61 protein-coding genes (2 of these 61 only partly in view) are annotated in these 57,671 nt (G+C 36.2%); 14 read left to right on the top strand and 47 right to left on the bottom strand.

The window, feature by feature from the left end:
• From AC3RV6_RS06645 to AC3RV6_RS06610, 8 genes are all read right to left on the bottom strand, one after another.
• Positions 1–455, bottom strand: partial view of a response regulator transcription factor gene (locus AC3RV6_RS06645; protein ID WP_489748663.1) — the 5' portion only. The gene continues 265 nt to the left of window position 1, outside the view; only the first 455 of its 720 coding nucleotides appear in the window; it begins with the start codon at positions 453–455; the stop codon falls past the left edge of the window.
• Positions 456–570: 115 nt separating this feature from the next.
• Positions 571–1,755 (bottom strand): c-type cytochrome biogenesis protein CcsB, encoded by a 1,185-nt coding sequence (gene ccsB, locus AC3RV6_RS06640; protein ID WP_489748662.1) that lies wholly within the window; start codon positions 1,753–1,755, stop codon positions 571–573.
• Entirely contained in the window at positions 1,755–3,404 is a 1,650-nt protein-coding gene (resB, locus tag AC3RV6_RS06635; protein WP_489748661.1) for a cytochrome c biogenesis protein ResB, read from the bottom strand. Before resB ends, ccsB begins: the two co-directional genes overlap by 1 nt.
• Positions 3,405–3,419: 15 nt before the next feature.
• Entirely contained in the window at positions 3,420–3,965 is a 546-nt protein-coding gene (gene resA / locus AC3RV6_RS06630) for a thiol-disulfide oxidoreductase ResA (RefSeq protein WP_489748660.1), read from the bottom strand.
• A 103-nt stretch (positions 3,966–4,068) separates the two neighbouring features.
• Positions 4,069–4,800: a pseudouridine synthase gene (locus tag AC3RV6_RS06625; RefSeq protein WP_489748659.1), complete on the bottom strand. Its 732-nt coding sequence runs from the start codon at positions 4,798–4,800 to the stop codon at positions 4,069–4,071.
• Positions 4,801–4,925: 125 nt separating this feature from the next.
• Positions 4,926–5,915 carry a D-alanyl-D-alanine carboxypeptidase family protein gene (locus tag AC3RV6_RS06620; RefSeq protein WP_489749204.1) on the bottom strand — a complete coding sequence of 330 codons (990 nt, stop codon included), beginning with the start codon at positions 5,913–5,915 and terminating at the stop codon, positions 4,926–4,928.
• Between the two features lie 5 nt (positions 5,916–5,920).
• Positions 5,921–6,541, bottom strand: coding sequence for an SMC-Scp complex subunit ScpB (scpB, locus tag AC3RV6_RS06615; protein ID WP_489748658.1), 621 nt, complete (start codon positions 6,539–6,541; stop codon positions 5,921–5,923).
• Positions 6,528–7,283, bottom strand: a complete 756-nt coding sequence (locus tag AC3RV6_RS06610) for a segregation/condensation protein A (protein WP_489748657.1) — start codon at positions 7,281–7,283, stop codon at positions 6,528–6,530. The genes scpB and AC3RV6_RS06610 overlap by 14 nt, the downstream gene beginning before the upstream one ends.
• Positions 7,284–7,326: 43 nt before the next feature.
• Here AC3RV6_RS06610 and AC3RV6_RS06605 point away from each other — a divergent pair, with 43 nt between their 5' ends.
• Positions 7,327–7,854 (top strand): DUF309 domain-containing protein, encoded by a 528-nt coding sequence (locus AC3RV6_RS06605; RefSeq protein WP_489748656.1) that lies wholly within the window; start codon positions 7,327–7,329, stop codon positions 7,852–7,854.
• Here the strand turns inward: AC3RV6_RS06605 and AC3RV6_RS06600 are convergent.
• From AC3RV6_RS06600 to AC3RV6_RS06545, 12 genes are all read right to left on the bottom strand, one after another.
• Entirely contained in the window at positions 7,851–8,213 is a 363-nt protein-coding gene (locus AC3RV6_RS06600) for a GNAT family N-acetyltransferase (RefSeq protein WP_489748655.1), read from the bottom strand. The genes AC3RV6_RS06605 and AC3RV6_RS06600 overlap by 4 nt on opposite strands.
• A gap of 168 nt (positions 8,214–8,381) precedes the next feature.
• Positions 8,382–9,719, bottom strand: coding sequence for a diaminopimelate decarboxylase (lysA, locus tag AC3RV6_RS06595; protein ID WP_489748654.1), 1,338 nt, complete (start codon positions 9,717–9,719; stop codon positions 8,382–8,384).
• A 72-nt stretch (positions 9,720–9,791) separates the two neighbouring features.
• Positions 9,792–11,249: a spore germination protein gene (locus AC3RV6_RS06590; RefSeq protein ID WP_489748653.1), complete on the bottom strand. Its 1,458-nt coding sequence runs from the start codon at positions 11,247–11,249 to the stop codon at positions 9,792–9,794.
• 13 nt (positions 11,250–11,262) lie between these two features.
• Entirely contained in the window at positions 11,263–12,036 is a 774-nt protein-coding gene (locus tag AC3RV6_RS06585; protein ID WP_489748652.1) for a SigF/SigG family RNA polymerase sporulation sigma factor, read from the bottom strand.
• A 3-nt stretch (positions 12,037–12,039) separates the two neighbouring features.
• Positions 12,040–12,486: an anti-sigma F factor gene (gene spoIIAB, locus AC3RV6_RS06580; RefSeq protein ID WP_489748651.1), complete on the bottom strand. Its 447-nt coding sequence runs from the start codon at positions 12,484–12,486 to the stop codon at positions 12,040–12,042.
• On the bottom strand, positions 12,476–12,829 hold the full coding sequence (locus tag AC3RV6_RS06575; protein WP_489748650.1) for an anti-sigma factor antagonist: 354 nt from the start codon (positions 12,827–12,829) through the stop codon (positions 12,476–12,478). Before AC3RV6_RS06575 ends, spoIIAB begins: the two co-directional genes overlap by 11 nt.
• Before the next feature lie 323 nt (positions 12,830–13,152).
• Positions 13,153–14,457, bottom strand: coding sequence for a pyrimidine-nucleoside phosphorylase (locus tag AC3RV6_RS06570; protein ID WP_489749203.1), 1,305 nt, complete (start codon positions 14,455–14,457; stop codon positions 13,153–13,155).
• 10 nt (positions 14,458–14,467) lie between these two features.
• Positions 14,468–15,652 (bottom strand): phosphopentomutase, encoded by a 1,185-nt coding sequence (deoB, locus tag AC3RV6_RS06565; RefSeq protein WP_489748649.1) that lies wholly within the window; start codon positions 15,650–15,652, stop codon positions 14,468–14,470.
• 18 nt (positions 15,653–15,670) lie between these two features.
• Positions 15,671–16,573, bottom strand: coding sequence for a site-specific tyrosine recombinase XerD (gene xerD, locus AC3RV6_RS06560; protein ID WP_489749202.1), 903 nt, complete (start codon positions 16,571–16,573; stop codon positions 15,671–15,673).
• 79 nt (positions 16,574–16,652) lie between these two features.
• Positions 16,653–17,105: a ferric iron uptake transcriptional regulator gene (gene fur / locus AC3RV6_RS06555; protein ID WP_489748648.1), complete on the bottom strand. Its 453-nt coding sequence runs from the start codon at positions 17,103–17,105 to the stop codon at positions 16,653–16,655.
• A gap of 90 nt (positions 17,106–17,195) precedes the next feature.
• On the bottom strand, positions 17,196–17,711 hold the full coding sequence (locus AC3RV6_RS06550) for a hypothetical protein (RefSeq protein WP_489748647.1): 516 nt from the start codon (positions 17,709–17,711) through the stop codon (positions 17,196–17,198).
• Positions 17,712–17,765: 54 nt separating this feature from the next.
• Complete coding sequence (locus AC3RV6_RS06545; RefSeq protein ID WP_489748646.1) at positions 17,766–18,311, bottom strand: NUDIX hydrolase; 546 nt, start codon at positions 18,309–18,311, stop codon at positions 17,766–17,768.
• Between the two features lie 70 nt (positions 18,312–18,381).
• Between AC3RV6_RS06545 and AC3RV6_RS06540 the strand changes: the two genes are divergently transcribed.
• Both AC3RV6_RS06540 and AC3RV6_RS06535 read left to right on the top strand, forming a co-directional pair.
• The gene (locus AC3RV6_RS06540; RefSeq protein WP_489748645.1) at positions 18,382–19,287 is read left to right on the top strand and encodes an aldo/keto reductase; all 906 of its coding nucleotides are present in this window, start codon (positions 18,382–18,384) and stop codon (positions 19,285–19,287) included.
• A gap of 36 nt (positions 19,288–19,323) precedes the next feature.
• On the top strand, positions 19,324–20,226 hold the full coding sequence (locus AC3RV6_RS06535) for a DMT family transporter (RefSeq protein ID WP_489748644.1): 903 nt from the start codon (positions 19,324–19,326) through the stop codon (positions 20,224–20,226).
• Positions 20,227–20,294: 68 nt separating this feature from the next.
• Here AC3RV6_RS06535 and AC3RV6_RS06530 read toward each other — a convergent pair whose 3' ends face one another.
• The 7 genes from AC3RV6_RS06530 to AC3RV6_RS06500 all read right to left on the bottom strand — a co-directional run bounded on the left by AC3RV6_RS06530 (position 20,295) and on the right by AC3RV6_RS06500 (position 26,855).
• Positions 20,295–21,836, bottom strand: a complete 1,542-nt coding sequence (locus AC3RV6_RS06530) for an S-layer homology domain-containing protein (protein WP_489748643.1) — start codon at positions 21,834–21,836, stop codon at positions 20,295–20,297.
• A 38-nt stretch (positions 21,837–21,874) separates the two neighbouring features.
• Positions 21,875–22,270: a hotdog fold thioesterase gene (locus AC3RV6_RS06525; protein ID WP_489748642.1), complete on the bottom strand. Its 396-nt coding sequence runs from the start codon at positions 22,268–22,270 to the stop codon at positions 21,875–21,877.
• A 199-nt stretch (positions 22,271–22,469) separates the two neighbouring features.
• The gene (gene thiD, locus AC3RV6_RS06520) at positions 22,470–23,300 is read right to left on the bottom strand and encodes a bifunctional hydroxymethylpyrimidine kinase/phosphomethylpyrimidine kinase (RefSeq protein WP_489748641.1); all 831 of its coding nucleotides are present in this window, start codon (positions 23,298–23,300) and stop codon (positions 22,470–22,472) included.
• Positions 23,301–23,485: 185 nt separating this feature from the next.
• Positions 23,486–24,283, bottom strand: a complete 798-nt coding sequence (locus AC3RV6_RS06515; protein ID WP_489748640.1) for an ABC transporter ATP-binding protein — start codon at positions 24,281–24,283, stop codon at positions 23,486–23,488.
• Complete coding sequence (locus AC3RV6_RS06510; RefSeq protein ID WP_489748639.1) at positions 24,261–25,286, bottom strand: ABC transporter permease; 1,026 nt, start codon at positions 25,284–25,286, stop codon at positions 24,261–24,263. Before AC3RV6_RS06510 ends, AC3RV6_RS06515 begins: the two co-directional genes overlap by 23 nt.
• 18 nt (positions 25,287–25,304) lie before the next feature.
• The gene (locus AC3RV6_RS06505) at positions 25,305–26,321 is read right to left on the bottom strand and encodes an ABC transporter substrate-binding protein (RefSeq protein ID WP_489748638.1); all 1,017 of its coding nucleotides are present in this window, start codon (positions 26,319–26,321) and stop codon (positions 25,305–25,307) included.
• 360 nt (positions 26,322–26,681) lie between these two features.
• Entirely contained in the window at positions 26,682–26,855 is a 174-nt protein-coding gene (locus AC3RV6_RS06500) for a Spo0E family sporulation regulatory protein-aspartic acid phosphatase (protein ID WP_489748637.1), read from the bottom strand.
• A 253-nt stretch (positions 26,856–27,108) separates the two neighbouring features.
• On the opposite strand from AC3RV6_RS06500, the gene AC3RV6_RS06495 reads away from it, so the two are divergent.
• The 3 genes from AC3RV6_RS06495 (at position 27,109) to AC3RV6_RS06485 (ending at position 30,486) form a co-directional block, all read left to right on the top strand.
• Positions 27,109–28,599 carry a catalase gene (locus tag AC3RV6_RS06495; protein ID WP_489748636.1) on the top strand — a complete coding sequence of 497 codons (1,491 nt, stop codon included), beginning with the start codon at positions 27,109–27,111 and terminating at the stop codon, positions 28,597–28,599.
• Between the two features lie 461 nt (positions 28,600–29,060).
• Positions 29,061–29,927, top strand: coding sequence for a YitT family protein (locus tag AC3RV6_RS06490; protein ID WP_489749201.1), 867 nt, complete (start codon positions 29,061–29,063; stop codon positions 29,925–29,927).
• Between the two features lie 223 nt (positions 29,928–30,150).
• The gene (locus AC3RV6_RS06485) at positions 30,151–30,486 is read left to right on the top strand and encodes a DUF5658 family protein (protein WP_489748635.1); all 336 of its coding nucleotides are present in this window, start codon (positions 30,151–30,153) and stop codon (positions 30,484–30,486) included.
• 96 nt (positions 30,487–30,582) lie between these two features.
• Here the strand turns inward: AC3RV6_RS06485 and AC3RV6_RS06480 are convergent, their stop codons facing one another.
• The 3 genes from AC3RV6_RS06480 to AC3RV6_RS06470 all read right to left on the bottom strand — a co-directional run bounded on the left by AC3RV6_RS06480 (position 30,583) and on the right by AC3RV6_RS06470 (position 33,941).
• Positions 30,583–31,716: a hypothetical protein gene (locus tag AC3RV6_RS06480; RefSeq protein ID WP_489748634.1), complete on the bottom strand. Its 1,134-nt coding sequence runs from the start codon at positions 31,714–31,716 to the stop codon at positions 30,583–30,585.
• A 61-nt stretch (positions 31,717–31,777) separates the two neighbouring features.
• A complete protein-coding gene (locus AC3RV6_RS06475) occupies positions 31,778–33,250 on the bottom strand; it encodes a HAMP domain-containing sensor histidine kinase (protein ID WP_489748633.1) in 1,473 nt (490 codons plus the stop codon).
• A gap of 4 nt (positions 33,251–33,254) precedes the next feature.
• Positions 33,255–33,941: a response regulator transcription factor gene (locus tag AC3RV6_RS06470; RefSeq protein ID WP_489748632.1), complete on the bottom strand. Its 687-nt coding sequence runs from the start codon at positions 33,939–33,941 to the stop codon at positions 33,255–33,257.
• Between the two features lie 167 nt (positions 33,942–34,108).
• On the opposite strand from AC3RV6_RS06470, the gene trpB reads away from it, so the two are divergent.
• The gene (gene trpB, locus AC3RV6_RS06465; RefSeq protein ID WP_489748631.1) at positions 34,109–35,290 is read left to right on the top strand and encodes a tryptophan synthase subunit beta; all 1,182 of its coding nucleotides are present in this window, start codon (positions 34,109–34,111) and stop codon (positions 35,288–35,290) included.
• A gap of 78 nt (positions 35,291–35,368) precedes the next feature.
• On the opposite strand, the gene chrA is transcribed toward trpB, so the two are convergent.
• The 6 genes from chrA to AC3RV6_RS06435 form a co-directional block, all read right to left on the bottom strand.
• On the bottom strand, positions 35,369–35,914 hold the full coding sequence (chrA, locus tag AC3RV6_RS06460; protein WP_489748630.1) for a chromate efflux transporter ChrA: 546 nt from the start codon (positions 35,912–35,914) through the stop codon (positions 35,369–35,371).
• Entirely contained in the window at positions 35,914–36,516 is a 603-nt protein-coding gene (gene chrB, locus AC3RV6_RS06455) for a chromate efflux transporter ChrB (RefSeq protein WP_489749200.1), read from the bottom strand. Before chrB ends, chrA begins: the two co-directional genes overlap by 1 nt.
• Before the next feature lie 41 nt (positions 36,517–36,557).
• On the bottom strand, positions 36,558–37,043 hold the full coding sequence (chrS, locus tag AC3RV6_RS06450; RefSeq protein ID WP_489749199.1) for a chromate efflux transcriptional regulator ChrS: 486 nt from the start codon (positions 37,041–37,043) through the stop codon (positions 36,558–36,560).
• Between the two features lie 271 nt (positions 37,044–37,314).
• Positions 37,315–38,778, bottom strand: coding sequence for a carbon starvation CstA family protein (locus AC3RV6_RS06445; protein ID WP_489748629.1), 1,464 nt, complete (start codon positions 38,776–38,778; stop codon positions 37,315–37,317).
• 139 nt (positions 38,779–38,917) lie between these two features.
• Positions 38,918–39,634: a LytR/AlgR family response regulator transcription factor gene (locus tag AC3RV6_RS06440; RefSeq protein WP_489748628.1), complete on the bottom strand. Its 717-nt coding sequence runs from the start codon at positions 39,632–39,634 to the stop codon at positions 38,918–38,920.
• Between the two features lie 9 nt (positions 39,635–39,643).
• Positions 39,644–41,389, bottom strand: coding sequence for a LytS/YhcK type 5TM receptor domain-containing protein (locus AC3RV6_RS06435; RefSeq protein WP_489748627.1), 1,746 nt, complete (start codon positions 41,387–41,389; stop codon positions 39,644–39,646).
• Between the two features lie 246 nt (positions 41,390–41,635).
• Between AC3RV6_RS06435 and AC3RV6_RS06430 the strand changes: the two genes are divergently transcribed.
• The gene (locus AC3RV6_RS06430) at positions 41,636–41,779 is read left to right on the top strand and encodes a hypothetical protein (RefSeq protein WP_489748626.1); all 144 of its coding nucleotides are present in this window, start codon (positions 41,636–41,638) and stop codon (positions 41,777–41,779) included.
• 91 nt (positions 41,780–41,870) lie between these two features.
• On the opposite strand, the gene AC3RV6_RS06425 is transcribed toward AC3RV6_RS06430, so the two are convergent.
• The 9 genes from AC3RV6_RS06425 to AC3RV6_RS06385 all read right to left on the bottom strand — a co-directional run bounded on the left by AC3RV6_RS06425 (position 41,871) and on the right by AC3RV6_RS06385 (position 49,568).
• The gene (locus AC3RV6_RS06425; protein WP_489748625.1) at positions 41,871–42,677 is read right to left on the bottom strand and encodes an urease accessory protein UreD; all 807 of its coding nucleotides are present in this window, start codon (positions 42,675–42,677) and stop codon (positions 41,871–41,873) included.
• Positions 42,670–43,299 (bottom strand): urease accessory protein UreG, encoded by a 630-nt coding sequence (ureG, locus tag AC3RV6_RS06420; protein ID WP_489748624.1) that lies wholly within the window; start codon positions 43,297–43,299, stop codon positions 42,670–42,672. Before ureG ends, AC3RV6_RS06425 begins: the two co-directional genes overlap by 8 nt.
• A 23-nt stretch (positions 43,300–43,322) precedes the next feature.
• Entirely contained in the window at positions 43,323–44,063 is a 741-nt protein-coding gene (locus tag AC3RV6_RS06415) for an urease accessory protein UreF (protein ID WP_489748623.1), read from the bottom strand.
• Complete coding sequence (locus AC3RV6_RS06410; protein WP_489748622.1) at positions 44,005–44,451, bottom strand: urease accessory protein UreE; 447 nt, start codon at positions 44,449–44,451, stop codon at positions 44,005–44,007. The genes AC3RV6_RS06415 and AC3RV6_RS06410 overlap by 59 nt, the downstream gene beginning before the upstream one ends.
• A 29-nt stretch (positions 44,452–44,480) precedes the next feature.
• The gene (ureC, locus tag AC3RV6_RS06405) at positions 44,481–46,196 is read right to left on the bottom strand and encodes an urease subunit alpha (protein ID WP_489748621.1); all 1,716 of its coding nucleotides are present in this window, start codon (positions 46,194–46,196) and stop codon (positions 44,481–44,483) included.
• Positions 46,193–46,561 (bottom strand): urease subunit beta, encoded by a 369-nt coding sequence (locus AC3RV6_RS06400; RefSeq protein WP_489748620.1) that lies wholly within the window; start codon positions 46,559–46,561, stop codon positions 46,193–46,195. The genes ureC and AC3RV6_RS06400 overlap by 4 nt, the downstream gene beginning before the upstream one ends.
• 15 nt (positions 46,562–46,576) lie before the next feature.
• Complete coding sequence (gene ureA, locus AC3RV6_RS06395) at positions 46,577–46,879, bottom strand: urease subunit gamma (RefSeq protein ID WP_489748619.1); 303 nt, start codon at positions 46,877–46,879, stop codon at positions 46,577–46,579.
• Between the two features lie 442 nt (positions 46,880–47,321).
• On the bottom strand, positions 47,322–48,227 hold the full coding sequence (cyoE, locus tag AC3RV6_RS06390) for a heme o synthase (RefSeq protein ID WP_489748618.1): 906 nt from the start codon (positions 48,225–48,227) through the stop codon (positions 47,322–47,324).
• A gap of 441 nt (positions 48,228–48,668) precedes the next feature.
• The gene (locus AC3RV6_RS06385; protein ID WP_489748617.1) at positions 48,669–49,568 is read right to left on the bottom strand and encodes a MerR family transcriptional regulator; all 900 of its coding nucleotides are present in this window, start codon (positions 49,566–49,568) and stop codon (positions 48,669–48,671) included.
• A gap of 149 nt (positions 49,569–49,717) precedes the next feature.
• Between AC3RV6_RS06385 and AC3RV6_RS06380 the strand changes: the two genes are divergently transcribed.
• Positions 49,718–50,164, top strand: coding sequence for a hypothetical protein (locus tag AC3RV6_RS06380; protein WP_489748616.1), 447 nt, complete (start codon positions 49,718–49,720; stop codon positions 50,162–50,164).
• An 18-nt stretch (positions 50,165–50,182) separates the two neighbouring features.
• Here the strand turns inward: AC3RV6_RS06380 and AC3RV6_RS06375 are convergent, their stop codons facing one another.
• Positions 50,183–51,163: an EAL domain-containing protein gene (locus AC3RV6_RS06375; RefSeq protein ID WP_489748615.1), complete on the bottom strand. Its 981-nt coding sequence runs from the start codon at positions 51,161–51,163 to the stop codon at positions 50,183–50,185.
• 183 nt (positions 51,164–51,346) lie between these two features.
• On the opposite strand from AC3RV6_RS06375, the gene AC3RV6_RS06370 reads away from it, so the two are divergent.
• Genes AC3RV6_RS06370 through AC3RV6_RS06355 form a run of 4 tightly spaced genes read left to right on the top strand, consistent with a single transcriptional unit; the run spans position 51,347 to position 55,875 of the window.
• The gene (locus AC3RV6_RS06370) at positions 51,347–52,663 is read left to right on the top strand and encodes a protoglobin domain-containing protein (protein ID WP_489748614.1); all 1,317 of its coding nucleotides are present in this window, start codon (positions 51,347–51,349) and stop codon (positions 52,661–52,663) included.
• A gap of 27 nt (positions 52,664–52,690) precedes the next feature.
• Entirely contained in the window at positions 52,691–53,758 is a 1,068-nt protein-coding gene (locus AC3RV6_RS06365; protein WP_489748613.1) for an ABC transporter permease, read from the top strand.
• A 3-nt stretch (positions 53,759–53,761) separates the two neighbouring features.
• Positions 53,762–54,439, top strand: coding sequence for an ABC transporter ATP-binding protein (locus AC3RV6_RS06360; protein ID WP_489748612.1), 678 nt, complete (start codon positions 53,762–53,764; stop codon positions 54,437–54,439).
• A gap of 17 nt (positions 54,440–54,456) precedes the next feature.
• On the top strand, positions 54,457–55,875 hold the full coding sequence (locus AC3RV6_RS06355) for a cryptochrome/photolyase family protein (protein WP_489748611.1): 1,419 nt from the start codon (positions 54,457–54,459) through the stop codon (positions 55,873–55,875).
• 69 nt (positions 55,876–55,944) lie between these two features.
• Here AC3RV6_RS06355 and AC3RV6_RS06350 read toward each other — a convergent pair whose 3' ends face one another.
• Positions 55,945–57,234: an MFS transporter gene (locus AC3RV6_RS06350; RefSeq protein WP_489748610.1), complete on the bottom strand. Its 1,290-nt coding sequence runs from the start codon at positions 57,232–57,234 to the stop codon at positions 55,945–55,947.
• 223 nt (positions 57,235–57,457) lie between these two features.
• On the opposite strand from AC3RV6_RS06350, the gene AC3RV6_RS06345 reads away from it, so the two are divergent.
• Positions 57,458–57,671, top strand: partial view of an Nramp family divalent metal transporter gene (locus AC3RV6_RS06345; protein WP_489748609.1) — the beginning only. 1,058 nt of this gene lie beyond the right edge of the window; only the first 214 of its 1,272 coding nucleotides appear in the window; the start codon lies at positions 57,458–57,460; its stop codon lies off the right edge, out of view.

The raw sequence follows: 57,671 nt of genomic DNA, 5'->3' as shown, positions 1-57,671 counted from the left end.
CGATGAGCATCATGGTCAATTGTAAGCTGTGGAAAAACGACCAAGTCTTTCGATGTTGAACCAGTAGCCACACCAGGAAATGTCACCGACCTACGTAACATAGCTTTTACTCTTAAGACTACTTCACGAGGACTAAATGGTTTTACTATGTAATCATCTGCACCTAATTCAAATCCTGTTACACGATCTGATTCTTCGCCTTTAGCAGTAAGCATTATTACAGGCGTCATATTTTTATTTTCTCTTAAATCTTCTAATACTTCCAAACCGTCTTTTTCAGGCATCATCTGGTCAAGTAAAATACAATGGTAATCGGTTTCATAAGCTTTTTCAAGCGCCTCTAAACCATCAACTGCTTCATCCACTTCATAACCTTCACGCGTTAAGTACATTGTTAGTAAGCGGCGAATTCTATCTTCATCATCTACGACTAATATCGATACTTTTTCTTCCATTATTTACTACCCCTCTTCTTTGACTGGCTTGTTCCTCTATTGTACAACTAGTCTATTCTAAAAAGAAATAAAAGACCGTACGGACATCTGTTTCCGCCCGTACAGTCTTAAATTTTTATGCGTATGAATGTAAGCCTGCTAGTATTAAATTTACAACAATTAAGTTGAACATAATAATGACGAATCCAATAACTGCAAGCCATGCAGATTTCTTACCTTCCCAACCACGAGATATTCTTAAATGGAGAAACGCGGCATAGAAGAGAAACGTAATAAGTGCCCATACTTCTTTTGGATCCCATCCCCAGAATCTTGACCATGCCTCATGCGCCCAAATCATGGCAAATATAAGTGCGCCAAGTGTGAACACAGGAAAGCCGATTAGAACTGAACGATAAACTATTTCATCCATTAATTGCGAATTAGCTTTCTTAGCAAGGGGTTGAAATAATGCAGCAATCGGCTTTCGAATAATAAGTCTAATCAATAGGTAGAGCACAATCCCAGTTATTATAGACCAAACTAATGTTGTTAATGTTTTAGCATTTACAATCGCTGGCATTTCAACAAGTGGTGTCATTGCATCTGGAGTTAGTGAAACGTATTCATTCAAACCGAAAAGTGGCGGATAGTTGTACACCATTTTTGCTTGTACTTCATCTTTAGTAACATACGTAAATTCAGCCTCGTATCCTGCGACCGAAAAAGCAGTTGAAGATAATATAAAACCAAGCGTCAATACAAGTACAAACATAACCGACTCCAGCCAAAATGCTGATTTCGATTTTTTCGTTGTATCTACATTTTTAAGTAGATACACAAGCCCAGCAACCGCACCAATTGCAAAAACAGCTTGGCCAAGCGCGGCTGTACTAACGTGTACATATAACCAGTAACTATTTAACGCTGGGATAAGTGGTGTAATTTCAGTCGGAAACATACTTGCATAGCCAATTATGATAATCGCAATTGGTAAAGCAAATAATCCAAGTGATGGCGTTTTATATAAGTAGAACAATAAAATAAAAGCCCCTACAAGCATCATTGCGAATGCAGTTGTAAACTCGAACATATTACTAAGTGGCGCATGTCCTGCAGCAGCCCATCTAGTAAAGAAGTAGCCCAAGTGCGTAATAAATCCAATAATAGTAATAACAATCCCAATCGAACCAGATTTACTCTTATGATAGGTTTGAGTAGATTTTGAACCCTTTACCGCTCCGCCAAAAAACACCGTTGCAATAAGATAAGCAAAAAATGAAACGAGCAATAAATTTGCGCTTAATGATGCTAAATCCATTAGTTAAAGTCCCCTTCCTGATCTTTCATTTCAGACTCGGTATCTTCACGGTCTTCATAGTCAGGTAAAATAGCATAATCTTTTACTTCCTGCATTTCTTTTTTCAAATAAAACCAATTTTTATTCGTGTGACTTGCAACAAGTAACTCATTACCTTCACCTTTTTGAATCCACATTCTTCTATGATTCCAATAAGAACCCATTGTGACACCAATCATAAAAATAATGCCTCCGAGTAGTAATACGTAAAGTGTTTTATCTTTTCTCACAGTAAGTCCAGACATATCACGGGTTTCTGCGCTTAGGAAGTTCACTTTGTAATCATTTACTTCCCCTTCAACTGTGCGTTTAATCTCAACTAAACTCTTTTCGCCATCAGGTTTAGCCGGCGTGACCATATTGAATAAAAATGCAGGGTTATTCGGAATTGGTGATTTCGTTATTAATTCACCGTCTTTTAACCCATCAAAATCTGGATAATATTCCTTTATCTCTACACTTGCACCGTTTCCAAGGTCATAAAACGAGACAGGATCAATTAGATCAACAGTGAATTCACCTAATGATTTTTCTGACGCTTTTTCAGTCAGCTGAAATGTCATAGATTTCAACTCATTTTGTCTGTAATCCATTTGAAATACATTATACCCCTCAAATTTAAGAGGCTTATTTACAATAATCGATTCATCTTTAACAAATTCTATATTCTCTGTTAAACCAGGCACTGCACCTTCTGGATCCTTGTAAAGTGAAACATTCGTTTGATAATTCTTGGCAATCGTTCCTATGCGTTCTAATGCCTCGCCAAAAACTTCCGAATCTTCATCAGTATAATTTTCAAGAATAAATTCTTTATTTTCCAAATAATAACCAGGCGCACCTGGTATAGCTAGTGTATCTCCTTCACGAAGCCACAATGTTTCATCCACATAAAAGCCAGGAATACCTCTTAGCAGTATTCCAAATAAAAATAGAATTAAACCAATATGGTTTATATAAGGGCCCCATCTTGAAAAACGATTTTTCTCAGCTAAAATAGCGCCATCTTCAATTTTCACATTATACTTTAGCTCTTTTAACTTTTCTTCAGCTTTTTTAAGAGAATCATCAGCATTTACGACTTCGCCGATACCATAAATTCGTTGCCTTTTCATAAATGATGAATGCCTTTTAGTACGTTGTATTTTTAAAGATTTATACAGCGGAAAGAAACGGTCAACGCTCGCAATTAGGATTGAAGTACCTAACATTCCCACAAGCGTTATAAACCACCAGCTATTATACATATCATAAAAACCGAGTTTATAATAGACGACACCCGCAACACCATAAAGTCTTTCATAGTAAGCTGCAATATCAATATCCGAAGTAGCTGGAACATAAAGTTTTTGTGGGAAAAGTGTACCAATTGCAGAAGTTGTAAGAACTGCAATAATAATACCAATCCCTATTTTCACACTAGAAAAAAAGTTCCATACTTTATCAATAATTGTGCGCTTATATGTTTGTGACCTACGCGCTGAACCTTCATAACGCATATCAACAATTTCGCTATTTTTCGCTTCTTCTGTTTGCGGCCTTCCACATCGCTCACAAAGCACTGTGCCGAAAGGATTTTCATGGCCACACTGGCATTTGATTTTGCTCATTTTCAAATTATCTCCTTACTTGGTTTGAATGCTTTCAAGGAATGAACGTATTTCATCTTCAGACATTCCCCGTGTTATAATATCCTCGATTTTCCCATCTTTATTTATTAGGAATGTTGTGGGAATCGGTTTAATATTATACATTTCTTTTACACTCTCTGTTTTATCAAGCACTATTGGAAATGTTAAACCATACTGTTCTTTAAATTTTTCAACTTGTAAATTTGAGCCTTTTAGGTTTATCGTCAAGATATTAGCGCCTTTATCTTCAAACTCATGGTAGAGCTTCTCCATATGTGGCATTTCTTCTTTACAAGGCGGACACCAAGTCCCCCAAAAATTAAGAAAAACACCTTCACCCCTATAATCAGAAAGCTTATGTTTATTTCCTTCTAGATCCATTAGTTCAAAGTCAGGAGCCATATCTCCAACTTCTAACACATTAACTTTTTGCCTTGAAGCAATTGTATAGATAATAGCAGAGGCAAGAAGTACAAGGACGACTGTCCTAATGATAAGCCTACTTTTTCTTTTTTTTATCATTTGAGCTTCTTTTGACATATACAACTCTTCCCCCTATAACCATAATCCTTTTTAAGTATAGCAAAAATCAATTAGCCGACACATAAAATAATTGAATGAACTGTGAACAATTAGTAGTTATTCATCCAATTTTTCCTGTTTCAGCCAGTACACGTAGTTGCTTCACTTCATGCAACGAAAGTTCACGTGCATCACCAGCATTTAAACCGCGAGTCGTTAATTTTGCAAACTCTTCTCGTTTCAAACTATCTACAGGACAACCAATCGCATCAAACATACGTCTAACTTGGCGATTTCTACCTTCATGAATAGTAATTTCTACAAGTGTCGTATTAGTCTTTTTATCAAAGGCTCTCATTTTCACATTTGCAGGCGCTGTCATACCGTCATCCAGTTCAATACCCCGTTCAAGTTTCTTTATCGCATCTCGTTCAGGCATTCCTTTTACTTTTGCAATATACTTTTTCTTTATCCCAAATTTAGGATGCGTCATTAAATATGAAAATTCACCATCATTTGTCATAATAATAATACCTGATGTGTCAAAATCAAGACGTCCTACTGGATACAGTCTCTCCTCAACCTGTGGAAAAAAATCAAGTACAGTTTTTCTTCCTTTATCATCATGAGCTGTTGAAATAACGCCTTTTGGTTTATAAAACAGAAAATAGACTGGTTTCTCTTTCGTGATTTGTACACCTTCAACCTCTACTCTGTCAGATGCAGAAACCCTCGTTCCAAGCTCTGTTACAATAACGCCATTAACTTTTACTTTACCGTCAACAATAAGTTCCTCTGATTTTCTTCTAGAAGCTATTCCTGCGTGTGCCATTACTTTTTGTAGTCTTTCCATGTTTTCACTCCGTCCTACTTACTTTGAAAAATTATGTCATACTTTACGATAAAATAAAAGGAGACTGTCCTATATTAGGACAGTCTTCTTTATTTAGACATATTTAGCTAATTTTTAATTAGATATTATTGTTTAATAATTATCGGAGAAACGAGTAGTGATTCGTTGTCTAGTGATACTATCCATTTCCCTAAACTTTCCTTCTCCTTTCCACGTGGAATGCTTACAACATGAGAAATAGATGCTTTCTCACCTTTTTTTAAGAGAATACGTATAGGTGATTCTAATTGGCCTAAAACACCTGGTAATATGTCATAAGTGCCTTTTTTAGCAACTGTTACAAGATTATATGACTTAAATGTTTTTTCAGCTAAATTTCTATGTGTATTCCAATCATTACCATCATTTAAAGTAACAATAACAATTTTCTTTCCATCTTTTTCGAAATAAGTCGCAAGTGTTCGACCTGCAATTTTTGTGAATCCGGTTTTCCCAGCAATGGCCGTTGTTTCAGAACCAATAAGACGATGTTTATTGCCCCAAACATGCGTTTCACCATTTTTTTTAAACGTATAACTCTTCGTTGTGGTTATTTCTCGGAATTTTTCATTACCCATCGCTATGCTAAGCATCAAAGCAGTTTCATAAGCGGTAGACAAATGAAGCTCATCACTCAGACCAGAAGGGTTTGTAAAGTAAGTATCTTTCAAACTATATAACAGTGCTTGTTCATTCATCAACTTAACAAAGCCATCCATTGAACCACCTGAAAACTCAGCTAAAGCATGTGCAGCATCATTCCCAGACCTCAGCATAAGCCCATAGAGCAGTTCTTCAGCATTCACTGACTCACCTTGTTGTAAATAAATTGACGAGCCCTCTGCGGATGCTGCTGCAGGTGAAATTTTTGTATCAGCAAGAGGTGAACCACTCTCAAGAACTGTATAAGCCGTCCAGATTTTTGTTAAACTAGCAATAGGTAATCTTACATTTTCATTAGACCCTTCTAATAGTCTGCCAGTATCCGAATCAATAACAGCCCATGCTTGTGCCGCAGAAGCCTCAGTTGAACTAGTAAATGTTACCAGTAATGCAAATAGGACGACGATGAGCATCCGTTTCAAGAATCATTTCCTCCTCCAATATTAGTAATTGCAAATGCTTCTTGAAATTGTGTCATAAACAAATCTGTGTGCTCTTCTTTTTCTTCATCTTTAAGATTTAATGGGGGTAATCTATCTAGTGATTCTAGTCCAAACCGATCAAGAAAAAGTTCTGTCGTTCCATATAAAATTGCACGCCCACTCCCATCTGATCGACCTTTTTCCATAATGAATCCCCTTGATACAAGCGTATGCATTGGCCCTTCCGATTTAACACCACGAAGATCGTCTATTTCAACACGGGTGACAGGTTGTTTATAAGCAACGATTGCCAGTACTTCTAAAGAAGCTTTCGTCATGGTCTGTGGCGAGGGGTTTTCAAGTAATCTTTTTATATCTTCAGCATAACTTGCCTTTGTAACAAGACGATACGCCCCACCAAACAACTTTATTGTTAGGCCGCCCGTGGTTCGCTTTTCATATGCCATAAATAATTCATCAAGCGCTTTTAATACTTCACTTTCGTGGACCTCGGTTAATACAACTAACTGCTTTATCGTTAATCCTTCATCCCCCGCTATAAACAGAAAACTTTCAATCATTCCTTGTAATCGTTCAATTCCATTAATCGCTTTCACGCTCCCCACAAAAGGTTACAGTTAGATTGCTAAAGTTATCAGACTGCGCTACATTTATGTCGCTACGTTTCATTAATTCAAGCAGAGATAAAAATGTAACGACTAGTTCAGCTGTATTGCCTTTTTCGAAAAACGCATAAAAATCGCACTTACCGCCGTTTCTTTCAAGTTGTTCCATGATTTCATCCATCTTATCTCCGACAGATCTTTCTGTTTTCGTTATACTAGCAGTTAGGGGTGCCTTCAACCGATTACGTTCGACCATTTTCTGAAATGCACCGATAAGGTCGAAAACATTTAGACTTACCTCGGTGCCTACTGCTAATATTTCACCAAATTGTGCTAGATCTCCTGGCGCTTTCGTGAAATAATCAGATCTTTCATCTGCAGAATCTTTCAATCGACCTGCTGCTTCTTTATATTTTCGATATTCAAGAAGACGTGCCACAAGTTCATCTCGAGGGTCTTCCTCAAGCTCATAATCAAAATCTTCTCCAAAATCTTCACCTTCATGGACGGGTAGTAGCATTTTACTTTTGATTTCAATTAGCGTTGCAGCTAAAACAAGATATTCGCTTAATTCATCCAGTTGCAGCACACGCATCGCATGTAGATGTTCTATGTACTGCTCTGTCAATTCCGCCATAGGAATATCGTATATATCAATTTCAAGTCTGTTAATTAAATGTAATAATAAATCTAAAGGTCCTTCAAAAGCATCTAACTTAACTTTATATGTCATTGTACTCCACCTATCTAACAACCATTTTGAGAGGAATGAGGAAATGAATCCACTTCACAATCATTACTTTATAAATTTTATTGTTTATTTCAATGAGAATCAAGACTTTTTCGAAGGTCATGAAGTTCTTGAAGAATACTGGAACACTTTTCCGCACAGAAATAAAGAACATCCGCTAGTTGGCTACATCCTTCTATCAACAGGAATGTACCATTGGCGCAGAGGAAATATAACCGGCGGTCAACGAACTTTAAAAAAGGCACTAAAGAAATTCCGTGAAATCGAATTAGAAAATCCAACCTTCACAGACGGTATTGATTTTAAGAAACTACTCCTTTGCACAGATATTGCTTTACAGCGTATCGAAAACAATAGATCATTTCATTCATTCCCAATAACAATACTTTCTGACGACATTTATTCTCTTGTCAAAAAGATAAAACCACAGATGAAACTTCTGCCTTTCGGTAGTGATGACCTTATTCATAAACATATGCTAAGAGACAGGTCAAGTATTCTTCAAGCACGTAACGAGAAACTCGACGAAAAAAAGAAGGGCAGACGTTATTAATCTGCTCCTTCTTGTTTAATAGGACATTTTTCTAAAAATAATTTTGTTTCTTCATTGCTCTTACATTGTTTTCCCGGGAATTGTTCTTGAAGTTTCGTCACCATTTCCTTACCAATACCTTCACCCCTAAATGATGGATTAATAGAAATATGGTGTACAGTATATTCTTCATAACTAATTTCAATGCCGATTAACCCTATGAAATCTTCATCGTTCTTCCAAAGATACAATTGCCAACTATCATCTGTTTCATAAATTTCAATTGTGTCTTGTAGCAATTTAACACTTCGTCCACCTGGCATGTATGAAAGGAGGCCCATTGCAATTTTCTCATAGGTTTTCTTATAGCGTATAAGCATAAATTGTACCCCTTCTTTTCTAAAAAAGCTTTTGTCAAAGCTTATAATAACGACAGCACTTTTTCAACGATGAACAATTATCTAGGATCAATTATTGGTACAATAAAATACCAATACAATGCTCCCCAAACAATAGATACGAGTAGAATAATAAAGAAAAGGATCCAATTACGCCTTTTCAAATCTTTCGCCCCGTTTCAAACTTTTTAATGAGATATCAAGTTTAGTAATATCTTCATATGTTTCTCTTCTTAAAGCAAGCTGATGTGTCCCATTTTCTACAAATACAACAGCTGGTTTAGGGAGGCGGTTATAATTACTAGCCATAGAATAACTGTATGCACCTGTACAGAAGGTCGCGATAATATCTCCAGCTGTCGGAAAAGCGATATATGCTTCTTCAATCAATTTATCACCTGACTCACAGCATTTACCAGCAATTGTGACTTTATCTGTTTGAGGCTCATGCATACGATTTGCAGTAACAGCATTATAATTTGCACTATACAAAGCGGGTCGAATATTATCTGACATACCACCGTCTACAGCTACATACATACGAACGCCCGGTACTTCTTTCGTACTTCCAGCAGAATATAGTGTCGTGCCTGCATCTCCAACAAGTGATCTACCTGGCTCAATCCAAATTTCAGGTACAGGATAATTCGATGAACGTGTCATTGTTAAGACAACTGTCGCCATCTCTTCGACATATTTAGCTGGATTTAGGGGCTTATCTTCTTCAGTATACCGAATGCCAAATCCGCCACCTAAATTCAGTACACGACAAATAAAGTCGTGATTGTCACGCCATGAAATCATTTTCAACATAAGTACTTCTGCCGCGAAACGAAAGGCATCTGTTTCAAAAATTTGAGAACCTATATGGCAATGCATACCTAATACAGTGATGTATGAATGATTTTTCAACTGAAGAAATGCTTCATCAGCTTGTCCATTTTTTAAATCAAAACCAAATTTAGAATCTTCTTGACCTGTTGTAATATAGTCATGCGTATGTGCCTCAATACCTGGTGTGACTCGTATAAGTACATTCATTTCTTGTTTTCGTGTTTCTGCGATTGCCTTCACTAGTTTAATCTCAGAAAAGTTATCAACAACAATACATCCAATCTTTTCATCAAAAGCCATTTCAAGTTCAGCATAGCTTTTATTATTACCGTGGAAATGAATGCGCTCCCTTGGGAATCCAGCACGGGCTGCAGTATATAACTCTCCACCTGATACAACATCTAAAGATAGTCCTTCTTCTTCAGCTATCTCATAGATAGCAATTGAAGAAAAAGCTTTACTAGCATAAGCTACTTGAGCTTGTATACCAACCTTCTGAAATGTTTCTAGAAAGGCTTTCGCACGCTCTCTAAATAATGCAATATCATAAACGATAAGAGGCGTACCGTATGTCCTTGTTAATTCGACTGAATCGACACTTCCAATAGTTAAATGCCCTATATCATTGACCGATTGTGTTCCGTAAAGATGCATGGTACCTTCTCCTCCTATAATGACAACTGTGTAGCATTTTATCATAGACTGAGGAGAAGTTGCAATTATCTATTAGCCACGGTCACGATTTGGTGAGTTTGTAATAAACGGACGTGGGGCATCCGATGTCATTGGAAAACGAACAATAATACGCAACATCGCTTTAGGGAAAAATGGAACTGCTGGCCATAAATAAGGAACTTTCATTGGGTGTAATGAACATAAATAATAAAACAAAATCACTATGGATAAGAAGAAACCAGGTGCACCTAATAACGCGGTTGATAACAAGATACCTATCCTAAATATTTTCACTGTAATACTTAGTTCATAAGAAGGGATCGCAAATGTTAAAATCGCACTTATCGCGGTATATAAAACAACTTCTCCTGAAAAAAGTCCGACGTCGATAGCAACTTGTCCAATGACAATTGCTGCAACTAGACCCATGGCCGTAGACATAGGTGTTGGCGTATGAATAGCAGCCATTCTTAGTACCTCGATTCCTACATCCGCAATTAATAGTTGCACAAGAAGTGGTACATCACCCATTTTTTCCGGACCAATATAACTAAGTGATGCAGGAAGATAGTGCTGTTTTGTGGCAAGTAAATACCAGAATGGTAAGAGGAGAAGACTGAGTGCGGTTCCAGAAAAACGAATCATTCTGACTATCGTTCCTATTAATGGGGCTTGTCTATACTCTTCAGCATGTTGAAGATGATGAAATATAGTAATTGGTACAAGTATAATTGATGGCGATGTATCTACAATAATTGCGATATGTCCCTCCAATAGATGCGCAGCACAAATATCGGGCCTTTCAGTATAACGCACGAACGGCATAGGGTGAAAGCCTTGTTTAAATAACCATTCCTCTAGCGATTTATCTGTCATTGTCAATCCATCGTGGTTAATCTCATCAAGTCTTTGTCGTATAAAATCAAGAAATTCTTTATTTGCTATGCCATTGATAAAAGTTATAGCAACATCTGTTTTTCCTCTAACACTTGTTTGATGCATTTCAAATCGTAAATCCTCTGTTCTAAGCCGCCTTCGAATCAAAGCAGTGTTCGTTAGAATGTTTTCTGTAAATCCATCGCGCGAACCCCTAATCACTTTTTCGTTATCTGGTTCTTCCGGCTGTCTACCCGGGTAAGTTCTAACGTCTACAGTAAAAGCATAACCACTCGGAGTAATAAAGCCTGCTATTCCGCTCAAAATCGAAATCAAAAACTCGTCTTTATCTTCAACCGCAGTCACTGAATGATAAGGAAAATAAGATAAAAACCGCTCACCTTCATTATCTTTTTCATCACGTTCTTTTTCAACTTGATTCCACTGCATTTCAGTTAATATATTGGTGAGTACAGCTCCATCTACTAGTCCATTAATATATAGGAGTAACGCAGGCATGTCCCATAAATGTACGGGACGTGCTTCTGCATCAAATGTCTCACCTTTACCAAACTTTTCTTCAAACCACTTTTCTCCATCTTTTATCGAAAGGAAGACTTTTTTCATTTTCATAATCCGTCCTCGCCTAAACTATACTTTCATCTACATTCGAATCCATCCATAACTTAAGTTGAGCTAAAATCTTCTTCTCTAGTCTTGATACCTGAACTTGTGAGATGCCGATTCGTTCAGCAATATCACTTTGTGTACAGTCCAGATAATAACGCATATAAATAATTGTTTGATCCCGTTTATTTAATTTAGAAATGACATCACGAAGTGGGATATGATCAAACACTCTTTCGGATCGGTCATCACGTAACTGATCCATTAACGTTAAGCTATCCCCTTCACTTTCATACAACTTTTCGTGCAATGAAGCGGGATCTCTTAGCGCATCGGATGCCAGTATCACATCATCTATTTTCACTTCTAAGATTTCAGCTACTTCCGACAATGTAGGAGATTTCCCCGTTTTCTTCACATAATCATCTGTAACGTGACGAATTTTAAAGCTTAATTCCCGAATGGATCGACTAACTTTTACCATTCCATCATCACGTAAAAAGCGTTGTATCTCACCAACAATCATCGGGACCGCGTAAGTAGAGAATCTGACATTGTAAGATAAATCAAACTTGTCAATCGATTTCATTAAGCCGATACAACCAATTTGAAATAAATCTTCCGGGTCGGCACCGCGAGAGGCGAATCGCTGGACAATAGACCAGACTAGTCTTGTATTTCCTTCAACCATTATCTTACGCGCTTCCTTATCGCCCTCCTGTGAGATCTTAATTAATTCCCGCATCTTCTCTTGGGTCAATAAAGCATGCTTTTTCTCAACGGATGTGTCCATACGTCACCTCATTCTGCTCGTTTCCGTCACCGGCGAAAATATTTTTTCAAATTTTACAACCGTTCCAGTTCCTGGCGCTGACTCGACAGATAAACTATCTGAAAAGCTTTCCATAATGGTAAAACCCATACCCGAACGCTCCATACTAGGTTTAGTTGTAAACATCGGCTCCATTGCAAGCGTTAAGTTATCAATACCTGCTCCTTCATCGCTTATTGTCATCGAAACCTTGTTGTCATCCATATTTGCACGGATTGTTACTATGCTCTTTCCATCACATTCATAGCCATGAATAATTGCATTTGTCACGGCTTCCGATACAATCGTTTTAAATTCAGAAATTTCTTCGATTGTCGGATCGAGTGGGGTAATAAAGCACGTCATTGCCATCCTTGCCAGCGCTTCATTTTCCTCGATTGCGACGAATGATAACGTCATTTCATTGTTCATGTACGACCCCTCCAATTTCCTCAATCGCTGTTTCAACTGTGCAATATCTAATATTTGAACCGAGACCTGAGAAATTAAATATTTTCCCCATTGTTGTAGAAGGATTTAAAATTAACGTCTCTCCATCTATCGAAGCAAGGTCACGCATTCTTCCAAGAATAAGTCCAATACCCGCACTATCCATAAAGCCAAGTCCTTCTAAATCCCATATCACCGCTCTCACTTGACCCGTGAAAATAGATGAGGATATGTGAGTGCGGATTCGATTAGCCTCATGATTGTCAAGCTCCCCGTATAGTGTCGCTATTAATATGCCGTTGTTAACAATTTCGATATTTGCCATAGTGAACCCCTCCCTCTTTCGCATTATTCCACATATATGAGAGAGAAACCTTTTCCACGACAAAACTAGTCACTAACTTCGAAATGTTCCTACTTTTCGACAATGATATGTTCTGCTTGAAGTATGTACGAGTTTAGATCGGTTTACACATAAAATAAAAAAAGCTATCTCATTTGTCGGTTTTATTACACCAATCAAACGAGATAGCTCATGTTATTCAGTTAATATAAGTTGAAGTAAATATTCCAGTCCCCTGCACGCTGTTGTTTTCCACTTCAAACAACTAGTATATTAAATAATTTGAAAACTTTAGTTCAACATGTTTAGCTTGTAATTACTTTCCCAATTAGTTGTGGTCTTTCAACTGCATCATCATTTATAATAATATGCTTTTGAAGTAATTCTTCAGTGCGATTAACATCTTCTGTACTGGAATGTATTACTGCAATTGGTTCGCCACGTTTTACGCTATCCCCAATTTTTTTCTCCAATACAATACCTACTGACAAATCTATTTTATCATCTTTTGTCGCGCGACCTGCTCCTAATAACATAGCTGCAATTCCTATATCATCCGCATCCATCTTTGTAATATAGCCCGATTTAGTAGCTAGTACTGGCACTTTATATTTAGCTACTGGCAAAAGACTTATATCATGGACTATAGCTTTGTTTCCGCCTTGCGCCTCAATTAAGCTACCGAATAACTCAAGTGCACTACCGTCTGCGATAACTGACTCCAACATGACTCTAGCTTCTTCAAGTGACTCTGCTTTACCGCCAACGACAACCATTTGACTTCCAAGCACGAGACATAACTCCGTTAGGTCTTCAGGTCCCTTACCTTGTAAAGTTTCGATTGCCTCAATTACTTCTAATGAATTACCAATTGCTTTCCCAAGTGGTTGACTCATATCCGAAATAATAGCCATCGTTTTCCTACCAACTTGATTGCCAATTGCAACCATCGAATGGGCAAGTGCGATTGCATCTTCTTCCGTTTTCATAAAAGCACCGTCACCTGTTTTTACATCAAGAACTATCGCATCAGCACCGGCGGCAATTTTCTTACTCATAATCGAACTGGCAATTAGTGGAATACTATCTACCGTTGCAGTTACATCACGCAGCGAATATATTTTTTGATCCGCGGGAGTTAAATTACCACTTTGGCCAATAACAGCTAACTTTAAATCATTTACTTGTTGCACAAATTCTTCATTTGTTAACTCTATATGGAATCCTTCAATCGCTTCCAGCTTATCAAGCGTTCCACCTGTATGACCTAAACCACGACCACTCATTTTAGCTACCGGCACACCACATGCAGCAACTAAAGGTATGAGGCAGAGTGTAGTTGTGTCACCTACACCTCCAGTTGAGTGCTTGTCCACTTTAATTCCCGCTATTGATGATAAATCAATCTGTTCACCCGAGGACACCATAGCCATCGTTAAAGACGCCTGCTCCTGTGCATTCATCCCTTTAAAGTATACCGCCATAAGAAATGCACTCGCTTGATAATCAGGTATCTTATCAAGCGTATAGCCATTTACGAAAAAAGTAATCTCTTCGTTAGTTAAAACATCACCGTTTCGCTTTTTCTCAATAATATCAACCATCCGCAACATCGCATGTTCACCCTTTCTTTAATTGAGGAAGAAAACTGTTACCATACTTAGGCATTTTCACATTAAAGTTATGTGCGATTGTTGCACCAATATCTGAAAACGTTTCATTTTGAGGCATTGAACCGCCAGTTTTAAATGAAGGTGAGTAAACAAGAAGTGGAACATACTCACGTGTATGATCCGTTCCTTCATGCACAGGATCGTTGCCATGATCTGCAGTGATGATTAGTAAATCATCAACAAGTAACTCACCCATAATTTCTTCTAATCGAGCATCGAACTCTTGAAGCGCATTACCGTAACCAATCGGATCTCTACGGTGGCCAAATAAAGCATCGAAATCTACTAAGTTTGTAAAGCTTAGCCCCTTAAAATCTTTCTTCATAACGTCTAATAATTTATCTACACCATCCATATTACTAATCGTACGAACAGAGTCCGTTATGCCTTCTCCGTTAAATATATCGTCTATCTTTCCTATTGCAATCACATCATAACCGCTGTCTTTAAGCTCATTCATAACTGTGCGTTCAAATGGTTTTAAAGCATAATCGTGCCGGTTAGTTGTACGTGTAAAGTTCCCAGGTTCACCGATGAAAGGACGAGCTATTACACGACCTACTAAAAACTCGGGTTCCAATGTTAGTTTACGTGCGATTTCACAAATCCTATACTGCTCTTCAATCGGTATAATACCTTCATGAGCCGCAATTTGTAAAACAGGGTCTGCCGATGTATATACAATGATTGCACCTGTTTCCATATGCTCTTTACCATATTCATCAATAATCGCAAGTCCGCTTGCTGGTTTATTGCCAATTACTTTACGGCCCGTTTGTTCCTCAAGTTTTGCAATAAGTTCAGATGGAAAACCATTTGGATATACTTTAAAAGGTTTATCAATATTTAGCCCCATCATCTCCCAGTGACCCGTCATTGTATCTTTCCCAACAGACGCTTCCTGCATTTTCCCATAATAAGCAAGTGGTTGATCAATCTTTGGGATTCCTTTTAATTGACGAATATTTGACAAACCAAGTTTCGACATATTAGGCATGTCCAGGCCATTCATTGCTTCAGCAATATGACCAAGCGTATCTGCGCCTGTATCACCAAATAACCCTGCATCAGGTGACTCACCAATACCAACAGAGTCAAGCACAACTAAATGAATTCTATTAAAATCTATCATATTACAACCTCCAATTATTTAAGCACGTGGATGAAATTTAACATATACTTCTTTTAATCTTGTTCTACTGACATGTGTATAAATTTGAGTCGTTGAAATATCTGCATGTCCAAGCATTTCTTGAACTGCTCTTAGATCAGCGCCATTTTCAACTAAATGTGTAGCAAAGGAGTGACGTAATGTATGCGGTGTTAATTCCTTTAAAATATTGGCCTTATTTGCATGCTCTTTCAATAACTTCCCGCAACCTTGTCTAGTCAATCTGTTACCACGCATATTAACAAATAGAGCATCATTTGATGTCTTTAATTTTGCAATAAATCCCGGTCTTACTTCATTGACATAAAGTTCGCAAGACTCAATCGCTTGTCGTCCAAGCGGAACAATTCTTTCTTTTCCGCCTTTCCCGAAAATACGAACAAATCCCATCGATAGATGTATATCATCTATGTCTAAATTTATAAGCTCACTCACGCGCATTCCAGTTCCATATAATAGTTCTAACAGCGCCTTGTCCCTTAAACCCTGTGGCCTCAAACAATCAGGTGCTTCAATTAATGATTCCACCTCTTGCATGGATAATACACGCGGTAACTTTTGTTCCAGTTTTGGTAATTCAAGATGCACAGTTGGATCACCTGTAGTTACCTTTTCCCTTAGTAGAAATTGATGAAATGATCGAATCGAAGAAATATGTCTTGAAACAGAACGTGCTGACATTCCTTTGTCTTTCAAATGCTGTAAATAAGTCAAGATTTCCACCCTTGTAAGCGATTCCATTGCTTCATATCCAGCTTGTTCCATAAACATTATATAATAATTAAGATCACGTTCATAGGATGTTATAGTATTCGTCGCTAGTTGCCGTTCAACCTTTAAAAAATGTATATAATCCTCAAGTCCGAATCTAGCATCCTGAATAATAATCCCCCCCTACCGAAAAAACTATTAAAATACCAAACAACAAAAGGGACAGCTTTACGCTCTCCCCTTATCCTAATTATTCTTCACTCTCAACTGACTTACATCTATGGCAAATCCCATGAAAAGTAAGCCAATGATCTTTGATTGCAAAATCCCAGCGTCGTTCAACAATCTTTTCTACTTCTCCAAGTAAATCTTCTTGAATTTCATCAACCGTTCCACACTCAATACAAATTAAGTGATGATGAAAATGTTTAGCGCCTTCTTTTCTTAGGTCGAATCTTGAGACGCCATCCCCAAAGTTAATTTTATCAACAATTTTTAAATCGGTCAGTAACTCCAACGTACGATATACGGTAGCTAGCCCTATTTCTGGCGCTTTCTCTTTAACAAGTAAAAAGACATCTTCAGCACTTAGATGGTCCGCCTCATGTTCAAGGAGAACCAAGACCGTCGCTTCGCGTTGTGGCGTCAACTTGTAGCTGGCACCATGCAATTGTTTTTTAATTCGATCGATCCGGCTTTCCATAAGACGCCCCCCCAAACTGTACTTATTATAACAAATACAGTTTGGGGATGACAACAGAAAGGAAGTATTGCTACCTTTAAACTTTAAAGTCTATTTAATTAAAACATAAAAAATTACCAGCTCTAGCGCTGTAATAATAGCCGTTAAGATTAGTAAAAAGGGCGCAGTCTTAACGTTTCTCTTCTTTTTCCCCATTGTTCGCATAAAAAAAGGTGGGCTAAGAACTGCACAAAACACTAAAAAAAGAAAACATATAACAAACTGAAAAGGGAACCACCAAACAGAATACACAAATATCTTCATACCCGACGCGAGTAGATAACTAGATGACAAGCCAAAAAGGACTGACTTTAATGCGCCAATAAAAATAACCATAAACCGAATTCTTTTAAATCTTGACAAAACAAACGCCAGTAAAAAAAATAAAACTGTCACAAGAGCTGGCCATATCCATAATACCTCATGTCCGTCAACAACCCGGGCATCTAATAGAGCTAGGACCTTTTCCACAGATATTGCTGGCAATTCCCGATATAATAACGTCCCACCAATATAACCGACAGCAAGAATTACAAATAAGTGAATAAATGATAAGGAACGGATCATTGACTGCACCTCCGCTTAGTTATTACAGCGTATGCTCGTCCGACAATAAATAGTTCACTTTTGCAATTTATTTTTTACAAAAATAACTGCAAATGCGGTTTTAGCATCAAAAATTTCGCCATTAACAACTAATGCTTCTGCTTCTTCAATTGTTAATTCCAGTAGCTCGATAAACTCGTCTTCGTCACCATCTGCTGGGTTTTCTATCTCATAAAGTTCCTCAGCTAAATAAAGATGAATAATCTCATTAGCAAAACCCGGGGATGTCGCAAATGATTGAATATAGGAAATTTTTGATGCGCCGTATCCGGTCTCTTCTTCAAGTTCACGAATCGCAGTGACTTCAGGCATTTCACCTACCTCAATTCGCCCCGCAGGGATTTCGACGATTGTACGGTCAAGCGCTTTACGAAATTGGCGTACGAAAACAATTTTACCTTCCTTTGTAATGGGAATAATTGCAACAGCACCCGAATGTTTGACTAACTCGCGTTTCGTTCTTTTCCCATCCGGAAGTTCAACTTCCTCAACCCTTAGTGAAATAATATTACCATCATAAATTAATTCGCTAGATATTGTTTTTTCTTCAAATTTCTTCATAGTAATTGACCCTCTTTCTAGAACTTTTCTTGCGTACATTGTAACATGAAAGGAAATGGGGTGTATATTTATGAAAAAGAGAGAACTTGGTAAAAGTGGTTTATTCGTCTCTGAACTCAGTTTAGGGACGATGTCACTTCCAAGTGAATTAAAAGTCGCTAAAGAAATTATCGATACTGCTCTTGATGCAGGTATTAATTTCATAGATACCGCTGATTTATACAACAACGGTAATATCGAACAACTTGTCGGGCAGATATTAAAAGGAAAACGTCAAGATATCATTCTTGCAACAAAAGTCGGTAATCGACTAAATACCGATGGTCATGGATGGTCATGGGATCCCTCTAAAGCACATATTACTGACGCAATTAAAAATAGTTTGATGCGTTTGGAAACTGATTATATCGACTTATACCAACTTCATGGTGGAACTATGGAAGACGATGTTGAGGAAGCAATAGATACCTTAGAAGGGTTAAAGAAAGAAGGCCTTATCAGACAATATGGCATTTCCTCCATTCGACCAACTGTCATAAAGCGTTTTCTTGAAAAGGGATCCGGCATTTCAGTTATGATGCAATATAGTTTGCTCGATAGAAGACCCGAAGAATGGTTCCAGTTGATAAACGGGATGGATGCATCTGTTATTACGAGAGGCACTGTCGCAAAAGGATTATTAACGAGTGAAGGGGTATCGCGTGCGAAGTCAATAGATGGGTTTGTAATTTATAAATCGGCAGAATTACTAAAAATCATACAAAGTTTAACAGAGAAAACTGAATTTCTACAAGCCGCTTCAATTGCTTTCGCATTACAAGATAGAACCGTTGCTACAGCACTTGTGGGTGCTAGTTCAAAGGAGCAAATCACCGGTTCAATAAATGCCTATGAAAAAGGCTGTTCAACTACAGCATTAAATGAATTAAGAAATCTAGTTGCAAAACATCAATATGGAGAACACCGGCTTGTTTAGGTGTTCTTCTTTCTAGAAGAAAAGGAGTGTGTTGGAGTGAACAGAATTCCTCCTTTCGTTTTACTACTAATTGCAACAATTTTATGGGGTGGCAATTTCGTTATAGGAAAAGCTGCCGCAAGTGATTTACCACCTTTCACATTTTCTTTTTTGCGTTGGTGTACAGCATTTATAGTCTTTTTACCTTTTGCTTGGCCATCCTTAAAACGTGACTGGCCTGAAATTCAAAAATATTTCCCAATCGTCATTCTCATGGCAGTTACAGGGGTAGCAAGCTTTAACACACTAATTTACATTGCCTTGCATCATACAACCTCTATAAATGCTTCGCTCGTGAATACATCTACGCCTATTATTATTTACATTCTATCTTTCTTAATATTTAAAGAACGTTTAACAAGAAATCAAATTATCGGGACAATACTTTCATTAGCAGGTGTTTCTTTTATTATTGCGAAAGGTTCTTTATCAAACTTGATCGAATTCACATTTAACGCTGGGGATTTAATCGTAATTATCGCAGTTATATGTTGGAGTATTTACTCGATACTAGTAAAGCACTATGCAACTAAGTTACCTGGACGCGCAACATTCCTTGTATGTATTTTCATAGGTATATTTATGTTATTACCATTCTTTATTTATGAGACTACCAACGACGATTTACAAATAATATGGTCTGCTACTACTTTTTCTGCAATCTTCTACACTGGTATATTCTCTTCAATAGTAGCATTTCTTGCCTGGAATACAGGCGTAGTTAAGTTAGGCGCTAATCGAGCAGGAATTTTCCTAAACTTCATTCCAGTTTTCGCTACACTATTTGCTGTTCTATTTATCGGGGAATCACTTCAATTATTTCAAATAATTGGCGGCGTATTCGTTATTCTAGGGGTTATTTTAACAACAAAGTCTAAGCTTAATAAACAGCTTATTTAAAATTACAAATAACCTAGACCTTGTAAATAAGGTCTAGGTTTTAAGATTGCAAACAAAATATTTAAAGGTTATTTTAAATAACTTCTCGCACCTGAAAATTCCGCTTTATAAGGTTGTGCATTAATTGAAATAATCTCCACAGTCTTTTTGGGATTTGGAGAGTGAATCATTTTCCCATCCCCAATATACATTCCGACATGATGGACTTTTCCTTTCCCATTATTATGTGCAAAAAAGAGAAGGTCACCTGGCTGTAAATTAGATTTAGTTACTGCGGTACCGTGGTTTGCTTGAACTGTTGAATCCCTCGGAAGATTTATCCCATGTTGTCTGTATACTGTATAAGTGAAACCAGAACAATCGAGTCCGAAACCTGATGTACCGGCCCATAAGTAAGGTAATCCCAAAAACTCTTTAGCTGTATTAACAATATCCTGACGTGTTGGTACTGGAATTATCTTTTCAGAAGAGAACACTTTTGCATCTTGCTTCCTTAAATATTTCACACCATCTTTAGGTGTTTGAACTTGAAACCATATTTCATCTTCCTTAATTATTGGTAAAATTGTATTCATACTAACTGACATAAATACCGATTTTGTCGAATCAGAATTAAAAAGAGTCGTAGTAGGTTTACTAATTATTGCTTCTTCACATGTTTTGTAATTTTGATATGCCTCAGTAATATGAGATTTGGGAACCCAACCTGGATAACCGTTTTTATTTTTAAGCGAATACTGATCTTTCACTGCAATTTCATACCAATCTCCTCTACTTTGTAAAATGACAACTTCTTGTCCATACAAAGCTTGTGTTTCAATTTTCCCAACCAACCAGGACTTTTGAGGAACACTCATACTACTTGTCCATTTAACCAAATCCACTTTCGGCGCTATAGATGGCTGATCAATTGTTCGTGTTTTATTCGGCATGCTCCAAAGTGTTGTAACCGCAACACTGACATAATTACTTTTCGTGTTATTCGGAATTTGACAACTAATCGTTTGAATAAATTTTGGATTTAGTACTCTTGCTAGAAAAACAGCAAAATGTGCTCGCGTAATTGGTGCATGAGGTCTAAATGTGTTGTCTGGGTAACCTGTTGTAATATTGTTATTAAATAATATTTTAATAGAGTTAGAAGCCCAATAATCAGATTTAACGTCTCTGAATGAATAGGCAGATTCACCGTTTAATTCAAAAGCTTTTACTAGAATTCCCGCCATTTGACCCCTAGTTAAAAGTGCAGATGGATTAAACTCACCTGCTTGATTCCCTTGCATAATTCCTTCATCGACAATTGTCGAGATTATTGAATAGTCCTGCATTTCTGGAGTCACATCTATAAAGTTAGTTGACGGTCTATTTTCAACATCTAAATTAAGTGCTTTAACAATCATTCTAGATGCCTGTAAACGAGTTATTTGTTTATTAATACCAAAACTTCCATCGGCATAGCCCCTAGTTATTTGCCGCTCTGCTAAATACTCAATCTCAGTTTTAGCCCAGTAATCCGGTAATACATCTTTAAACCGTTTTGCAGCAGAGACATTTTCTATATTAAAACAAAAAACAAAAGCTATTAATAATGATATAAGTAACTTCTTCATGTAATAATGCTCCTAACTATTTTCACTATAACCTGTTGTTAATTCCCTGACGGTCTAATCGCAACTGTACAACGTGAAATACAAATTAGTCTTTCTTCTTCATCAATAATCTTAATGTCCCATACCATTGTCGTACGTCCTTTATGAAGAGGTGTAGCTATAGCAGTTACAATACCATCTTTCTTACTGCGTATGTGGTTAGCGTTTATTTCCAATCCGACAGCAATCTCATTTTTTTGATCAATTAAATTCCAAGTAGCTACGCTTGCTATTGATTCTGCCAAAGCGACAGATGCACCTCCGTGAAGCAGTCCAAAAGGTTGATGTGTTGCCGCATTTACTGGCATTGTTGCAATTGCACGTTCTGCAGAAAGCTCTTTAATTTCAATACCTAAAGCACTTAACATTGTGTCTTGAATTGATAGTAATTCCATTTAATTCAGCCTCCAGCGTAATTTTTATAACAATATGCTCAGCCTAAGCTTACATGACTTTTTACTATATTAATAGACCTTTTCGGAAAAATTCAGATTTATTAAATAAGGAACTTGCAGGTAGTCATCTTTACAATAATAAAAAAATAAAAAAGCACGTAAATAAATACGTGCTTTTAGTGTTTAATTGACTATTATATTAAGCATTTTCAACTATAACCTTTACTTCTAGTTCATCATACTTCCCGTACGCTGCATGATAAGTTGGGCCAACGCCTCTCTTGAAGCTAATCGAATGTCGGATAGCGGCTGTTATGAATTTTTTCGCTTTTTCAACAGCTTCAGGAACAGACTTTCCTTTCGCAAGCTCTGCCGTAATTGCAGCAGAATATGTACATCCTGCTCCGTTCGTATGTATTGTATCAATCCGTGGAGCTTCTAACATATAAAACTGATCACCGTTGAATAATACATCCACTGCCGGTCCATCTAAACGACCGCCTTTTACTAGTACATATTCAGGGCCCATTTTCCGGATTTCCCTTGCAGCTTCCTTTAAATCTTCAACCGTTTTTAATTCTTCAATACCCAACAACCAAGCTGCTTCAGGCATATTTGGTGTAATAACTTTTGCGAGTGGAAGTAGCTTCATTTTTAAAGCATCCATCGCATTCGCTTCTAGTAATGTAGAATTCATTTTCCCAATCATAACTGGATCCACCACGATATTAGTAACTTTAGATTCCTTAATCCACTTTGCTACATTTATAATTACTTCTTCTGTAAATAACATGCCTGTTTTAATAGCATCAGCGCCAATATCAGTTAAAATTGTATGTACTTGAGCTTCGATTGCTTCGATTGACAATGGAAATGTTCCTTGTCCCGTTCGGGGATGCGGTGCAACAATTGCTGTAATCGCACTCATTCCAAATACATCAAGCTCTTGAAATGTTTTTAGGTCTGCCTGAATACCTGCCCCACCCCTAGCAGCAGAGCCCGCAATTGATAATGCACGATATGTTGTCATTGAATCACTCCTTAAATTGAAACTTTTCATCATTATACCATTGTTAATTATTATTTTTAAATGAGTAAAAACAATATTGTAAATTCCATTAAAGCAATTTTAATGGAATAAATTAACACTTTTTAAACTTTTCTAAATTATAAAAAAAGCAGCGAAGGCTGCTTTTTCATAATTTTTCATTAAAATTAAACCGATAACAACGCTGCATCGTTATTGAGCATTTCACCACGTATACGTTGAAATTCTGCCATTAACTTAGCAATCGTTAAGTCTCTCTTTTCTTCGGCTTCGACTTCTAAAATAATTTGCCCCTTATCCATCATAATAAGCCTATTCCCTAAATCTAAAGCTTGTTGCATATTATGCGTAACCATTAGAGTAGTTAATTGGTCCTTTTCAACAAGTTTTCTCGTTAAACTAGTAATTAACTCAGCTCTCGCGGGATCTAGAGCCGCAGTATGCTCATCAAGCAATAAAATAGAAGGTTTGGTAAACGTAGCCATTAAAAGAGAAAGCGCTTGACGTTCCCCACCGGAAAGCATTCCGACTTTTGCATTAAGACGGTCTTCAAGATTTAAATGAAGCGTCTCTAGTGCTTCACGAAAATATTCTCTACGTTTCTTCGTTACGCCTTTTCTAAAACCACGTTTTTTGTCTCGTGAATAAGCCATTGCTAGATTTTCTTCGATTGTCATCGCCGGAGCAGTCCCAGCCATTGGATCTTGAAATACTCTTCCAATCATTTCTGAACGTTTATATTCTGGTAATTTAGCGACATTCTTTCCTGCAATTTCAATTGTACCGAAATCGGGTGTTAAAGCCCCGGAGATCATATTCATCATCGTCGATTTCCCTGCACCATTACTACCAATCACTGTAACAAAATCACCCGTTTTTAAGTGGAGATTAATTTGATCCAAAGCAATTTTCTCGTCAGGAGTAGCTTCATTAAAAATTTTATTAATCTGTCCGAGTTTCAGCAATGGAATCCCCCTCCTTTAAACGTTCAGCATGACGCTTGGCTTTTCTATTTTTTTCTCGTCTCTTTTCAAAAAACTGAGGTAAAATTAAAGCACCAATTACAATAACAGCTGTAATTATTTTCATATCCCCAGTATCAAGGAACTTGACTCTAAGCGCGAGACCAAGAACTATTCTGTAGATAATCGCACCTGCAATTACCGCCAAAGTTGTACGCATAATCGTTTTTGTACCAAAGATAGCTTCACCTATAATGACTGAAGCTAATCCGATAATAATCATACCGATACCCATACCGATATCGGCAAATTTAGAGTACTGAGCGATTAGCGCGCCAGAAAACGCAACAAGTGCATTAGAAAAACCTAAACCTATAATGACCAGCGTATCTGTATTCGCTGAAAAGCTACGGATCATTTTCTTATTGTCACCAGTAGCTCTTATTGCAAGTCCTATTTCAGTTTGTAAAAGCCAATCTACTACGTATTTAATAATTAAAGTAATAATAATCATTAAGAATAATATTCCCCAAGTAGTAGGCAAGTGCTCGAAACCCATTTTGCTAAAAACGCTTGTAATCGCTTCATCTACACCTAACGAACTCCAAAAAACATAAAACTTACTAAATAATGTATCTGCGTTTAATAATGGAATATTTGGTCTACCAACTGAACTTTCAGTAGTCAACCCCATTATTCTTAAGTTAATTGAATATAAGGCAATCATCATTAAAATACCCGATAATAGCGGATTAATTTTCCCTTTTGTATGTAATAAACCTGTTACACAACCTGCTAAAAAACCAATAATAATAGCTACTATTGTTGCAATAGCTGGGTGGTAACCAAAGAATACCATGGTAGCAGCAACTGCTGCGCCTGTTACAAAACTTCCATCTACCGTTAAATCCGGAAAATCTAACACCCGGAATGATAGATACACTCCGAGTGCCATAATTGCATAGATGATCCCTTGCTCAACAGAGCCAAATACAGCTGAAAACATTGTAGAATCATCCCCTAATTATTCACTAAATTCAGCTTTCCACTCGTCTTTAATATCAAGATTAATTGCAGCTGCTGCATCTTTATTCATTACAAATCTTAAGTTTTGTGGATTTTGAACTGGTGAATCTGCCGGTGTTGTTTCACCTTTTAAAATTTTAACAGCCATTTCTCCAGCTTCATATCCGATGTCATAGTATTCAAAACCATAAGCAGCTAAACCACCACGTTTAACGGAATCAAATTCGCCAACCATCATTGGTAAATCATTATCGTTAGCAACAGAAATTACCGATTCCAGCGCAGATACAACTGTATTATCTGTAATGATATATAAAGAGTCAACTTGTCCAATTAATGATTCTGTTGCTTGTTTCACATCTGCAGAAGTCGCTACTGAAGCTTCTACAACAGTCATATCCATACTTTCCAAAAGTTCTTTAACGCCATCTACTTGAGAACGTGAATTTTGCTCTCCAGAGTTAAAGACCATTCCAACAGATTTTGCGCCTAGTTCTTCTTTTAAGAACTTCATTGTATTCGGAATTGCGTCTGGGTGAGTATCAACAGTCCCAGTAACATTACCACCAGGCTTTTCATTTGATGCTACCAATTCAGCACTAACAGCATCTGTTACAGAAGTAAAGATAATAGGTATTTCTTGTGTTGCACTAACAACTGCTTGTGCGCTAGGTGTTGAGTTCGCAAAGATCAAGTCCACGCCAGCACTAACAAGATTATTTGCAATTGTTGTGTTTGCACTATTATCGTTTTGCGCATTTTGAATATTATATTCTACATCGAGTCCTGCATCTTCTATCGCTTGTTTAAAGCCATCAAATGCAGCGTTTAACGATGGATGCTCTACTATTTGTGTAACACCAATTTTAAAAGTCTGGGCATCCTCAGTCTTATTTGGTTCTTCTTTCTCACCTGAATCAGTTGAAGCATTCTTATCTCCACCAGTTCCGCATGCAGAAAGAATTAGCATAATACTAAATAATGCTATCGAACTTTTCATCCAATTTAACTTCATTTAATTTCCCCCTTTTAACATTTATCACCCTAAACTATTTACTAATTTATCGGCAATAACCTAACGTAATAGTACACTGAGCGCAATATTTAGTCAATATGTTTTAGAACAGGATAGGTTTATAAAAACACATCTTCCTTTTATAGAAGAAAGTATTTTATCTCTTAAAAATAAACACTGTTCATAGGAGGACAAATAATAACATTAACCTTCAATTATTAACAGTTGTTCACGTACTTTTATTCATATTTTCGGGTAGATATACCGATTAAGGTTTTAAGTAATATAACGCGGATTGTTAGGCCTGTCTACTAGTTTATTATAAGTATTTCTAGCAACGATTTAATTACCGGGAATATTTCAGCCGAAATTGGAATAGATTCTTTGATACTTATTAATAAGAATGTCTACTTTTTGACTATGCGCTACCACTCTTGGGTGCGTAAAGCCAAAACTTTTTGCCGACGCGTACATCACTTGCTTTCTAATCTTAATTTGACTTTTTAAAATCTTTTTACACAATAAGTTTCTCACTATTACTCCTCCAAATTGTTATTTTATAGGTAATTATAAACTTAATAGTCATCGTACAATAATTAACTTAATAATATTGTCGAATTTTGACTCTAAAATAAATTTAACACTTCTGTCACAATTGAAATCATTACCTTTATTATAAAGGTTACTTATAAAGAATGATTACAATCTAATAACTAGCATTCATAAAAGTTATTTGCTATAGTTATATCAATTACGATACTTCTATTTTAAAAAGGGGGAAATACTAATGACTATTAATGAGAATGATAATCAAAGAAAACTAACGACTGCTGCAGGAGCACCTGTTGTCAACAATCAAGATTCAATGACTGCAGGACCCAGAGGACCGATGTTATTACAAGACGTTTGGTTTTTAGAAAAACTTGCTCATTTTGATAGAGAAGTTATTCCTGAACGCAGAATGCACGCTAAAGGTTCAGGTGCCCACGGGACTTTTACCGTTACACATGATATTACCAAGTATACAAAGGCTAAAATATTCTCGGAAATTGGAAAACAAACAGAAATGTTCTCTCGTTTCTCAACTGTAGCAGGTGAACGTGGCGCCGCTGATGCTGAACGTGATATTCGTGGTTTTGCGCTAAAGTTTTACACTGAAGAAGGTAACTGGGATATGGTCGGAAATAACACACCTGTTTTTTTCTTTAGAGACCCATTAAAATTCCCAGACTTAAACCATGCAGTCAAACGTGATCCACATACAAATATGAGAAGTGCGACAAATAACTGGGATTTTTGGACTTCTTTACCTGAGGCCTTACATCAGGTAACAATTATTATGAGTGAACGTGGTATTCCCAAAACACTTCGACACATGCATGGATTTGGTAGTCATACGTATAGCATGATTAATGAGAATAATGAGCGTCATTGGGTAAAATTCCACTTCCGTTCACAGCAAGGAATAGAGAATTTAACCGATCAAGAAGCCGAAACACTTGTTGGTAAAGACCGCGAAAGTCATCAGCGCGATTTGTTAAACAGCATCGATAATGGTGACTTTCCAAAATGGAAAATGTTTATCCAAGTAATGACAGAAGATGAAGCGTTAGAATTACCGTATAATCCATTTGACCTTACGAAAGTATGGTATAAAAAAGACTTCCCATTAATTGAAGTTGGAGAATTTGAATTAAATCGTAATCCCGATAACTATTTTGCCGAAGTAGAACAAGTAGCTTTTACACCTGCTGCAATTGTTCCTGGTATTGGTTTCTCACCCGACAAAATGCTTCAGGGTAGATTATTCTCATACGGCGATGCACAACGCTATCGTTTAGGCGTCAATCATCACCAAATACCCGTAAATGCACCAAAATGTCCGTTCCATAGTTATCATCGTGATGGCGCTATGCGCGTTGATGGAAATAAAGGAAGTACTCTTCACTATGAGCCAAATAGCTATGGTGAATGGAAAGAGCAACCCGATTTTAGAGAACCACCATTAAAACTTCGCGGTGATGCCGACCACTTTGATTTCCGTGAGGATGATAGTGACTACTTCACACAACCAGGAAAACTTTTCAATTTAATGGATGATAGTCAAAAACAAGTTCTATTTGAAAATACAGCTCGTAACTTAGGCGATGCCCCAAATGAAATTAAAATTAGACATATTAAGCACTGCTATTTAGCTGATCCAGCTTATGGAGAAGGCGTTGCAAAAGCAGCTGGTATACCAATGAGTGACGTACATGAACAAGTAGAATCATTGTAATAAAAATAACCGGATTCAAACACACATTGAAGTTGTGTTTGGGACCGGTCTTTTTTTGTTTTTTTTTTGAAGAGTTGCTGAGTATAAAACCCGATATATCACTTTGCAGTGTTACAGAGTGATTGGCCAACACTCTTATTACTTCTATATACTTCTAATCGTTATACTAATAGTTGTTATCTAATGAGTGAAGTCTTTCATCAATGTTGACCCTTCTCCCACAAATAGTGTAACTTCCTTGGATAATATATGCATGACTTCATTGCCATTCATAATAAAGTTTATTCATACTAACATACTTGAAATCGAAAGCTTAGACTTTTTAACTATAGAAACCTGTATATCGCTTGCAAGTAAGTTCTTCTCTAATATTACAGTAACTATTCTTCTTTATTATGCGGCATTTCAATTGTTCGAATGACCACTTAAGGTTTATACTTAACCAAAGGAGATGTACGATCATCATGACAAAGACTCATAAAAAAGAGACGCTATGGCACTTAATCGGACGGTATTTCCTAATTTCAATAGGTGCTACACTGGCAGCAGTTGCTCTTGAACTTTTTCTCATTCCAAATTCTGTAATCGATGGTGGTATTATCGGGATTTCACTTATCTTAAAGTTCTTAACTGGAATCCCCTTTGGTATTTTGATATTAATCATTAACATACCTTTCCTGTTTTTTGGTTATAAACATATCGGTAAAAACTTTTGCATTTCATCTACATATGCAATCACATTTTTGGCAATCGTTGAAATCCCACTCAAATCTGTCGGTGCATTCGTCACCGACCCTCTTCTCGCAACTGTTTTTGGTGGTTTAATATTGGGTGCTGGTGTCGGCCTCGTCATTAGACACGGAGGTGCATTAGACGGAACTGAAATTCTCGGTATTTTACTAACAAAAAAAATCCCGTTCTCCGTTGGTGAGTTTGTTATGTTTTTCAATATTTTCATTTTTGGATGGGCAGGATTTGTCTTAGGATGGGAAAAGGCAATGTACTCCATAATCACCTATTATATAGCTTCTAAAGCAATTGACTCCGTTATCCAAGGATTAGATGAAACGAAAGCAGTTATTATCGTATCGGACGAGTATGAAGAGCTAGGTGAGGCTATAAATGAACGCTTAGGCAGAAGCGTGACAAAATTACATGGTAAAGGCGGTTACAATGATAATGAAAAAGATGTTATTTATGTAGTTGTAACACGCCTTGAAATTTCTAAATTAAAAATAATCGCACACGATATCGACCCCACTGCATTTTTGACTATAATGAATACACAAGAAACACATGGCGGTAAATTCAAATCTGCTATTCACTAACAAATTTATTGTATATTTTTCAATTAAAAAGAATGGTTACATGAAAAAGTATTGAATATTTTCACTTCTCATCTATCTATTTCATTGATTTAGTAACAAAATAATATCACATAGTGTATAAGCCTTCCTTAAACTCCATAAACTTACTACAAAGGAGTGTTAAGGAAATTTTATCATTCCTTCCAAGATGATTTATCATTTTGAATCCGAGGAGTGATACATTATGCAACTAAAATTTCTTTTTTCAACGCAGTCAAAACTTGTTAAAGCCACACTACTTCTATTCGTTTTAGCTATTTTCGATACAATTTTTACCGACTTCGGAATTCAAAATGACCATATTGAAGAAGCGAATCAGCTCATGAAATTTATCTACGACACAAGTATTGTCAGCTTCTATGTAATTAAAATCAGTCTTCCGTTAATACTGTTGTATTGTGTTACTAAAATTAAACCAAAACCTTATCTGCGTTTACTAATCGGCTCTGCCCTACTGCTTTACTTGGTTGTGCTTTCTCAACATATTTTTTGGATCACTATTGTGATAAAAACTTATTAACGATAACATAGCGGAAAGTTTTAAAGAATCGGTATAAAGTTCTAAATATTAATTAAAAAATACGAGAACCAAAATTGGCTCTCGCATACTTACTTTTCATTCCTCTATTTCAAATACCGCTATTGCTTCAATGTTCTCACTCTGTTGATTCCAAGTTTCAATATAAGCAGTTTTTGAATCTGCGCTCCATTCTCCTGAATAGGAAATGACAGCATACAAATCTTCCTTATCCATAATTCGTACAGTATTTAGTAATCCTCCGTCAACAATTTCTCCCACATAAACATTCGTTTTATATTTTCCGCCTACTTGTACAGGCGTATCAAACATAATTTTATGCTTGTCTGGCGATAGTTTATAAAACGGTGTCCAAATACCTTCTTTATCCTCGCCTCCAGCAACAAGTTGATCTATATGATTTGTGGCTAAATCTAATAGGAAAACTCCTGTCTTCCCGTCAACCGTTCCATTAAAAACAGCTGTATTACTATTCATGAAATCAATATCCGCTATAGAAGTATCATTCCCAACGAGGTTTGCAATACTTTCAATGCTGCCATTATTAGTTAATTGAAAAATACCATAACCCTCTTTTTTAGAACGTGCCGAGATAAATAAATCCATACTCACTTTTTTAGAAAGGGAAATCTGGACATCTTCAAAACCAGTCATATCCCATTTTGTCACTATACCTGTTTCCATATTCTCCATCATAAACAAGTTTGCTTCGTAATCATAATTTACTACAGCAGTACCTTCATCATTCGCGAAAGCATAATTTGAGTAATCTGCATTATCTTGCAATATGCGGAATGTTCCATTTACCAAATTATGAATCATTACTTTCTGATCTGTTTTTTCTTTATTACTAGTTGTTAGCGCATAATGGCCATTTTTCGAGACTTCGAAGACTTCTTCATCAATTAACTTCTTACTTACACCTGTTTTTACATCCAATGAATAAAAAAGACCATTTTCATTAAAATAAATCTTCTCTCCCCTAAAATTTCTGTGATATCCAGTGTGGGTGATGTTCTCTTTTATCTCAATATCTTCTTGACGAATTATATTCAAATTACTATCCCCTAACGAACTTTCCAGTTGAACATCGTCATTGATAACAACCGGATTTTCTGTTTCCGCTTTCCCCTGCAATGTACAACCCGCCGCGAGTAAACTTAAAAACGCAAGCACAACAGTAAACACAATTCTTTTTAAATGATAATTCATTATGATTCCTCCTTTTAATGTGGGTTCATTTATAGAATACACAAAGGATGTTGCCATTCTTTCATAAGATGTTGCCGTTTTGTTGCCAAAGTGGAAGTTGAATTTTTATGATGGCATAATTATTTTGATAATGAAATGTTATTTCACCATTATGGCGAGAGATGATTTCTTTACAAATATAAAGACCTAGTCCACTACTTCCAATTCCTTTCGTATGAATAAACGGTTCAAATGCATGTTCAATAATAGAATTTGAAATCGGTTCTGTTCTATTTGAAAAAGTAATAATCCCATCTTCAATTTCCACATAAATCTTTTGTCCATTCACCCCGTACTTAAATACATTATCAAATACATTTATAAAGACTCTTCTTAATTCATCTTTATTTCCTAGAATAATGAAGTCCTTCCCGTAAAATTCCAATTCCACCTGATTGTTTTTAGTTGTCAAATGCAAGTCTTCGATGATTTCTTTAAGAAGTGGAAGAATGTAAACAGCCTCCTCTTTTCGTAATTGTACGTTAGCTTCTCGTTTAGATATCTCAATAAGGTCAATAACCATATTGTTCATTCGGTCGCTTTCCGAACGAATTTTATTGGCAGCTTTTTGTAAGTAAGTAGGATCATTAAAATCATCTTCCCCAAGTATTTGTGCATAACCGGAAATAGTCGTAAGTGGCGTTTTTAATTCATGTGTAACATTATTAAAGAAATCAGTTCTACTTTTCCCCAATATCACTACTTGTTGTTTTTCCTGTTCAATCATTTCAATTTGCATCTTAACTTTTTGCTGCATTTCGTTAAAACTGGTTGCCAAAACTTCAAGTTCATCATTCGTCTTTACATGCACTTTCACGTCATAATTACCGTCAGATACTTCCTTTGTAGCCTTTGTTAATTTTAACAAAGGCTTAATAATCTGATTCGAAAACAAGAAAGAAATCAATAAAACACCTAAAAAAAGACTAATTACTAAGACTGTAAAACTTTTTAACACTTTTTGATTCTGCGCAAACAGCTCTGAATAATCACCAGTAAACCGAAAAACACCATAAAGTTTATCATTAATGTATAGAGGATAAGAGAAATTAATAACAACTCCATTTGGGACATTAACACGTGTAAATGCAGACTTATTTTCAAGTGCATATGTTAGTTCAGAATGTTCGTAGTCCAAGATATCCTTTTCAAACTTTTGATTTTCAACTAATAACGACTGGTCTATTGGAATTGTTTCGTAAATAAAATGACCGTTTGCATCATAGATTGCCACACTTTGATTATGAAGTTTACTAAGCTGTTGCGTAATCTGACTACCGTAATCTGCAAATAGATCAACTTCAGGAGGTAAATGTAGTGCAAATTGCTTTACATGTTCTCGTGACGTATGTTGAAGTTTCATTAGTTCGTTTTCGATAGCTAAGACACTGTTTTTCTCCAATGACTCCTTCATCACATGGTTTACAACAACAGCTGCTATTGTAAATAATATAATGTAGCCAAGTAGAAACTTCTTTCGAATGGTCCATTTCACTTGCTTACTCACCCCTCATTTTATATCCCACACCGAATACAGTTTCGATAATGGAAAGGCGTGTTTGTTTATCTAATTTTTTTCGTATCCGCTGCACGTGGACATCGACTGTTCGTAAATCCCCTGCATAGTCATAATCCCATACTGTATCAAGTATTTCTTCACGGGAAAATACCTTGTTTTTATGTTGAGCAAACAACAGTAACAATTCATATTCCTTAGGCTTAAAAATGACCTCTTTCTCATCTTGCAATACCGTGTGTGAACGAGGGTCGATTCTTATACAATCGGTTATCGTTATGTAATTAGTCTTATGAGAATTATTTTGACGACGAAGCAGTGCTTTAATGCGTGCAATTACTTCTCGAATATCAAATGGTTTCGTCATATAATCATCTGCACCGAGTTCAAGTCCTAGCACTTTATCGACAATATCATCTCTTGCAGTCAACATTAAAATAGGTACTGAACTATTTGTCATGATATTTTTGCAAATATCAAAGCCGCTCATATCAGGTAACATTAAATCCAAGATGACGATATCCGGTCCAATGCCTTCGAATAAGTGTAAACCTTGTTGACCAGTAGGTGCACCATGTACGCGGTATCCTTCTTTACGCAAGGAATAACATAGAATATCCAAAATCGATTCCTCATCCTCAACGATTAAAATTGTTTGTTCCTTTTTCATAGAACTCACCCCTTTTATTCCTGTATATTTCTCTATTGTACTAAAAAGTTATTGCAAAGTTGTTGCTATCTCTTTTTTTGTTTTGTATTCCAGAAGTCTTATACTTTATTTACAATTATCATATTAGTCTATATACTTAGTTTAGTTAGAATTTATAAATAGAGAGGATGTTGAAATTGGAAAAAGGATATTTCGGACAATTTGGAGGAAGCTTTATTCCCCCTGAGCTTCAAGAAGTAATGGATAATATTGATTTACAGTTTGAAAAGTATAAAAATGACTCTACATTTATGGAAGAATATCGACATTATTTAGAGGAATATGTCGGTAGAGAAAACCCTTTGACTTACGCAGAAAATCTGACAAAGCTAGTTGGTGGTGCAAAGATTTATTTAAAACGAGAAGATTTAAATCATACTGGCTCACATAAAATTAATAACGTCATTGGACAAATCTTATTAGCTAACCGTATGGGTGTAAAAAGAGTGATTGCTGAAACAGGTGCGGGTCAACACGGCGTGGCAACAGCAACTGCATGTGCAATGTTCGGAATCGAGTGCGTAATTTATATGGGTGAAGAGGATATGAGAAGACAGGCATTGAACGTTTTTAGAATGGAACTTCTAGGTGCAACAGTAGTTGCTGTCACTAAAGGACAAGGCCGTTTAAAAGATGCCGTGGACGAAGCACTAAATGACTTAATAGCAAATTACAAAAATACTTACTATCTTTTGGGATCTGCTGTTGGACCACATCCTTACCCGTCAATCGTTAAGCATTTCCAATCTGTTATAAGCGAAGAGTCTAAACGACAGATTCTTGCTAAAGAAGGTAAACTACCAAACGCTGTTATTGCTTGTGTAGGTGGAGGTAGTAATGCGATTGGTGCATTTGCACATTATTTGGACGATAAAGAAGTAGATTTGATAGGAGTAGAACCTTTGGAAGCAGCAACAATGACAAAAGGTGTGCCTGCTGTTATTCACGGGTTTAGATGCATTACACTTTTAAATAGTGAAGGCGAACCAGATTCAACATTCTCGATTGCAGCCGGTCTTGATTATCCTGGTGTTGGCCCGGAACATAGCCATTTAAAAGAAATTAACCGAGCACACTACTATACAGTTTCTGGTGAAGAAGCATTAGAGGCGTTTAAAGTACTTTCTAAAACTGAGGGGATTACGCCTGCATTAGAAAGTGCCCATGCAGTTTCTTATGCTATGAAGTATGCAGCAACATTACCAAACGATGCTATTATTATCGTGAACCTTTCAGGTCGTGGAGATAAAGATGTAGAACAAGTTTTTCAGATGATGCAAGCAGAGTTAGCTAACGCTACAAGTAATTGATTCCAAAAAGGTGATACTAGCTAACATAAAGCTAGTATCACCTTTTTTAAAACTCTAATTGGATTCCCTGGTGAACGATTAAACGTAATTAAAATAAGGTAGCACAACCCCACCATAAATAAACGCAAATACGATAACCAGTGCGGGATGAACTTTCCATTTAACGATTGCCAGTAAAGCAAACCCGGCTATCATTATCGACTGAATATAACCAATTGATTCAATTGATACGAAGCTAAACTCCCAAGTTAATTCAATCATCATGAATGCGATAACTGGTTGAACCAATAATGTCATTCCTATAACGACTGAAGACTTTTTAAAATGATTTAATAATTTCAATAAAATAATAATCGCAATCGCAGATGGTGCTACTGTTGCAATTGTAGCAACTAGAAGTCCTAACCAGCCTGCCTCACTAAACCCGGCAAAAGCAGCAACTTTTGTTGCTATTGGGCCAGGTAAAGCATTCGCTATGGCTAACATATCTACAAACTCTTCATTCGTCATCCAACCATAATGGTCAACTACTTCTTGCTGCATAAGTGGTATAGAAGCTGGGCCTCCTCCATAACCTAGAAGATTTGCAACAAAAAAGCCCCAAAATATTTGCAAAAGAGTCATTATAATTCACCACGATCTATTTTATTCTTCTCCCACTTCTGTTTCACTTTTTCGATTGTTCGAATGTGAATTGTTCCATAAGCTAAGAATAATAAAATTGTAATTGCAGGATGGACATGAATAACAGCAATAAAAAAGAAAGAAATTATAATAAAGACAACACCAAGTATTTTGCCTATACCCTTCCATGTTTTTACACAAAAATCATATGCCATCATACCAAGTAAAACTGCTACCACAGGACGAACCGCTGCTACCATACCGATTACAATAACTGAATCTTTCATGGTGTAAAGAATACCTAATAATCCTACAATCCCAATCGTTGTCGGAAGTATATGAGCAATAACGGCTACAATTGCACCGTTAACTCCTTTTTGTATATAGCCTAGTTGCGCAGCCATCTTCGTAGCAATTGGACCAGGTAAAGCATTAGCAAAGGCTAGTATGTCACCAAACTCTTCATCTTCAATCCATTTATATCTTTTAACGGCCTCGTAACGAAAAAGTGGAATAACTGACGGACCGCCACCATACCCCAAAATACCAGTTCTGATCATAGCAATAGCAATATCAAAATAAGGTTTAAGATTCGTATCAATCTCCTCCTATATTAACTTTCGTTTTAAAGTAATCTAAAGTATTATAATTTCATTCCCATACGACTCTTATATCGTTTTAATAACATTTCAGATTCTACTCTTGTAATTCCTTTAGTCGGATAAACTGTTTCAAGCAGAAAAGTCTCCATTTCATCCATATTCCTAAATACCCCGTGCATATGCAATGTACTTGGTCCGGTCATATGATACAGACTCGTAACTACAGGGTGTAAAGCTAATTTCTCAGCAACCTCATTTAAAAACTTCGGTTCGACAAAAATATTAAAGAAAACTGATACTTGAATTCCTACTTTATCTGGATTTACTACCGCAGTAAATCTTTCAATGACACCATCAGTGACTAATGTATTTATTCTTGCCTGGACGGCTACTCTAGAAATACCAATTATCTTAGCTAGATTTGTATAGGATATCCTAGCATCTTCTAGAAGCACCTCCAAAATCTTTTTATCTATATCATTTAGTTCCATACTAGGCATTTTGCTACCTGAACCAATGTGATTCATCATCTTTTCATCCTACTCCCTATAAATATTCATTTCGTAATCAATAATTAGCATAAACTATCAATATGGTTGATTATACATTTTTTAAAAGTCAATATCAACAAATAATAGAATTTTCACTCAACACATTTCTTTATCAGTTTATGTATGTTTTACTATTTCGTGATTTCCTGAAAAATATTATTACAAAAGAATGACCGTCCCCTTTGATGTTTAGGTTGACGGTCATTCCTATTTGAAATTATTTTATAACTAGCGTTCTCTTTGGGTATTATTGTGTCGTTGTAGTTCCCAGACCATCATCAAAACTAATTGGTTGTATACCACTTTCATCAGCTTCAAGTTTTTTCTTCAGTCCCATAAAGAATCCAAAAATAACAATGAGTGTCATAATTGTTGCGCCAATTAAAGCATAATTCATTTCCAAACCAAATCCGATTTTCGCGTTTAGAATATAGGTGAAAGTAGCCATTGTAATAAAAGTTGCTGGTATAATAGCTATCCACATGTTCTTCTTTTGCAGACCTAAATACATTGCAGCTACCCATAGAGCAATTGCTGCTGTAGATTGATTTGCCCATGAAAAATATTGCCATAGAAGCGTGAAATTAATTTGTGTTAAAGCAATTGAGATGGCGAATAACGGTAGAGCAATCCAAATTCGGCTGCCCATTTTTTTCTGTGCAAGACCAAAATAATCTGCAATAATCATACGAGCACTTCTGAAAGCTGTATCCCCAGAAGTAATCGGAAGAATGATAACACCTAAAACTGCAATTGTACCAAAAACTGCACCTAAACTAGTAACCGCAATTTCTTTTACAACACCAGCAGTTCCAACTGTGCTTAGTAAAACGCCTAGATCTTTTCCGTAAAAAAGAGACATAGCGGCAGCAGCCCAAATCATTGCAATAATTGCTTCAGTAATCATCATGCCAAAGAATATTGCGCGTCCTTGTTTCTCATTTTGAGTTGTACGTGAAATAATTGGTGATTGCGTAGCATGGAAACCTGACAATGCACCACATGAAATTGTTAAAAATAACAATGGAAAGATTGGGATATTATCCGGATGTAAATTTGCAAATGTTAACTCTGGTATTGGTTGTCCTTGAATAATCAAAGCGCCACCAATTCCTAATGCACTAATTAATAATAGAGCACCGAAGAAAGGATATAAACGACCAATTATTTTATCAACTGGTAATAATGTTGCTAATAGATAATATGCGAAAATAATAATGACCCAAATTCCAACTGACATCCAACCTTTAGTTAAATCTCCAAGTAAAGCAGCTGGAGATGAAACAAAAACTGTACCTACTAACAATAATAATAAAAGTGCGAAAGCGTTTACAACATGTCTAAATACTTTACCTAAAAACTTACCTGCAAGTTCAGGTAAATGAGCACCGCGGTTACGAAGTGAAATCATTCCACTTAAATAATCATGTACTGCACCTGCAAATATCGCACCAAATACGATCCAAATAAATGCAACTGGTCCATAAAGGGCACCCATAATCGGTCCGAAAATTGGTCCAACACCTGCAATGTTTAGCAGTTGAATAAGTGAGTTTTTCTTTTTACCCATTGGTACGTAGTCTACCTCATCTGCCAAAGTGTAAGCCGGTGTCTGACGTTCCTCTTTTATTCCAAATACTTTTTCAACATACTTGCCGTATGTAAAATAGCCGACTATAAGAAGTGCAATTGACGCTAAAAATGTTATCATATAAATCCCCCTTTTATCTTGTAACCCTTACAACTTTCATTATATATTACGGGGACATATCACTGTCACATTCTTACGTATAATGTCGAAATATAGGTTTAATACGTATAAAAAAGAAGATGACAGGTCATCTTCTTTTTTATATTTCTAGTAATATTCTAAGGTCTTTCACATAATTTCGGCTTAACGGTACTTTTTCATCTGAATCCTTTAGACGAATTTGGAAGATACTTGAACTCCAAGTAATTACTTCACTTACTTGGTCTAAATTTACTAAATAGCTTTTATGCGTTCTATAAAACCCAAATTTCTCCAACTTTTCTTCAAGTACTTTTAAAGTTAGCTTTGATACATATACGTCTTGTGCTGTTTGAATTATTGTATCACGCTCATCTCTATAAGCAAAAAGTATTGATGCTGGTTCAATATAAATAATTCTCTCTTCTTTATGAACTGCTAATTTTAGTATCGAAGTATTTGATTGGTCTTTGGTTAATAGTGATGTAATGCGGTTTACTGTTTCCAAAATCTTTTTCTCTTCAAATGGTTTTAATATATAATCAGTCACATTCGCACTAAATGCTTCAACAGCATAATTAGGAAATGCAGTGGCAAAAATTATGAGTGGCGGTTTTTTCATCTTTTGCACAATCTGTGCAAATGCTATACCACTTAACCCTGTCATTTCTATATCAACAAAAACAACATCTGGTTGTTCCTCTATTATGAGCGTAAGTCCATTTTCTGCGGAGTCTGCTTCCCCGACAATTTCAATATGTGCATAAGAAGAAAGAAGGAATCTTAACTCTTCACGGTTTAGGCGTTCATCGTCAATAATAATCGTTTTAATAATCATTTAGAAAACTCACTTCCGTTCAGTTATAAGTTTTGGTATTATATAATAAATTTTTGTGCCAGACTCACTGCTTTCGATATGTAAACCCGCAGAAGGATGAATCATTTTCTTTAACCTTTGATGTAGATTGTAAAGGCCCAATCCAGCCCCCTCTTTAGACTCTACAGGACTATCCAATAAAGTTGAAGCACGTTGTTCTGTAATACCTTGTCCATTATCAGTTACACTAACATATATACTACCATTTTCTTCGCCTATTATGATTTCTATCAGTCCGTTTTCCTTTACTGACCTTAGGCCATGAACAACAGCATTTTCAACTAGTGTTAGCAAGCTCATTGAAGGTGTCTTATATGACAACACATCTGGATCAATACAAAAATTAACTTTAATCCGATCACCAAATCTTGCTTTTTCTACTGCCAAATAAGACTTAACATGTTCCACTTCTTTTGATAGCTCCATTTGTATCTTGGTGGAACTTTCTACATTTTGTCTAATATAATTTGCTAACGAGACCAGTAACGCCCGAGCATGATTAGGATCAGTTCGTATCAAAGACACAATCGCATTCATCGCATTAAATATAAAATGCGGGTTGACTTGAGCTTGTAAAACTTGAATTTCTGCTTGTTTCGCTAACTCTTTCAACTCTCCTATTTCAGCTAACTCAAGTTGGTGACTTAACAATTTACTAAGCCCATTCACTAATTCAACTAATGTGGGTGTTAGATAAGATTCACTTTTTACATATATCTTTATTGTGCCAATCGTTTGACCCATAACTTTAATTGGTGCAACTGTTGCAGACTCAAGTAAACAATTTGGCTTGTCACATAAAACTTCTAACTTCCCAATTGTTAGCATTTCCCCATTCCGAATAACTTGTCTAGTTGATTCAGTTTGTATGGGAATTCCAGCAAAATGATGATTACTTTCTTTACCTATATGTGCAAGTATGTTTTCTTTGTCTGTCATAGATACAGCTAGACAAGAAACTTCTAAGTATATTAGCTCGCAAACTTTTTTTGCTGAGGATGTATTTAATCCAGTCCGTAAATGTTCCAAAGTTGAATCAGCAATGCGAAGCGCTTTTTGTGCTCCGTTCGCTTCTAACCGATCATCGTCTTTTAAAATACTTCTTATAATTAGTACAAAAACTGCAGTTCCTAAAGCATTTGCCAATATCATTGGCCACATGATTTCTTTAACAAGAGAAAATGCAAGTTCAAATGGTTGTGCGACTAATAAAATAATCCCCATTTGAAATGATTCAGCTACCGCACAAACTATAAGTGCTAACCAAGGTGAAACAACTTTTTGTTTTCGCAAACGATGACCAATCCAACCGGCAATTATGCCAGCAAGCACCGTTGATAAGCCACATGCGACCCCAGTAAAACCACCTAAAAAAAGACGGTGTACACCTGCAATGAGACCAGCACCTACGCCTATTCTAAATCCACCAAGAAGACCGCCAACGACGATACCGAGGACTCGTGAATTCGCCAACGCTTCATCATCATTTAATAATCGGTTCCACCTTATGGCTGATTCATCAATCGGATTAACAATAATGCCCATATATGTACCAAAAACACCAAACAAACCAAAAGTAATTGTTAATCCAATCCTTTGTTTTGTTGTCATATTATTATGGTGTTCAAATAAATTACGAAAAAACTTAAAACGTGTTAATAAAAAGGCAATTGTTGCAATAACTGCAAGACGCTCTATTAAGATTATACTAAGCAAACAGGTTAATCCTCCTTATGATTTTCATAAATTTAAAGTCTCGAAAATCATGACATATAAAATCTTCTTTTACTTAGTCTAGACGATTATTCTAATTCTGCCTATAATAATTTATTGAAAAATAAATAAATTTATTGTTAAATTAAAATAAGTTTGGAATAATTCACCGTTTCATTTTATGAGTAATTTAACGCAAGTCGGTAATAATACGTTGAACGAAAAAATGATTAGGAGGAGATACCCAATATGAATAAAATGACAATGGCAGCACTTGGATTAGGTGCGGCATACTTGATGAGAAATAAGAATGCCAGGGACAAACTAATGCATCAGTTTGAAACGTTCACTGAGACGATGTCTACAAAAAAGGGAACAAATAACAACGCATAAACTTTGTATGAAGTAGTATTTACTTCTAACCTGTGCCAGAATCGATCATTTATTAAAAAAAGTGGGCTTCATAAAAACGAAGCCCACTTTTTCATATTAATTTTGAAAGCAAAGCATACACTCGCTTTATTTCTTCTTGCATTGACCATTGGTCTACCGCTAGCCATCTACAATGGATTGCGTTACCCTCGAGCCTTGTTATTCCCGCATGAAGCCCATCTTCTATAAGTAGCTTTTCTTGAATTGTACGAATATCAATTGAATCTGCTTTTGGCGAAACAAGCCAGATAGAGCCGATATACATCGCATCTTCTAGAATTCCTATGTTGCGAAGAGCTACCTCATTTGGAGAAAAGTTTAAAGAATCAAAAGCGATTAGTTCATCTTCTACAAATATTTTAAAGTTAGAACGAAATGATTGATAATTAAAGACTTCGCCACGCTTTTCACGACCTGGCGCAATGATTTCAGCCCATAACAATGTCGTATTAGATGCTGCATGAATTGTTGTATCTACTTGGAATTTTGCATCTTCAAAAGGAATGGTAACCTCTGGCATCCATTCAAGACGCGTATTTTCACCAAGTTCCACATCTATTTGCAAATGACATGTGTCACCAGTATGAGAAGGATAAATCTTGAGTGCCGACTGTTGAATTAAACGTGCACTGCTATCTGGAGCTAACTTGACTGTAATATCATTCCGATCCCCAGACACCATACCACCAGAAGACTCCATTATATAAACTGTTGAAGTAGGATTATCCCCTTCATACAATTCACGACTCGCTTTTAATGGTGGCTGTTGGAATACATGAGTCATTCTTGTTTTGCCTCTTCTATGCTCAAAATACAAATCAAGTTTTCCGTGATGATTTATCCTAGACTGCTTATGCATTTGAACCCGCGGATTCCGCGCCTTCTAAAAGCATATTATGTTTAATCCAATCAACTACATTGTCAACATTTTTATGTGATCTAACATCAGTAAATATATAAGGACGACCATTACGCATTTTTTCCACATCGCTATTCATAATATCTAAATCTACACCAACATAAGGTGCAAGATCAGTTTTATTTATCAATAATAAATCTGAACGCGTCAACGCAGGTCCACCTTTACGAGGAATATCCTGACCTTCAGCAACATCAATAACGTAGATATAACCGTCAACAAGTTCTGGACTAAACGTTGCTGATAAATTATCTCCACCACTTTCAACAAAAATAATATCCAGATCATCAAAGCGGCTTTTTAATTCATCAATTGCTGCAAAATTCATTGAAGCATCTTCGCGAATTGCTGTATGTGGACATCCACCTGTTTCAACGCCTAAAATGCGATTTTCTTCCAAAATACCACTGTTTGTTAAAAACTTAGCATCTTCTCTTGTATAAATATCATTCGTAATAACTGCTACACTATAATCTTTATGCATTGCACGAGTTAGTTGGTCGACAAGTGAAGTTTTACCTGAACCAACCGGACCGCCAATACCAATTTTTACTGGTTTCATTTAAATAGCCCCTTTCAAAATCCTTATGAAATAAATAATCTTGAGAATAAAAATTCATGCTTCATTGAAGCAAGTTCAATGCCAAGTGCATTATTACTAATATCATGTTCAGTTAGCGTTAATACCAAATCAGCAGATTCCGTCACTTTTCCAATAAGTTCATACATTACCTGAACACCGGTACTCTGACCAAATGGAACTGCACGGACAGCATTTTGAACAAGCGTATTAAGCGTTGCATATAAATAGGTCAAAATTGCATGGTGAACACTTACCCCGTTTGCAGCGCAATAAATGCCATAACTAATTGCATAATGACCTTTGATTTTTTTCGAATCTATTTTTTCCTTCCATTCAGAAAGAAATGCATCTTCACCTAGTAATGAAACTGTTCGAATAAACTGTCGACCTAAATTAACGCTTGCTTCACGTGATTCTTTTGCTAGTTTAATCGCACCACATAACTGCTCCAAATAAAGAAGCCTGTCCACATCTTGGTTCTTGGCCGCAGCGTATGCCTCTTGAATTAAGATTGCATCGCCATGAACCAAATTATATCTTAGAAATGATGAGCAATATGCAAGTATATCCTCTTTAGTTCGAATAAGATCCTCTTGTATATATGTTTCCATTCCGTATGTTTGCGTAAACGAACCAATCGGAAAAGCTGAGTCGTGAATTTGCATCAAGTGTAAAAGGTCAGTATTAGTGGGAATGTCCACGGTATTTAAACGCTTGCTTGAATCTTCTACTTGTTGTTTCATATATAACACCTACTTCATCTAGTAAAGAATTTAACGTGTGATCAGCACGCACGATAATTTCATTGTCTTTAATTAAACAAGGTGTATGGCGATTACCGAGTTCAAATGCAGCTTTACCCATCTCAGCCATATCTCTAGGGCTAATAACAATAACAGGCTCCATTTTCGTTCTAATTGCAATTCGGCGATTTTCATCTTGAAATAAAATATCACCATAGTGTAAGTGACCTTCTGGAGGAAGTTTTAACGCTACATCAGAACCATGGTCAGTTTCAGTACGTAGAATACGTTTGCTTAACTCTTCCCAATCAAGTTCAATCCACTCTGTTGTCATTCCAACTATTTCCTCTTGTTCGCCAACATTACCGATGATTTTTTCAATTAGCATAGTGAAGCCCTCCTTTTAAATAGACTTGATTAAAATAAGAAATAACGCTGAGCCATCGGTAATACATCTACCGGTTCACAAGTAGCAAGTACACCATCGATTTTAACTTCATAAGTTTCCGCATTAACTTCAATTTCAGGTGTTTCACTATTGTGTTTCATGTCTGCTTTAGAGATATTACGACAGTTTTTGACTGTACCGATTAATCTTTTCAAGCCTAGTTGTTCAGGAAGTCCCTCTTCAACCGCAATTTTTGGTAGGAATGTCATCGCAAGTTTTTGTGGTGCATTTCCAAGTGAACCAAAAGTACGACGTCCAATCATTGGTTGTGTTGTTGGAATTGAAGCATTAGAATCACCCGTAATTGCATAAACTGCAGCTCCGCCTTTAATAACGATTTCAGCTTTAACTCCGAAAAACGCTGGATCCCATAGTACTATATCCGCTAATTTTCCTTCTTCAATTGAACCGATTTCATGGCTAACACCGTGTGCAATAGCAGGGTTAATCGTTAATTTCGAAATATAACGTTTAACACGATAGTTGTCATTATCTTTTCCTTCATCTTGAGGAAGTGGTCCACGTTGCATTTTCATCTTATTAGCTGTTTGCCAAGTACGCATTGATACTTCCCCAACACGACCCATTGCTTGTGAATCTGAAGACATAATACTTAGGATACCTGAGTCTTGCATAATATCTTCTGCCGCAATTGTTTCAGGACGTATGCGTGAATCAGCGAATGCTACATCTTCTGCAACATCGTGCTTCAAGTGATGACATACCATTAACATATCTAAATGCTCATCAATCGTGTTTGTAGTAAACGGTTTTGTCGGATTCGTTGAAGCAGGTATAATATTAGGAAGTGCTGCCATTCTCAATTGGTCCGGCGCATGTCCGCCCCCTGCACCTTCTGTATGGAATATATGAATTACGCGACCAGCAATTGCATCAATCGTACTTTCAACATATCCAGCTTCATTTAGTGTGTCAGAGTGAAGAGCTACTTGAATATCGTAATCATCTGCAACTGACAAACTTTGTTCAAGTGCATCTGGTGTAGAACCCCAATCTTCATGAATCTTCATACCAATTGCGCCAGCACGGACTTGTTCAATAATTGGTTCTTGAGAAGAAGCACTTCCTTTACCGAAAAGACCAATATTAATCGGTAAATTTTCAACTGATTGCAACATTTGGTGAAGATGCCATTTACCTGGTGTTACAGTTGTTGCTCTTGAACCAGCTGCTGGTCCAGTACCTCCACCAATAAATGTTGTCGTTCCTGCCATTAATGCAGTATCAACCTGATCCGGACTAATAAAGTGAATATGCGTATCGATTGCACCTGCTGTCGCAATCATTCCTTCACCTGCATAAACTTCAGTACCCACGCCGATAATCATATCTTGATCGACGCCGTCCATTGTATTTGGATTTCCTGCTTTACCAACACCTATAATACGGCCATCTTTCATACCGATATCTGCTTTTATTATCCCTGTGTGATCGATAATCATAACATTCGTAATTACTGAATCTAGCACGCCTTCATTAGATGTGTTGTCCCCGTTTTGTCCCATTGATACGCGAAGTGACTTACCGCCTCCGAATACACCTTCATCGCCGTATGATGTATAATCTTTTTCAATTTCAACCCATAAATCAGTATCAGCTAAACGTACTTTATCGCCTACTGTAGGACCGAACATTTTAATATATTGCTCATGTGTCACTTTCATTTACCGTCAGCTCCTTTATAACCGCCATCATGCGCTTTCTCAATAATTTCATCTTTATTATGAGTGGAACCTTCAGTTAGTTGATTCAAACCAATTACAATACGCTTGCCACCAAACTCTACTAATTCAACTTCTTTTTCTTCGCCTGGTTCAAAACGTACTGCAGTACCTGAAGGAATATTCAAATGAAATCCAACAGCAACTTCACGGTCAAATTCAAGAAATTTATTTACTTCAATGAAATGAAAATGAGATCCCACTTGTATTGGTCGATCTCCTGTATTCGATACCCTAACAGTCTTAACTGGTCGTCCTACATTTATTTCTATAAAACCTTCTGCTGCCTTAAATTCTCCTGGAATCAAATCGATTACCTCCTATTATTGAATTGGATTATGCACAGTAACAAGTTTTGTTCCGTCTGGGAATGTACACTCCATCTGTACATCACTAATCATTTCAGGAACACCTTCCATGACATCTTCAGCTTTTAATACTTGCTTGCCTTCACTCATAAGTTGCGCAACTGTTTTTCCGTCACGCGCCCCTTCCATGATGTAATGGCTAATCATTGCAATTGATTCTGGATAATTTAATTTTACGCCTCTTGCTTTACGTTTTAATGCAAGTTCGCCTGCTACGTGGAGAAGTAATTTCTCCTGTTCAACTTGTGATAATTTCAATTTTCAGCACTCCTTTTAGGATTAATAAAAAATAAATAATTAATGATTCCGACAAGTCTAAAGGTAACAACTTATTTTGAGGTCGTTGTAATTTTAGTTTTCTAATTTATTATAGATTGGTAACTTCTCGGACAAGTGTCCTGTCGACGGAACACGGTGGAGATTTGATTGCAGGGGACTTTCGAGGAAATAGCACTTTACAATTATAATAGTTTCATTGCTAATAATCAAGAAATAGATATCGATAATCTTGAATACTTGTACAAAAAATATTAAAAATTAATTTATAATAAATTCAAATCATACTTATCGGAAATAATATATGTTTAAATTATACATATTCCCGTTATTATATAATTAAAGACAAAAAAAGTTGTCCATTAGTTATGAACAACCCTAAAATCCTTATTTTTTTAAAAATTGAAGAAAAATAACTACCGTATTATAACGTAACAATAATCATCATTAAAAATAAAATCGCTAAATAATTTACAGAATAAAGAAAAACTATTCGAGCCCATTTAATATTGTTTTCAGTAAAAAATCCGTATATGCTAACTGCTAAAAACCCTATATTAAGCAAGGTAGCAAGAATTACAAATGTCATACCTAAGGATCCTAAATAAAAAGGTAGAGGGAGTAGGCAAGCTACATAAACTGCAATTTGTCTTTTTGTCATATTAAATCCGTAAACAACAGGTAGCATTTTAACGCCAGCTGCTTTATATTGATCATAATTTTTCATAGCTATGGCAAAAGTATGCGGCATTTGCCAAATAAATAAGATGATAAATAATACGATTGGAACAATGTGAAAGGCGGGTGCAATGACTGCCCATCCAATTAAGGGTGTTACAGCACCTGAAAAACTTCCGATTACTGTATTTAATGTATATTTACGCTTTGACCACATCGTATACGGGATAACATAAAGGAACCAACCAATAAAAGCATATAAAGCAGCTTCATATGTTGTAAAAAGTAAAAGTATCATACCTAAGGCTGAAAGGGTTATGCCTATTATCAATACTGTCTTAAGCGAGATATTTCCAGTTACTGTAGGGCGTTTTTTTGTTCTGTCCATGACCACATCGATATCTACATCGTACCAATTATTTAAGACGAGTGCCCCAGCGATAAGAACTGTACTTCCGACTAATGTTAGCAATAACATGTCCAAATGTGCCATGAACGATGCATTTGTAAAATAAAGCGCTAACCAGAAACCAACAAAAACGGGAAGTACATTCGCGACCAATACAATGGCCTTAAATAGTGATTTCAAATCCGTAAGTAAAGTAGTAATATTTTGACCTTCTTTCACAGGAAGGATTACCTCTTTAGTCATTGCTAATCTTCTCCTTAAAAGTGCTTTCAAAATTCAAGTGGAAATCCGCCGGAAGCTTCAACTAAATTCAATAGGAGTTTGAACACCTATCAAATTCGACGAGACTATATATTCATCTAACTAATTACACATAAGTGACTTGTGATGAATTCTGTATGAATACGTTACATTTAATATACCACTTTAGTCCACCTAAAATAAACACTTCAGTCCAAGGTTACCAAAATTGTTTATGAATCGTTCACGAATTAGATACAAAGAAAATTTGATTTAAATATTAAGTTCGACATATTCCCCCATACTTTTAATCATATATGGAAGAGAATTCATCCTTACTAACAATTTTCCCGTTCAACTTTTCTTAGAATGAAGAAAACAATTGATATAAATGGGTTTTCTTTATCATTCCCCAAAATATCTGTATTGAATACTTCTAAAAGTTTAAACAATATCATTTATAGTTTCGATAACTTTAATACGCTTAAATAACATTCCTTTTGTATACTTAATCGCGCCGCCTCCTCCAAGATAAAAACTGATGTCTTTATTTTCAGTTGCAAATTGATCTAACTCTGTTAATAATTGAGGGTTTTCCTGAAATGGAATTGTCGTAGTGGATGATAAGATTACCTTGACTGGTTTTAACCTTTTAATCAACGATTCAATTGAACCTGGCGCAGGCGAAGCACCGACAAGAATCGTTTTCCAACCTCTTAACATAAGTTGAAGCAAAACTATATGAAGCGGCACTTCATGCATTTCATGAGGCAGACAAGCTCCTAATATTAAAGGGGCGTCCTCCCTACAACGGTAATTCCGCCGAATCTGCACCAAATAATCACGCACGACGAGACTTGAGACAGACTCTTGGTACTCATCCCATTCACCTTTTTCCCATCTGTGGCCAACTTCTCTTAAAAAAGGAATAATGACAGACGATAAAAAGTTCTCCAAACCATATTGGTGATACGCTTGTTGTAAAATAAGATTTAACTCTATTTCATCACAATTCGCGCCATTTTCCAGAAGTTGAAAAACGTGACCATTTAGCTTTTCACGATACAGGATCGATTCTTTTTCAAGTGGTTTACTTTTCTCTTTAATTGAATCACTTACGAGTATGGCGGCTTGTTTTAAAGTATAACCTTTTTCAGATAGCGATTTGACACTTAATAATGTATTAACATCCTTTTCGCTATATATCCTATAGCCATTTTCCAATCTTTCGGGTTGAACAAGTTCATGTCGCTCTTCCCATTTCCGGATCACTTGTTTTGATAATCCAGTCATATCAGCCACTTGCTGAATATAAAAATTTGATTTTGAATGCAATTGATCCATCTTGTACATCCTTTCGCCAAAAAATTACCTATCGAACCCTACATTCCCTATATTGTATAGTATAATGACAAAATTTTTATTGTACAATGTTAATGTGAATATGTTATACATTGATTAAACTTAAGAAGTAATGAAAGGATGAATTACATATGATTACAACAACAGGAATAAAAAAATCTGTTATGTTCGGAATTGGTTCTGGTATACTACTAACAATTATTTTAAAATTAATAGAATCCTTAACCTTATACAAAGTATATACCCTTTTACTAAATGTTGATTATATCCCTTTGCTAAACCAATTCCAATTTCCTGAACTTATAGAAGTCGGCTTTCATCTCATTGTTTCTATTGCATTAAGTATTTGTCTTTATGTATTCTTCATAAAAACAAATATAGTTTCAAAAAATAATATAATCTTCCTAAGCACAGTTGTCTGTATTCTTATTGGTGTAGCAATCTATCCGACGACAGCTTTATCTACTAGAACACCCGAAATCACAAGTATTCCATCCATTTTATACTGGATAGGCAGTCATGCAATTTACGGCTCTGCACTAGGCTACTTATTTGCCGGTTGGATAACAAAAGAGTAGAACATAGGAATTTAACCTTTATGAAATAGGTCTGGGTTTTCCAAATAAATACCCTTGGAAGAGTTCATATCCAATGTTCTTTAACCAAACAAAATCTTCCCGTTCTTCTATACCTTCAGCAAGTGGGATGGCCCCTACTTGCAATGCTGCTTCCAATATATTCGTTGCGGCTTTTTGTTTGTTAGAGTCAGTTGCCACTCCTTGCACAAATTTCATATCTAGTTTCATATAATGTGGAGCTAATTGCTCTAACACTTCAATCGTGCTAAATCCTTCCCCAACATCATCTAAAGCATAATGAAACCCCTTTTTCCTGTAATACATTAGTATTTTTTTCAAGTGAGCAATATCATCCACTTTCTCTGTCTCGACTACTTCAAATACAAATCGTGATGGCTCGATACCAATTTTTTCTGCAAGTTCGACAGTAGATCTTAAGCAATGTTCTGGTGAATAAATCGATGTTGGAATAAAATTTATAAAAACTTTAGAATCAATTAATGCTGCACTTCGAACAGCAGACATGCGGCATACTCGGTCAAGCGCATAAGTACGATTCCGCTTTTTTGCTGCCTCAAATACTTCATAAGGCCCTATCATTTTATTACTTTCATCATGAAATCTAGCCAACATTTCATGTGCATAAATTTGTTCTTTAGCATCTACAATTGGTTGTATATGAAAAGTTACTAACTCTTCAAAAATCACATTATCAATCCATTGGAATTCTAGTAATTTCACCACTTCTTCGATTGGTCTCCAACTACTATTATCTATTCGAAATGAAATATTCTCCATCTCCATATTGTCATTGAAATAATCATATAAACCTACAATTGCAGATTCCTTAATTACAAGCACATCATCCTTATTAGAAATCATTAAATCGCTTTTATTGAGATAAGAAATAATTTGAGACATATGCTGTAAGTTATTAGTTCCAGAAAAACGAATTTGATAATGAAGTGACGTTGGCATACATACTTTACATTGAGTCAAAGCTTTCCCTCCAATTTAATTAAATTCAATCTATTGTGAACTAATTCAGTTATTATAAGCCAATCACGACCTCTTGTACAACCTATAATATATAACGTTTGACACCCTGTATATACTCTGTTATTAATAGAGTTACTTGCTATGAATTTTTACTAACACAATCAAGATTGGGAGAGATGATATTTGAATAAATTATTTAAGCGACGCAAGATCCATGATGAGGCAGTCGCTTCTAAAGAACAAAGTAACGGCCAGAGAACATTAGCCAGGATTGATTTACGTACATACCCTGAATTAAAAAAACAAGTAGATCTCATTGACTTAACTTCAGATGATCTGGCTCTTATAAAATCGTATCAACCTTATGTAAAAAAAGGCGTGGATGAAATTGTATCAGTATTTTATGAAAATGTCTTAGCCATTCCCTCCCTTCGCAAAATAATAGAAGAACGTACACAAGTAGAACGATTGAAACAATTACTTAGTTCATATATAATAGACATGTTTGAAGGTGAAATTAATGAGGTATCTATTCAAAGGAAAATGAAACTCGCTCAAATGCATTTTAAGATAGGACTAGAACCGAAATGGTATATGGGTACTTTTCAACAATTACAAGAAGTCTTTATTCGTTTAATTACTAAAGAAATGACTGTTAGTACTCAACGAGAAAAAGCAATGCGTACGATATCTAAGCTTGTTAACTTTGAAATGCAAATTGTTTTGGAAGAATACGATAAAGAAAATATGAAATTGCGAGAAATGCAGTACGATATTGTGAAATCAGAATTAAAAAGTAAAATTTCATCCATTAGTGAAAACATTGCCGCTTTAACTGAAGAAACGAGTACTTCTCTCAGAAATGTTGACGATAATGCTAGCAAAATTAGTAAAAACATCCATTTGAACGTTGAGAACGTACATCAAATTCAATTGGATGCAACAGATGGCAATGAAATGGTAAAGCAATTAGAAACACAGATGAAATCCATTACAAGTAATACTGAAAATATGGGAGAAATCATTAATCATCTTAAGTCATCTTCTGATGAAATTACAAACATTATAGAAATAGTTAATCAAATCGCTGAGCAGACAAATTTATTAGCATTAAATGCGTCAATTGAGGCTGCAAGAGCAGGTGACTCCGGTAAAGGATTCGCAGTTGTGGCGCAAGAAGTCCGTAAGTTAGCAGAACAATCCAAACATTCCGTTAAAAAAATCACTAATTTAGTAAAAATTTCTTCCTCTTTAACGAATCAAGCAGTTAATACAATCGGAAATGTGAAAGAAAGTGTGGCAATTGGGTTAGAAAGCTCGGTTAAAACACAATTGAAGTTCGGAAAAATTTTACATTCTATAACGGAAAATGATAAACATATTAGTCAAGTTGAATCTGAACTTGTAGAATTAGTAGAAGTTATAAAAGTAATCGGCAATGACACTGCAAATGTTGCTGACACAGCTGATAGTCTTTACAAAACCGCAACGCAACTATAAAAGATAATCTTATAAGGATGTGAAACGATGTTTTTAGCATGGAATGAAATTAAGAAGAATAAACTCCGTTTTGTCCTAATTATTGGTGTATTAATGCTCGTTTCCTATCTTGTTTTCTTTTTATCTGGATTAGCAACTGGTTTGAAGGATATGAACCGTCTTTCCGTTGATAAATGGGATGCAACAGCTATTATTTTAACCGATGATTCGGATACAAGCCTTTACCAATCCTCAATGGTTCTATCAGATATAGAAGATGTGAAAGCTGATGAAATTGCTACAATTAGTCAAATGAATGCAATTGCTCGTAACGGAGAAGAGAAAACAAATGTTTCAATTTTCGGCATTAATGCTGATGAATTCATAATGCCTAATGTGACTGAAGGGGATGTATTTTCCAATCCAAACGAAGTCATTGCAAGCGATAAATTAAAAGAAGCAGGATTTAAAATCGGAGATACACTAAAACTATCCTCAACAGAGGAGGATTTAAAAATAGTCGGATTTACAAACAAAGCACTTTTTAACGCTTCGCCCGTTTTATATACAGACATTGAAACAATTAATATAGTAAAGTTTGGTGAAACAGCAGATATGAATAAAAATCGAATAAACGGTGCTGTTATACGTACAGATGATTTATCATCAATCACGGAAAATGATGCGTTAGTTGTTACAGAAATCGAGTCTTTCATTCAGAAACTACCTGGCTATACGGAACAAAACTTAACTTTGAACTTTATGATTTATTTTCTTTTCGGTATCTCTGCTGTGATTGTAGCCATTTTCTTATATGTATTAACGGTACAGAAAATAAGCATGTTCGGTATTATGAAGGCCCAAGGTATTTCTAACCTTTACCTATCAAACTCTGTCATTTCACAGACATTCATTCTAGCAGCGGTTGGCGTTGTCATTGGTTTTGCGTTAACACTCCTCACCGGTTTATTTTTACCAAGTGCAGTACCCGTTTCCTTTGATATTCCAACAATGCTTCTGTATGGTCTCGTACTTATTGTTGTTGCAATATTAGGCGCAGTGTTCTCGGTACTAACCATTGTGAGAATTGATCCACTAAAAGCGATAGGAGGATAAACAATGTCTGTTTTAGAATTAAACAAAGTTACAAAATCATTTGGCACAGGTCATAAAAAAGTAGATGCATTGAAAGAAACAAACTTTATAGCAGAACGCGGCGAACTCATCGCAATTATTGGACCATCCGGGTCAGGTAAAAGTACATTACTTACCATCGTCGGGGGTTTACTTTCTCCTACTGAAGGTGAAGTTATAATAAATGATCAAAACTTATCAAAACTAAATGAGAAACAGCGTTCAAAGATTCGTTTAAAAGAGATTGGATTTATTTTACAAGCTTCAAATTTAATTCCTTTTCTAACAGTCGCCAATCAGTTGAAGCTTTTAGATAAAGTGAAAAAAGATAATATGTCAAAATCTGAACTTGAAGCACTTTATAAAGACCTAGGCATTGGAGAACTCCGCACAAAATATCCTTCTGATTTATCTGGCGGTGAACGACAACGTGCAGCGATTGCAAAGGCGCTATATAGCAATCCTTCAATTATTTTAGCAGATGAACCTACCGCATCTTTGGACTCAGACCGAGCGTTTGAAGTTATGGAGCTATTGAAAAATGAAACTAAAAACAAAAATACAACAACAATCGTCGTCACACACGATACAAGATTAATCACCTATTGCGATAAAGTATATAACATGACTGACGGCGTGCTTAAACTACAAAGCGAAGCATAAAGGATGGTGAGCACTACATGAAAAAGACAATCGTTTGGTTTAGAAATGATTTGAGATTACATGACCAACCTGCATTATGGGAAGCCTCCGAACAAGGCATCGTCATTCCCGTCTATATACATTCACCCGACGAAAATGGTGAAGCCACGAATTGGTGGCTTCACCATTCTTTAATTGAATTACAAGAAGGACTTCAGGCAAAAGGTTTAACGCTCATCTTAAAAACAGGTAATGCTTTGGATGAACTACAGATAATCATTGATGAGACGAAAGCGGATGCTATCTTCTTCAATGAACGCTATGAACCTTCCGGTAAGAAAATTGACCGAGAAATCATTCGAAATCTAACCGCTAAAGGTTTGGAAATACGTACATTTCACGGTAGTCTATTAATTAATCCAAATAACTTATTGAACAAAAAGAACGAACCTTATAAAATCTTCACATCTTTTTGGAAAAGGTTTATTCGAGATACGGTCCCCCTACCCGTTCCTATTCCTAATAATTTTTATTCGTTAGATCATGCTGTTACGTCACTTTCTATTGAAAAACTCGGATTACTGCCTGCTTGTCATTGGCATGAAAAATTTCAGAACTACTGGAAACCCGGAGAAAGTGCTGCGATTGCTAGGTGGGAAGAATTCAGAGAAGATGGTATCGAGGGCTATAAAGACGGTAGAGATTTCCCTTCAAAACGATTCATTTCAATTCTTTCCCCCTATATTGCCAGTGGAAATATTAGTGTAAAAGCAATTTGGCATGCTACTAAAAGACAATTTGATGCTTCAAGCGATTCTGAGGCTTTTCTGAGACAGTTAATATGGCGTGAGTTTGCGCATCATCAACTTATTCATTTTCCAACGATTATAAACACACCACTTAGAGAACAGTTCAAAATCTTCCCTTGGAAAGGTACTAACATCCAATTAAACTTATGGCAAAAAGGACAAACAGGTTATCCTCTTGTCGATGCTGGAATGCGGGAACTTTGGGAAACTGGTATTATTCATAACCGTGTTCGTATGGTTGTCGCATCTTTCTTAGTAAAACATTTACTCCTATCATGGACTGAAGGATCTGCATGGTTAAAAGATACACTAGTGGATTTTGACGCTGCAAATAATGCATTGGGCTGGCAATGGATTACGGGTTGCGGTATTGACTCCGCCCCATACTTTCGCATCTTCAACCCAATAATCCAAAGTGAGAAATTTGACAAAGATGGAGATTATATTCGGAAATGGATTCCTGAACTGACTAATCTACCCACTAAATATATTCACAAACCATGGGAAGCACCCACTGAAGTATTAGAAATGGCTAAAATCAAATTGGGCGTGACTTACCCATTGCCTATGGTAGACCATGCAACAGCAAGGAAACGTGCATTGGCCGCATTTCAAGAAACGAAGATTGTAGATAACACAGAACTTTAGAATGATAAAAGAGCCAAATCGGAATAAGATTTGGCTCTTTTATCATTTATTTTATATTTTAAAAACTTCTTAATACGAATTTTGATGTTGTTTCTCTTTATATCGAGACCAAATCATTAGTGGAATTAATAACAATGAAAGATACATTCCAAGTAACCCGAGAACAGCATAACTTGAATACGCGACAATTATTCCTGATAATAAACTGCCTGCTGTTCCAGCAAGCGCAACCCATACATCTACCGAACCTTGTGTTTTTGCACGTGTATTTATATCTGTAGAATCAATAATAATTGCAGTTCCACTAATTAAGCCAAAGTTCCAGCCAAGCCCAAGTAGTATCAGTGCAAATGCAAGCCAAAATAAGGAATCACCAGGAGCATATGCTGCCATTAAACCTGCACTTGATAACGTAATACCTGAAGCAATGACCATAATTGTTCGACCAAATTTATCTACTAATAAACCTGTACCTAGCGATGGTAAATACATCGCTGCAATATGAAAACCAATTACCATACCAACTGCTGTCAATCCAGATCCATTATTTTGCATGTGGATTGGCGTCATTGTCATAATTGCCACCATTATAAGATGTGATAATACAAGAACCATAGCACCTACAATAACACCTATGCGATTTATTTTACTTCGGAGATTATTAAGTTCTTCTCCACTTTTTGAATCTGACTTTTTTTCTAAGTTAGCTGCAATTGCCTTTGCAACAAGAAATGGATCTGGTCGTAAATAAATTAGTAAGGTTAGTCCTGCAGTAAAAAAAGCGACAGCTGCTAAAATAAATGGTCCAGCCAAAGCAGGTATCCCGAAAATGACCGCAAAGTTCCCCATCGGTGTTACTAAATTAGGACCTGCAACTGCACCGATTGTTGTCGAAACCATCGCAATACTAATAGCAGTTGCACGTTGCTTTTCACTTGCCAAGTCAGTGCCTGCATATCTTGCTTGCAAGTTAGTAGATGTTCCTGCTCCATAGACGAATAGAGAAATAAATAATAAGGGCAAATTGTCTATTGTTGCAGCAATAATGACGCCTACCGCACCTATACCACCTGCGATGAAGCCGAAAGATAATCCATAACGTCGACCAAAGCGCTGCGAAATTCGTCCGACTAAGAAAGCTGATAGCGCTGAACCGAGCGTAAACAAAGCAGCTGGTAAACCTGCAAAACTAGCAGTTCCTAACATATCCCGTGCAATTAATGCGCCTACAGTTATCCCTGCTGCAAGCCCCGCTCCGCCAAAAATTTGCGACATCACAACAACGATTAACGTCCGCTTGTATAACTTTTGTTGTTGTTCTTCTGAATCAACATATTGCGCTATTTCATCGTTTTTCATACTAATCTCCGATCTTATTTAATAGTCCAAGTATATTCTTATGCCTATATTGGCACTATACTAAACATTTAATATACACGCTAGACTTGCCAACTAACTAATCTAATACTATATTTACTATTTTTAATTATACAACATAAAAATCGACATATTTAAAACTTTATCTTTACAATATAAAAATTAGGGAATACTAAAGATGATTTAATTTTTGGAGGATGACTTAATGTCTAAAAGAGATGAATTAAATAAAACAACACTCACTGCGGAGGCTGTGTTAAGAGGCGAAGTAAAAGGATTTAAAAAGTTACTCCCCTTTCTCGGGCCTGCATTCATAGCTGCTGTTGCCTATATTGATCCCGGAAATTTCGCAACAAATATTACAGCTGGATCAAAATATGGTTATTTATTACTTTGGGTTATTGTATTTTCCAATATTT

The organism is Sporosarcina sp. So3-204 (assembly GCF_058068165.1).
Note: the sequence above shows the minus strand (reverse complement) of the source record. Positions and strands in the feature narration are given on the sequence as shown.

Coding starts and splice junctions, on each gene's coding strand:
- AC3RV6_RS06510 (WP_489748639.1), bottom strand. CDS start 25,286: ATGTTTTCAGCTGTATTTGGCTCTGTTGAGCAAGGGATCATCTATGCA.
- AC3RV6_RS06545 (WP_489748646.1), bottom strand. CDS start 18,311: ATGAAGAAATTTGAAGAAAAAACAATATCTAGCGAATTAATTTATGAT.
- AC3RV6_RS06575 (WP_489748650.1), bottom strand. CDS start 12,829: ATGGCAAATATCGAAATTGTTAACAACGGCATATTAATAGCGACACTA.
- AC3RV6_RS06360 (WP_489748612.1), top strand. CDS start 53,762: ATGTCTGTTTTAGAATTAAACAAAGTTACAAAATCATTTGGCACAGGT.
- AC3RV6_RS06430 (WP_489748626.1), top strand. CDS start 41,636: ATGAATAAAATGACAATGGCAGCACTTGGATTAGGTGCGGCATACTTG.
- AC3RV6_RS06495 (WP_489748636.1), top strand. CDS start 27,109: ATGACTATTAATGAGAATGATAATCAAAGAAAACTAACGACTGCTGCA.
- ureG (WP_489748624.1), bottom strand. CDS start 43,299: ATGAAACCAGTAAAAATTGGTATTGGCGGTCCGGTTGGTTCAGGTAAA.
- thiD (WP_489748641.1), bottom strand. CDS start 23,300: ATGACAACATATCGTGCATTATCAATTGCGGGCTCTGCTGCTAGGGGT.
- AC3RV6_RS06440 (WP_489748628.1), bottom strand. CDS start 39,634: ATGATTATTAAAACGATTATTATTGACGATGAACGCCTAAACCGTGAA.
- AC3RV6_RS06365 (WP_489748613.1), top strand. CDS start 52,691: ATGTTTTTAGCATGGAATGAAATTAAGAAGAATAAACTCCGTTTTGTC.
- AC3RV6_RS06445 (WP_489748629.1), bottom strand. CDS start 38,778: ATGATAACATTTTTAGCGTCAATTGCACTTCTTATAGTCGGCTATTTT.
- AC3RV6_RS06600 (WP_489748655.1), bottom strand. CDS start 8,213: ATGCTTATACGCTATAAGAAAACCTATGAGAAAATTGCAATGGGCCTC.
- AC3RV6_RS06355 (WP_489748611.1), top strand. CDS start 54,457: ATGAAAAAGACAATCGTTTGGTTTAGAAATGATTTGAGATTACATGAC.
- AC3RV6_RS06585 (WP_489748652.1), bottom strand. CDS start 12,036: ATGGACACATCCGTTGAGAAAAAGCATGCTTTATTGACCCAAGAGAAG.
- spoIIAB (WP_489748651.1), bottom strand. CDS start 12,486: ATGAACAATGAAATGACGTTATCATTCGTCGCAATCGAGGAAAATGAA.
- AC3RV6_RS06605 (WP_489748656.1), top strand. CDS start 7,327: ATGAATCCACTTCACAATCATTACTTTATAAATTTTATTGTTTATTTC.
- AC3RV6_RS06350 (WP_489748610.1), bottom strand. CDS start 57,234: ATGAAAAACGATGAAATAGCGCAATATGTTGATTCAGAAGAACAACAA.
- chrS (WP_489749199.1), bottom strand. CDS start 37,043: ATGAATCACATTGGTTCAGGTAGCAAAATGCCTAGTATGGAACTAAAT.
- AC3RV6_RS06425 (WP_489748625.1), bottom strand. CDS start 42,677: ATGCATAAGCAGTCTAGGATAAATCATCACGGAAAACTTGATTTGTAT.
- deoB (WP_489748649.1), bottom strand. CDS start 15,652: ATGATAGATTTTAATAGAATTCATTTAGTTGTGCTTGACTCTGTTGGT.
- AC3RV6_RS06590 (WP_489748653.1), bottom strand. CDS start 11,249: ATGAAAATGAAAAAAGTCTTCCTTTCGATAAAAGATGGAGAAAAGTGG.
- AC3RV6_RS06550 (WP_489748647.1), bottom strand. CDS start 17,711: ATGATCCGTTCCTTATCATTTATTCACTTATTTGTAATTCTTGCTGTC.
- AC3RV6_RS06530 (WP_489748643.1), bottom strand. CDS start 21,836: ATGAAGAAGTTACTTATATCATTATTAATAGCTTTTGTTTTTTGTTTT.
- AC3RV6_RS06380 (WP_489748616.1), top strand. CDS start 49,718: ATGATTACAACAACAGGAATAAAAAAATCTGTTATGTTCGGAATTGGT.
- fur (WP_489748648.1), bottom strand. CDS start 17,105: ATGGAAAGCCGGATCGATCGAATTAAAAAACAATTGCATGGTGCCAGC.
- AC3RV6_RS06470 (WP_489748632.1), bottom strand. CDS start 33,941: ATGAAAAAGGAACAAACAATTTTAATCGTTGAGGATGAGGAATCGATT.
- AC3RV6_RS06385 (WP_489748617.1), bottom strand. CDS start 49,568: ATGGATCAATTGCATTCAAAATCAAATTTTTATATTCAGCAAGTGGCT.
- ureC (WP_489748621.1), bottom strand. CDS start 46,196: ATGAAAGTGACACATGAGCAATATATTAAAATGTTCGGTCCTACAGTA.
- AC3RV6_RS06540 (WP_489748645.1), top strand. CDS start 18,382: ATGAAAAAGAGAGAACTTGGTAAAAGTGGTTTATTCGTCTCTGAACTC.
- AC3RV6_RS06610 (WP_489748657.1), bottom strand. CDS start 7,283: ATGACATATAAAGTTAAGTTAGATGCTTTTGAAGGACCTTTAGATTTA.
- AC3RV6_RS06620 (WP_489749204.1), bottom strand. CDS start 5,915: ATGCTCATCGTCGTCCTATTTGCATTACTGGTAACATTTACTAGTTCA.
- AC3RV6_RS06625 (WP_489748659.1), bottom strand. CDS start 4,800: ATGGAAAGACTACAAAAAGTAATGGCACACGCAGGAATAGCTTCTAGA.
- AC3RV6_RS06485 (WP_489748635.1), top strand. CDS start 30,151: ATGCAACTAAAATTTCTTTTTTCAACGCAGTCAAAACTTGTTAAAGCC.
- cyoE (WP_489748618.1), bottom strand. CDS start 48,227: ATGACTAAAGAGGTAATCCTTCCTGTGAAAGAAGGTCAAAATATTACT.
- chrA (WP_489748630.1), bottom strand. CDS start 35,914: ATGACTCTTTTGCAAATATTTTGGGGCTTTTTTGTTGCAAATCTTCTA.
- resA (WP_489748660.1), bottom strand. CDS start 3,965: ATGTCAAAAGAAGCTCAAATGATAAAAAAAAGAAAAAGTAGGCTTATC.
- AC3RV6_RS06415 (WP_489748623.1), bottom strand. CDS start 44,063: ATGAAACAACAAGTAGAAGATTCAAGCAAGCGTTTAAATACCGTGGAC.
- ccsB (WP_489748662.1), bottom strand. CDS start 1,755: ATGGATTTAGCATCATTAAGCGCAAATTTATTGCTCGTTTCATTTTTT.
- AC3RV6_RS06480 (WP_489748634.1), bottom strand. CDS start 31,716: ATGAATTATCATTTAAAAAGAATTGTGTTTACTGTTGTGCTTGCGTTT.
- resB (WP_489748661.1), bottom strand. CDS start 3,404: ATGAGCAAAATCAAATGCCAGTGTGGCCATGAAAATCCTTTCGGCACA.
- lysA (WP_489748654.1), bottom strand. CDS start 9,719: ATGCATCTTTACGGAACACAATCGGTCAATGATATAGGGCATTTAACT.
- AC3RV6_RS06525 (WP_489748642.1), bottom strand. CDS start 22,270: ATGGAATTACTATCAATTCAAGACACAATGTTAAGTGCTTTAGGTATT.
- AC3RV6_RS06410 (WP_489748622.1), bottom strand. CDS start 44,451: ATGCTAATTGAAAAAATCATCGGTAATGTTGGCGAACAAGAGGAAATA.
- trpB (WP_489748631.1), top strand. CDS start 34,109: ATGTTGAAATTGGAAAAAGGATATTTCGGACAATTTGGAGGAAGCTTT.
- AC3RV6_RS06505 (WP_489748638.1), bottom strand. CDS start 26,321: ATGAAGTTAAATTGGATGAAAAGTTCGATAGCATTATTTAGTATTATG.